46 protein-coding genes and 2 tRNA genes (2 of these 48 only partly in view) are annotated in these 57,671 nt (G+C 59.9%); 31 read left to right on the forward strand and 17 right to left on the reverse strand.

Features of this window, described 5'->3' with window-relative positions:
- The 3 genes from ADS46_RS07505 to ADS46_RS07515 form a co-directional block, all read right to left on the reverse strand.
- Positions 1-696: the 5' portion of an SPOR domain-containing protein gene (locus ADS46_RS07505; protein ID WP_066318309.1), read on the reverse strand. 33 nt of this gene lie to the left of the window's left edge; 696 of the gene's 729 nt are visible here — the first part of the coding sequence; the start codon lies at positions 694-696; its stop codon lies off the left edge, out of view.
- Positions 697-699: 3 nt separating this feature from the next.
- A complete protein-coding gene (gene argS, locus ADS46_RS07510) occupies positions 700-2,385 on the reverse strand; it encodes an arginine--tRNA ligase (protein WP_066318312.1) in 1,686 nt (561 codons plus the stop codon).
- Positions 2,386-2,503: 118 nt separating this feature from the next.
- Entirely contained in the window at positions 2,504-4,726 is a 2,223-nt protein-coding gene (locus ADS46_RS07515) for a primosomal protein N' (RefSeq protein ID WP_066318314.1), read from the reverse strand.
- 144 nt (positions 4,727-4,870) lie between these two features.
- Here ADS46_RS07515 and rpmE point away from each other — a divergent pair, with 144 nt between their 5' ends.
- Together rpmE and ADS46_RS07525 are read left to right on the forward strand one after the other, a co-directional pair.
- A complete protein-coding gene (rpmE, locus tag ADS46_RS07520; RefSeq protein ID WP_044630499.1) occupies positions 4,871-5,086 on the forward strand; it encodes a 50S ribosomal protein L31 in 216 nt (71 codons plus the stop codon).
- A gap of 344 nt (positions 5,087-5,430) precedes the next feature.
- Entirely contained in the window at positions 5,431-6,702 is a 1,272-nt protein-coding gene (locus ADS46_RS07525) for a malic enzyme-like NAD(P)-binding protein (RefSeq protein ID WP_066318319.1), read from the forward strand.
- Between the two features lie 70 nt (positions 6,703-6,772).
- On the opposite strand, the gene ADS46_RS07530 is transcribed toward ADS46_RS07525, so the two are convergent.
- The gene (locus ADS46_RS07530; RefSeq protein ID WP_066318323.1) at positions 6,773-7,594 is read right to left on the reverse strand and encodes an acyl-CoA thioesterase; all 822 of its coding nucleotides are present in this window, start codon (positions 7,592-7,594) and stop codon (positions 6,773-6,775) included.
- A gap of 86 nt (positions 7,595-7,680) precedes the next feature.
- Between ADS46_RS07530 and tadA the strand changes: the two genes are divergently transcribed.
- Positions 7,681-8,148, forward strand: a complete 468-nt coding sequence (gene tadA, locus ADS46_RS07535) for a tRNA adenosine(34) deaminase TadA (RefSeq protein WP_066318451.1) — start codon at positions 7,681-7,683, stop codon at positions 8,146-8,148.
- 1 nt (position 8,149) lies between these two features.
- Here tadA and ADS46_RS07540 read toward each other — a convergent pair whose 3' ends face one another.
- On the reverse strand, positions 8,150-10,111 hold the full coding sequence (locus ADS46_RS07540) for a sensor domain-containing diguanylate cyclase (protein WP_066318324.1): 1,962 nt from the start codon (positions 10,109-10,111) through the stop codon (positions 8,150-8,152).
- A 12-nt stretch (positions 10,112-10,123) separates the two neighbouring features.
- Complete coding sequence (gene mltF, locus ADS46_RS07545) at positions 10,124-11,587, reverse strand: membrane-bound lytic murein transglycosylase MltF (protein WP_066318325.1); 1,464 nt, start codon at positions 11,585-11,587, stop codon at positions 10,124-10,126.
- 184 nt (positions 11,588-11,771) lie between these two features.
- Between mltF and purL the strand changes: the two genes are divergently transcribed.
- The 9 genes from purL to nadA all read left to right on the forward strand — a co-directional run bounded on the left by purL (position 11,772) and on the right by nadA (position 22,074).
- Positions 11,772-15,707: a phosphoribosylformylglycinamidine synthase gene (purL, locus tag ADS46_RS07550; RefSeq protein WP_066318327.1), complete on the forward strand. Its 3,936-nt coding sequence runs from the start codon at positions 11,772-11,774 to the stop codon at positions 15,705-15,707.
- A gap of 28 nt (positions 15,708-15,735) precedes the next feature.
- A complete protein-coding gene (locus ADS46_RS07555; protein ID WP_082926025.1) occupies positions 15,736-17,544 on the forward strand; it encodes a DEAD/DEAH box helicase in 1,809 nt (602 codons plus the stop codon).
- 65 nt (positions 17,545-17,609) lie between these two features.
- Entirely contained in the window at positions 17,610-17,858 is a 249-nt protein-coding gene (locus ADS46_RS07560; RefSeq protein WP_066318332.1) for a DUF2442 domain-containing protein, read from the forward strand.
- A gap of 28 nt (positions 17,859-17,886) precedes the next feature.
- Positions 17,887-18,840: a segregation and condensation protein A gene (locus ADS46_RS07565; protein ID WP_066318334.1), complete on the forward strand. Its 954-nt coding sequence runs from the start codon at positions 17,887-17,889 to the stop codon at positions 18,838-18,840.
- Positions 18,837-19,664 (forward strand): SMC-Scp complex subunit ScpB, encoded by an 828-nt coding sequence (gene scpB, locus ADS46_RS07570; RefSeq protein WP_066318336.1) that lies wholly within the window; start codon positions 18,837-18,839, stop codon positions 19,662-19,664. The genes ADS46_RS07565 and scpB overlap by 4 nt, the downstream gene beginning before the upstream one ends.
- A complete protein-coding gene (gene rluB / locus ADS46_RS07575; protein WP_066318339.1) occupies positions 19,651-20,514 on the forward strand; it encodes a 23S rRNA pseudouridine(2605) synthase RluB in 864 nt (287 codons plus the stop codon). The genes scpB and rluB overlap by 14 nt, the downstream gene beginning before the upstream one ends.
- A gap of 93 nt (positions 20,515-20,607) precedes the next feature.
- Positions 20,608-20,683 (forward strand) — tRNA-Lys (locus tag ADS46_RS07580).
- A gap of 40 nt (positions 20,684-20,723) precedes the next feature.
- Positions 20,724-20,799, forward strand: a tRNA-Lys gene (locus ADS46_RS07585).
- 246 nt (positions 20,800-21,045) lie between these two features.
- Positions 21,046-22,074 (forward strand): quinolinate synthase NadA, encoded by a 1,029-nt coding sequence (gene nadA / locus ADS46_RS07590; protein WP_066318341.1) that lies wholly within the window; start codon positions 21,046-21,048, stop codon positions 22,072-22,074.
- A 256-nt stretch (positions 22,075-22,330) separates the two neighbouring features.
- On the opposite strand, the gene ADS46_RS07595 is transcribed toward nadA, so the two are convergent.
- On the reverse strand, positions 22,331-23,791 hold the full coding sequence (locus tag ADS46_RS07595; RefSeq protein WP_066318343.1) for a M48 family metalloprotease: 1,461 nt from the start codon (positions 23,789-23,791) through the stop codon (positions 22,331-22,333).
- A 149-nt stretch (positions 23,792-23,940) separates the two neighbouring features.
- On the opposite strand from ADS46_RS07595, the gene ADS46_RS07600 reads away from it, so the two are divergent.
- Positions 23,941-24,204, forward strand: a complete 264-nt coding sequence (locus ADS46_RS07600; protein ID WP_066318351.1) for a sulfurtransferase TusA family protein — start codon at positions 23,941-23,943, stop codon at positions 24,202-24,204.
- Positions 24,201-25,304, forward strand: a complete 1,104-nt coding sequence (locus ADS46_RS07605; RefSeq protein ID WP_066318353.1) for an AI-2E family transporter — start codon at positions 24,201-24,203, stop codon at positions 25,302-25,304. The genes ADS46_RS07600 and ADS46_RS07605 overlap by 4 nt, the downstream gene beginning before the upstream one ends.
- A 63-nt stretch (positions 25,305-25,367) precedes the next feature.
- Here ADS46_RS07605 and ADS46_RS07610 read toward each other — a convergent pair whose 3' ends face one another.
- Entirely contained in the window at positions 25,368-25,841 is a 474-nt protein-coding gene (locus tag ADS46_RS07610) for a peroxiredoxin (RefSeq protein ID WP_066318355.1), read from the reverse strand.
- A 251-nt stretch (positions 25,842-26,092) separates the two neighbouring features.
- On the opposite strand from ADS46_RS07610, the gene dapA reads away from it, so the two are divergent.
- The 3 genes from dapA to purC all read left to right on the forward strand — a co-directional run bounded on the left by dapA (position 26,093) and on the right by purC (position 28,803).
- Positions 26,093-26,977 carry a 4-hydroxy-tetrahydrodipicolinate synthase gene (gene dapA / locus ADS46_RS07615; protein WP_066318357.1) on the forward strand — a complete coding sequence of 295 codons (885 nt, stop codon included), beginning with the start codon at positions 26,093-26,095 and terminating at the stop codon, positions 26,975-26,977.
- 81 nt (positions 26,978-27,058) lie between these two features.
- Entirely contained in the window at positions 27,059-28,054 is a 996-nt protein-coding gene (locus ADS46_RS07620) for an outer membrane protein assembly factor BamC (protein WP_066318358.1), read from the forward strand.
- 32 nt (positions 28,055-28,086) lie between these two features.
- Positions 28,087-28,803: a phosphoribosylaminoimidazolesuccinocarboxamide synthase gene (gene purC, locus ADS46_RS07625; protein ID WP_066318360.1), complete on the forward strand. Its 717-nt coding sequence runs from the start codon at positions 28,087-28,089 to the stop codon at positions 28,801-28,803.
- Between the two features lie 3 nt (positions 28,804-28,806).
- On the opposite strand, the gene tsaA is transcribed toward purC, so the two are convergent.
- The gene (gene tsaA, locus ADS46_RS07630; RefSeq protein WP_066318362.1) at positions 28,807-29,535 is read right to left on the reverse strand and encodes a tRNA (N6-threonylcarbamoyladenosine(37)-N6)-methyltransferase TrmO; all 729 of its coding nucleotides are present in this window, start codon (positions 29,533-29,535) and stop codon (positions 28,807-28,809) included.
- A gap of 115 nt (positions 29,536-29,650) precedes the next feature.
- Between tsaA and ADS46_RS07635 the strand changes: the two genes are divergently transcribed.
- The gene (locus tag ADS46_RS07635) at positions 29,651-30,172 is read left to right on the forward strand and encodes a GNAT family N-acetyltransferase (RefSeq protein ID WP_066318364.1); all 522 of its coding nucleotides are present in this window, start codon (positions 29,651-29,653) and stop codon (positions 30,170-30,172) included.
- A 17-nt stretch (positions 30,173-30,189) separates the two neighbouring features.
- On the opposite strand, the gene nadC is transcribed toward ADS46_RS07635, so the two are convergent.
- Positions 30,190-31,044, reverse strand: coding sequence for a carboxylating nicotinate-nucleotide diphosphorylase (gene nadC / locus ADS46_RS07640; RefSeq protein ID WP_066318452.1), 855 nt, complete (start codon positions 31,042-31,044; stop codon positions 30,190-30,192).
- Between the two features lie 81 nt (positions 31,045-31,125).
- Between nadC and ampD the strand changes: the two genes are divergently transcribed.
- From ampD to ADS46_RS07675, 7 genes are all read left to right on the forward strand, one after another.
- Complete coding sequence (gene ampD / locus ADS46_RS07645) at positions 31,126-31,728, forward strand: 1,6-anhydro-N-acetylmuramyl-L-alanine amidase AmpD (protein WP_066318454.1); 603 nt, start codon at positions 31,126-31,128, stop codon at positions 31,726-31,728.
- A 349-nt stretch (positions 31,729-32,077) separates the two neighbouring features.
- Positions 32,078-34,750: a pyruvate dehydrogenase (acetyl-transferring), homodimeric type gene (gene aceE / locus ADS46_RS07650; RefSeq protein WP_066318366.1), complete on the forward strand. Its 2,673-nt coding sequence runs from the start codon at positions 32,078-32,080 to the stop codon at positions 34,748-34,750.
- Between the two features lie 58 nt (positions 34,751-34,808).
- Positions 34,809-36,845, forward strand: a complete 2,037-nt coding sequence (aceF, locus tag ADS46_RS07655; RefSeq protein ID WP_066318367.1) for a pyruvate dehydrogenase complex dihydrolipoyllysine-residue acetyltransferase — start codon at positions 34,809-34,811, stop codon at positions 36,843-36,845.
- 236 nt (positions 36,846-37,081) lie between these two features.
- Positions 37,082-37,735, forward strand: a complete 654-nt coding sequence (adk, locus tag ADS46_RS07660; RefSeq protein ID WP_066318369.1) for an adenylate kinase — start codon at positions 37,082-37,084, stop codon at positions 37,733-37,735.
- 114 nt (positions 37,736-37,849) lie between these two features.
- Positions 37,850-38,548 (forward strand): tRNA (adenosine(37)-N6)-threonylcarbamoyltransferase complex dimerization subunit type 1 TsaB, encoded by a 699-nt coding sequence (gene tsaB, locus ADS46_RS07665; RefSeq protein WP_066318371.1) that lies wholly within the window; start codon positions 37,850-37,852, stop codon positions 38,546-38,548.
- Positions 38,545-39,252 (forward strand): class I SAM-dependent methyltransferase, encoded by a 708-nt coding sequence (locus ADS46_RS07670; RefSeq protein WP_066318373.1) that lies wholly within the window; start codon positions 38,545-38,547, stop codon positions 39,250-39,252. The genes tsaB and ADS46_RS07670 overlap by 4 nt, the downstream gene beginning before the upstream one ends.
- A gap of 19 nt (positions 39,253-39,271) precedes the next feature.
- Positions 39,272-40,393, forward strand: a complete 1,122-nt coding sequence (locus tag ADS46_RS07675; RefSeq protein ID WP_066318375.1) for a phospholipase D-like domain-containing protein — start codon at positions 39,272-39,274, stop codon at positions 40,391-40,393.
- A 1-nt stretch (position 40,394) separates the two neighbouring features.
- Here ADS46_RS07675 and ADS46_RS07680 read toward each other — a convergent pair whose 3' ends face one another.
- Positions 40,395-41,057, reverse strand: coding sequence for a YecA family protein (locus ADS46_RS07680; protein ID WP_066318377.1), 663 nt, complete (start codon positions 41,055-41,057; stop codon positions 40,395-40,397).
- 69 nt (positions 41,058-41,126) lie between these two features.
- On the opposite strand from ADS46_RS07680, the gene ADS46_RS18495 reads away from it, so the two are divergent.
- The 3 genes from ADS46_RS18495 to ADS46_RS07695 all read left to right on the forward strand — a co-directional run bounded on the left by ADS46_RS18495 (position 41,127) and on the right by ADS46_RS07695 (position 44,723).
- Positions 41,127-41,666, forward strand: a complete 540-nt coding sequence (locus tag ADS46_RS18495) for a SprT-like domain-containing protein (protein WP_082926027.1) — start codon at positions 41,127-41,129, stop codon at positions 41,664-41,666.
- Between the two features lie 182 nt (positions 41,667-41,848).
- Positions 41,849-43,798, forward strand: coding sequence for an acetate--CoA ligase (acs, locus tag ADS46_RS07690; RefSeq protein ID WP_066318380.1), 1,950 nt, complete (start codon positions 41,849-41,851; stop codon positions 43,796-43,798).
- 262 nt (positions 43,799-44,060) lie between these two features.
- On the forward strand, positions 44,061-44,723 hold the full coding sequence (locus tag ADS46_RS07695; protein ID WP_066318388.1) for a LuxR C-terminal-related transcriptional regulator: 663 nt from the start codon (positions 44,061-44,063) through the stop codon (positions 44,721-44,723).
- Between the two features lie 115 nt (positions 44,724-44,838).
- Here the strand turns inward: ADS46_RS07695 and ADS46_RS07700 are convergent, their stop codons facing one another.
- The 4 genes from ADS46_RS07700 to ADS46_RS07715 form a co-directional block, all read right to left on the reverse strand.
- Positions 44,839-48,783, reverse strand: coding sequence for a NahK/ErcS family hybrid sensor histidine kinase/response regulator (locus ADS46_RS07700; RefSeq protein ID WP_066318389.1), 3,945 nt, complete (start codon positions 48,781-48,783; stop codon positions 44,839-44,841).
- Between the two features lie 107 nt (positions 48,784-48,890).
- The gene (locus ADS46_RS07705) at positions 48,891-49,406 is read right to left on the reverse strand and encodes a hypothetical protein (RefSeq protein ID WP_066318391.1); all 516 of its coding nucleotides are present in this window, start codon (positions 49,404-49,406) and stop codon (positions 48,891-48,893) included.
- 105 nt (positions 49,407-49,511) lie between these two features.
- On the reverse strand, positions 49,512-51,308 hold the full coding sequence (locus ADS46_RS07710) for a sodium:solute symporter family protein (protein ID WP_066318392.1): 1,797 nt from the start codon (positions 51,306-51,308) through the stop codon (positions 49,512-49,514).
- 6 nt (positions 51,309-51,314) lie between these two features.
- The gene (locus tag ADS46_RS07715) at positions 51,315-51,575 is read right to left on the reverse strand and encodes a DUF4212 domain-containing protein (protein ID WP_066318397.1); all 261 of its coding nucleotides are present in this window, start codon (positions 51,573-51,575) and stop codon (positions 51,315-51,317) included.
- Between the two features lie 621 nt (positions 51,576-52,196).
- Here ADS46_RS07715 and ADS46_RS07720 point away from each other — a divergent pair.
- From ADS46_RS07720 to ttcA, 3 genes are all read left to right on the forward strand, one after another.
- Positions 52,197-54,026, forward strand: coding sequence for a putative nucleotidyltransferase substrate binding domain-containing protein (locus ADS46_RS07720; RefSeq protein ID WP_066318398.1), 1,830 nt, complete (start codon positions 52,197-52,199; stop codon positions 54,024-54,026).
- Complete coding sequence (locus ADS46_RS07725) at positions 54,023-54,667, forward strand: DNA polymerase III subunit epsilon (protein WP_234346784.1); 645 nt, start codon at positions 54,023-54,025, stop codon at positions 54,665-54,667. The genes ADS46_RS07720 and ADS46_RS07725 overlap by 4 nt, the downstream gene beginning before the upstream one ends.
- 77 nt (positions 54,668-54,744) lie before the next feature.
- The gene (gene ttcA / locus ADS46_RS07730) at positions 54,745-55,659 is read left to right on the forward strand and encodes a tRNA 2-thiocytidine(32) synthetase TtcA (protein WP_066318400.1); all 915 of its coding nucleotides are present in this window, start codon (positions 54,745-54,747) and stop codon (positions 55,657-55,659) included.
- Here ttcA and fnr read toward each other — a convergent pair.
- Both fnr and hemN read right to left on the reverse strand, forming a co-directional pair.
- The gene (gene fnr, locus ADS46_RS07735) at positions 55,656-56,393 is read right to left on the reverse strand and encodes a fumarate/nitrate reduction transcriptional regulator Fnr (RefSeq protein ID WP_066318402.1); all 738 of its coding nucleotides are present in this window, start codon (positions 56,391-56,393) and stop codon (positions 55,656-55,658) included. The genes ttcA and fnr overlap by 4 nt on opposite strands.
- A 63-nt stretch (positions 56,394-56,456) precedes the next feature.
- Positions 56,457-57,671 carry the 3' portion of an oxygen-independent coproporphyrinogen III oxidase gene (gene hemN / locus ADS46_RS07740; protein ID WP_066318415.1) on the reverse strand. Its footprint extends 210 nt past the window's final position, so the window shows 1,215 of its 1,425 coding nt (coding positions 211-1,425); its start codon lies beyond the right edge, outside the window; it ends in the stop codon at positions 56,457-56,459.

Here is a 57,671-nt window from a genome sequence, read left to right on the forward strand (position 1 = left end):
GCCTTGGGTGGCCATTAAATCCTGGGCGCGATTGAGTTCGCGGGTATCTTCGTAGGGGCCGACCTGCACGCGATGCCAGGTGTTGCCGTCGGCCTGGATCTCGCTGATCTGTGCCAGCAGGCTCAGATTGCGCAGCCGTTGACGCAGCTGTTCGGCATCGCTCAACTCGCGAAACGACGCAGCTTGCAGCACATAGCGGGCACCGTCTTCACTGGCCGTTTGCTGCGCGGTGGTGACCTGTTCTTCCGGGCGCATATTGGCCGCGATCACCTGGGCGATGGGGTCGTCGACGGTATCGCTATCGCTATCGCCGGTGTCGCTTTCGGCTTCAGCGGCAGGCGGTGTCTCAACGCTGGAAGGCGGGGTCACGCCGGGGGCAATCACCTCCGTTTCAGGCAGCAGGGTGTAAAACTCGAAGGTCGGCATGGATGGCTCTGTCGAGTCTTCGGTTTCCCTTGCGGCCTCACGTGCTTCCCGCTCCTCGGCGCTTGATTCTGGCGCCGTCTGAACGGCGTCATCCGGCGTGTCCTGCCAGGGGGCGGTGCCATGCTGGTGTTGAGCCAGAAAGAAACCGGCCGCCATGCCCGCCAGGCCCCATAGCCAGCCGGGCAAGCGGAACCCACCACTTGAGCGGCGGGGCGATTTGCGCTGGCTGGTGGCGCCGCGGCGGGTGGGCTTTTTACGCGGGCTCGCCATGGCCTACATCTCCTCGGGGGCGCTGACCCCCATTAAATCCAGCCCATTGCGCAGCACCTGGCGGGTGGCAAGGCCCAGCGCCAGGCGCGTATTGCGCAGAGTGTCGTCTTCGACCATGACCTTGACGGCGTTGTAGCAGGTATGGAAATCACCCGCGAGGTCGAGCAGGTATTGGGCGACCTGCTGGGGTTCGCGATTGTGGGTGGCGTTTTCGATGACTTCCGGGTAGCGGGCCAGGCGGTTGAGTACGGCGCGCTCCTGGTCGCTGTCCAGCAGGGCCAGGTTGGCCATGGCAAGGTCGTGATCGAAAGGCTGTTCTGCCGCTTCGGCCTTGCGCAGCATGCTGCACACTCGGGCGTGGGCATACTGAATATAGTAGACCGGGTTGTCGTTGGACTGGGAGCGCGCCAGGTCGATATCAAAGGTCAGTTGCGAGTCGGCCCGGCGGGCGGCCAGGAAGAAACGCGTCGCGTCGCGGCCCACTTCGTCGATCAGGTCGCGGACGGTGACGTAGCTGCCCGCGCGCTTGGAGAGTTTTACCTCGACGCCGGAACGGGTCACCATCACCATCTGGTGCAACACATAGTCCGGCCAACCTTTGGGGATGCCGACATTCAGCGCCTGTAGCCCGGCGCGTACCCGGGTGATGGTCGAGTGGTGGTCGGCCCCTTGCTCGTTGATCACCGTCGTGAAGCCGCGCTGCCACTTGTCGAGATGGTAGGCCACGTCGGGCAGGAAGTAGGTATAGCCGCCTTCCCGCTTGCGCATGACGCGGTCCTTGTCATCGCCGAAGTCGGTGGTGCGCAGCCACATGGCGCCGTCTTCTTCATAGGTATGGCCTGCGGCAATGAGTTTCTCGACCGTGGCGTCCACCTTGCCGTCGTCATACAGCGAAGATTCCAGAAAGTAGACGTCAAACTCGACGCCGAAGGCTTTCAGGTCGAGGTCCTGCTCCCGGCGTAGCCAGGCCACGGCAAAGGCTTGAATCGCGTCAAGGTCATCGGCGTTGGCATTGGCGGTGACCTCGCGATCGTCGGCGCTCACCGTCTTGCCCGCCATGAAATCCCTGGCGACATCCATGATGTATTCGCCGCGATAGCCGTCTTCCGGCCAGCTGTCATCCTCGGGGCCCAGCCCTTTGGCGCGCGCCTGTACCGAGCGCGCCAGGTTGTCGATTTGCGCGCCCGCATCGTTGTAGTAGAACTCGCGGGTCACGTCATAGCCGCTGGCATCGAGCAGGCGACACAGGCAGTCGCCGATCGCAGCGCCACGGCCATGGCCCACGTGCAATGGTCCGGTGGGGTTGGCGGAGACAAACTCGACCTGTACTTTCTCCCCCCTGCCAATCAGGCTGCGGCCAAAGGCATCCCCGCTGTCGAGTACCTGGGCGACAATTTGCGCGGCGGCGTCCGAGGCAGCAAAGAAGTTGATGAACCCGGGACCGGCAATTTCGGTTTTCTGGATGGCGTCGCTTGGCGGCAGTGCCGCGACCAGGGCGTCGGCCAGTTCGCGGGGCTTCATGCCGGCCGGTTTGGCCAGCATCAGCGCCAGGTTGGTGGCGTAATCACCGTGGGCCTTGTCCTTGGTGGGGTCCACCTTGATGGTGGGCGCTAGATCAGCGGGCAGCACGCCTTGGTGTTTGAGCGCGGAAACCGCGCCGTCGAGCAGTGAACTAATCGTGTCTTTCATTTAAGTATCCGGGTGTTAATCAGTGGCGGCGTGGGCATGCACGCATCGCTATTCAGCGGCAAGGTGCCCCATTATCGGCAATTGAGCCGCAGTTTCAAAGCGGTGTGTCGGCTGGCGCCTAGGACAGGCTTTGTGGATCAATGTCGATCGACCAGCGGACCCGGCGTGCGTCGCGGTTGGCTTCCAGCCATTGGGTCAACCAACTGGCGGCGGCGTGCAGTTGGCTGCGCTTGTCTGCGGTCAGCATGACCTGCAGGTGGTAACGGTTCTGGCGGCGCTCCATGGGGGCGGGGACCGGTCCCAGGCAGCGGGCTTGTGCGTCGCTGCTGGACAGCCATTGGCGCAGGGCCTGGGCGGCCTGCCGGGCCAGGCCAAGCGCGGCGTCTTCCTTGGGGCTTTCAATGCGTAGCAGTGCCATGAAGCAGAATGGCGGCAGCTGCGCGAGGCGGCGCTCTTCCAGCAGGCTGCGCGCCAGTGTGCCATAGCCGTGCTCGGCAAGCTGGCCCAGGTGTGGGTCGTCGGGATGCAGGGTCTGCACCAGCACGCGCCCTGGATGGGCCGCCCGACCGGCGCGACCGGCGACCTGCTCGAGCAGCTGGGCGCTGTGTTCCAGGGCCCGGAAATCCGCCGCGTAGAGCCCGCCGTCGGCATTGACCACCACCACCAGCGTCACATGGGGGAGGTGGTGGCCCTTGGCGAGCATTTGCGTGCCTACCAGCAGGCAGGGTTCGCCGCGCTGGATCTCCTTCAGCATCTGCTCGAAACTGTCCTTTTTCCGCGTGCTGTCGCGGTCGATGCGCTGCACCGTGGTCTTGGGGAACAGGCTTTGCAGGGTCTCTTCGGTACGTTCCGTGCCGCTGCCCAGGGCGCGTAAATCGCCACTGCCGCATTCCGGGCAGGCGTCCGGCAGGGCGCGGCGGCTGTCGCAGTGGTGGCAGGCAAGCAGCGGCGGCTGGCGGTGCAGGGTCATGCGGGCGTCACACTGGCCGCATTCGGCAAGCCAGCCGCAGCTGTGGCAGGCCATTGTCGGCGCAAAGCCTCGCCGGTTGATGAAGATCAGCACCTGTTTGCCAGCGGCCAGGGTGTTTTTGATGGCGGTGAGGGAGGCCGGTAATAGCCCTCCCTGGCGCCGCTGGTGGCGCATGTCCACCAGCTCGAGTTTGGCGGGCGGGTGACGGCTAGGCCGCTGGGTTAGACGCAAATGCCGGTAAGTCCCCGTCAACGCCTGCTGCAGACTTTCCAGAGACGGTGTGGCGCTGCCCAGCAACAGGGGGATTTTATGGCGGTGGGCGCGGGCGACGGCCAGGTCCCGGGCGTGATAGCGCAAACCGTCCTGCTGCTTGTAGGAGCCGTCGTGCTCTTCGTCGACGATGATCGCACCAGGGTTGGCGAGGGGGGTGAAGATCGCCGAGCGGGTGCCGATGATGATCAGCGCCCGCCCGCTGGCGGCGGCCTCCCAGACATCCAGGCGCTCGGGGTCGGTAAGCCCTGAGTGCAAGGCCACGACGGGCACGCGAAAGCGGCTTTTGAAGCGCGCCAGCGTCTGCGGCGTCAGGCCGATTTCGGGTACCAGCACCAGCGACTGCTTGCCCTTGGCCGCCACCGCCTCGATCAGCTGCAGATAAACTTCGGTCTTGCCGCTGCCGGTAACGCCTTCCAGCAAGCAAGGGTGGTAATCATCGAGTTTTTCATGCAGGGCGGCCAACGCCGTCGCCTGCTCCCGGTTAAGCGGCAACGCAGGGCTTGCCAACAGGCTGCCGCCGGGAGGCGTGGGGGCGGTGAGGGTAATGTCCTGCGCCTCGGCCAGGCCCTTTTTTTCCAGCGCGAGTAACTGGTCGCGGCTAAACCCATGCGCATTGACCGCGCGTCCCGGCAACCCGTGGGGATGTTGTTGCAGCAGCGCGTGTAACGCCGCCTGCTTCGGGGCGCGGCTCAAGCGGTCATCGTCCGGCGTACCCGACGCACGCCAGAGTGTTTGCGTGCGTCCGGCCATCGGATGGCCCTGGCGTAGCCGTGCCGGCATGGCCATGGCCAGGGTGTCGCCCAGGCTATGCTGGTAGTAGCGCGCCGTGAACTGGCAAAGCCATAGCCAATCGGCGGGCAGCGGGGCGTCGTCCAATGTTTCGCTGACGCTGCGCAGTTGGGCGTGCGGCAGGTCGCTGTGGTCTGCCAGTTCAGCGATCACACCGACGACATCGCGATGGCCGAACGGAACGCGGACCCGCAAACCGACCTGCCAGCCACCGGGCGGTGGCTGGCGGCTGGGCAAGTAGTCGAACAGGCGTCGCAACGGCGACGGTAGGGCGATTTTGAGCACCTGGGCGGAAACAGCGTCGGACAATTGGCCTCCGGCATTAGTTTTGCTAGAATACGCGGCCGCTCTGACTTTAAACGAAGGAGCGATTAACCGGTTAGTCGTTTTTTAAACCCGTATGCGGTGCCTGGCACGAGATCAGGTGGCGGCATACCGCTGATGAGGCTCAAGATGAAACAAGGTATCCATCCGAATTACAACACGGTCACCGCCAACTGTTCCTGCGGTGCTAGTTTCCAGGTGGGTTCCACGTCGGGTCAGGATTTCTCCCTGGACGTGTGCTCCAACTGCCACCCTTTCTACACCGGTAAGCAGAAACAGGCGACCACCGGTGGCCGTGTAGAGCGCTTCAACAAGCGTTTTGGCGCTGCAATCAAGCGCGGCTGATCTTACGATCCGCCATATCGAAAGCCCCAGGGCTTGCGAAAACCCACGCCAAGGCGTGGGTTTTTTTATTAGGTGACGACAGCGTGGCAATGGATAGTAGGCAGGTGTCGGGACAAAGTGGAAAAAATTTCCATAAATGCTGCAATGCATTAATGGAAACAACCCTTACCGTTGAAGCGTTTACGCATAAATTTCATTAAAAATGTTTTAAATGTTACGAAATGAAGGTAAAAGTCGATTAAACGACCGTTTTCATGCCGGGTTTACCGCTTGCTTGAGCGGGCCGGGGTTTTTCTATATTCTGGCACCACTTATCTCCTTTCTATGTAACTGGACCCTTGACCATGACCGATGCAAACAAGCAGGCCGCCTTGGATTATCACGCTAAGCCGATTCCCGGCAAGCTGTCGGTGGAGTTGACCAAACCCACCGCGACGGCACGGGATTTGGCGCTGGCGTATAGTCCTGGGGTGGCCGAGCCGGTCAGGGAGATTGCCCGCGAAGCCGAAAATGCCTATCGCTACACTGGTAAAGGAAACCTGGTCGCGGTCATTTCCGACGGCAGCGCGATTCTCGGGCTGGGCAACCTGGGGCCGTTGGCCAGCAAGCCGGTAATGGAAGGCAAGGGCGTGTTGTTCAAGTGTTTCGCCGGTATCAACTCGGTGGATATCGAGGTGGATGCGGAAAGCCCTCAGGCGTTTATCGACACCGTGGCGCGCATTGCCGATACCTGGGGCGGGATCAATCTCGAAGATATCAAGGCGCCTGAATGTTTTGAAATCGAAAAGGCGCTGATCGAGCGCTGCAGTATCCCCGTGTTTCACGACGACCAGCATGGCACGGCGATTGTCACCGCCGCGGGCATGCTGAACGCGCTGGACATTGCCGGTAAAACGATCGACAACGTCAAGATTGTTTGCATGGGCGCAGGCGCGGCGGCCATTGCCTGCATGCGGCTACTGGTATCCTGTGGGGCGAGCAAGGAAAACCTGATCATGCTCGACCGTCGCGGGGTTATCCACAGCGATCGCGAAGGCATCAATGAATACAAGGCCGAGTTCGCCCGGGACACGGACATGCGCACCCTGGATGACGCCATCGACGGTGCCGATGTGTTTATCGGTTTGTCAGGCCCTGGCTTGTTGTCGGCTGAGCAGGTGAAGACAATGGCGCCGGATCCGGTGATTTTCGCCTGTACTAACCCGGACCCCGAAATTCATCCCGATGTCGCCCGGGAGGCGCGCCCGGATGTGATCATGGCGACCGGTCGCTCCGACTTCCCCAACCAGGTAAATAACGTTCTGGGCTTCCCGTTCATCTTTCGCGGCGCGCTTGACGTGCGCGCGACGCGCATCAATGAAGCCATGAAGCTGGCGGCGGTGCATGCCCTCAAGGACCTGGCCCGCGAGCCGGTTCCCCAGGAGGTGCTGGATGCCTACGAGCGTGCCGACATGCAGTTTGGCCGCGAGTACATCATTCCCACGCCCGTCGATGTAAGACTGCTGGCGCGGGTTTCCTCGGCGGTGGCCCAGGCGGCGGTGGATTCAGGCGTGGCACGCAAGCCGTATCCGGCGCACTATCCGCTGCAGTCGATTAATGACGTTTACGGCGAATAGGCCCCGATAGCCCATTGCCACCATCCGCTATTGTTACTGCCAACGCCCGCTATCCGCGGGCGTTGGTCGTTCAGTCGGCGGTTGAATAGCGTGTCAGGCCTTCCTGGGCAGTAGAGGCGACCAGGCGGCCGTCCCGCTGGTAGATATGCCCCCGGGCAAGTCCACGGGCGCCACCCGCCCACGGCGAATCGATAACGTACAGCAGCCAATCGTCCAGGCGGGTATCGTCATGCAGCCAGAGGGCATGGTCCAGGCTTGCAATGCGCAACTGCGGGTCGGTATAGCGGATGCCGTGGGGCGTCAGACTGGTAGTCAGCAGGTTAAAGTCGGACGCATAGGAGAGCAGGTGACGGTGAAGGGCCGCGTCATCGGGTAGACTGCCAGCCAGACGAAACCACAGGCACTGACCGGCAGGCTCTGACTGATCCGGGTTCCCTTTGAGGTGCAAAAACTCGATCGGGTGGCCAGGGAAGCGAGAATGTTTGACATCACCGCTTTCTATCAACGCCTCGGGTGTCGGCACCTCAGGCATCGCGCGCTGATGACTGAAGCTTGTTTCGTGACTCTGAAACGAGGCGCTGCAGAAAAAGATCGGGCGGCCCTTCTGAATCGCTGTCACGCGGCGAGTGGTAAAGCTGCCGCCGTCGCGAATGGTGTCCACCTGATAGACCACCGGTCGGTGGGGGTCCCCGGGGCGAAGAAAATAGCCGTGCTGGGAGTGCGGGCGGCGCTCGGTGGGCACGGTGCGGCTGGCGGCGGCGAGCGCCTGCCCCAGTACTTGCCCGCCGTAGAGTTGGGGGAAGCCCAGGTCCTGGCTTTGGCCGCGAAAAAGGGTGTCTTCAAGGACTTCTAGCTCAAGCAAGTTGACCAGCGTATTCAGCGCGTCTGCCATTCTGGGTATCCTGTAGTCTCTCATTCGGCGGCGCTCAAGGGCGCCGTTCATACGATCGTTTTGTTACCTTAACGGAGTTTGCTGTGATTCGCAGCGATGAATTTTACATGCACCGGGCGTTGGACCAGGCGCATCTGGCGGCTGAGATGGGCGAAGTGCCGGTGGGGGCCGTGGTGGTTGACGCCGACGGCAGGATTATCGGCGAGGCTGGCAACGCCCCGGTATCCAGCTGCGACCCAAGCGGTCATGCAGAGATTCGCGCCCTACGGGCGGCGGCCCACCAGCGAGGTAACTACCGCTTGGCTGGCTGTACGTTATTCGTGACGCTGGAGCCTTGCATGATGTGTGTCGGGGCGATGATCCATGCCCGTCTGCGCCGCCTGGTCTACGCGGCTGCCGAGCCGCGCACCGGTATGGTCGAGTCTAAAGCCAATTTGCTGGCGCAGCCGTGGTTCAATCATGCCATTGACGTCGAGGGCGGGGTGCTGGCGGGGCAGTCAAGCAGGTGCTTAAAAGCTTTTTTTGCCGCCAGGCGGGACGAGGCAGGCCGGTAGCCTAGTCATCAATGCTGCCGGTGGCGACCTGATTGCGGCCTTCCCGCTTGGCACGATAAAGGGCCTTGTCGGCGGTTTGCATCAAGCGCGTCATGTCGAACGGTTGAGGGTCGGTGACACTCACGACCCCGGCGCTCAGGGTGATCGGCTCGCCATCGGCATGGGTCAAGCAGGCATCGATGACCTGCAGGCGCAGCGTATCGGCCAGCTTTCGGGCGGCCTCCATGTCCAAGCCGGGCAGCAAGGCGACAAACTCCTCGCCGCCATAACGCGCAAAAATACCGCCATGCAGTTCCATCAGTGCCTCTCCCATTAACGCCATGCGTGCCAGGTAGTCGTCGCCTACCAGGTGGCCCAACTGGTCGTTGACGTACTTGAAGTGGTCAATATCAAACAGCGCCAGGCTGAGTGGCCGCTTGGATCGGTGCATGCTGACGTGGTCGAGAAAGTTGCGCCGGTTGGGAATGCCTGTCAGCTCGTCGTGGCTGGCCAGCCATTCAACCTCGCGCTGTAACTGACTGCGAGTGCGTATTTCCTGCTGCAGCGAGGTGTTGCTTTGCAGCATGGCGCGATGTTGGTCACCCAGGCGCTTGAAGCTATAGATGACCAGGTACACGAGATAGGCAAAGGTCAGGCCCAGTACGAGACTCAAGGTGGGTAGCCTGGGGAGTTGGCCCAGTAGGTAGTCGCGTTGCGGCCGATCCGAGAGCGTCAGTGCTTTATCGCCAAGCATCACTTGGTGGTGGTAAATCCATGGGCCCGGATGCCTGGTATCGCCGTAGGCGGCGAGCACCTGCTCGCCGTTGTGCCATTGAATAATGCCTTCATCGCCTGTCAATTGTCTGAATAAGGTGTCAGCCAACTGGGGGAAGCTTACGACCATGGCCGCTGCGCCTATGGGTCTTTGCTGCTCATTTTTGACGGGCAAATAGTGGATCATGCCGCGTTCACCCTGGAGTAGCTCGATGATATCGGTGCTGCCCTCGCGCTCGCCACGTAATGCAGGCTCCAGCGCGCGACGTCCTGCTGGTTGTTCGTCGAAAAGGCGCAGCCCAAGGGTGCTCAGGTTAAGGGGGGTGGCGGGGTATACCTGTCGAATACCGCTGTCAGGTGTGATGAAAGCCATATTGATCAAATAGCCAAAGTCCTGCTGGTAACCTTCTGCCTGCTGTACCCATTGGGCATAGCTGGGCGGCGTCGCTTGTAGCTCCCAGGTGCGCGCAAAGCGGCGCATGGCGTCAAGGTGTGCGGTAATCTCGCGGCTGAGCTGTGTTGCCAGAGTTTGCACGCGGGTTTCGGCGCGCTGGTAGAGCGCGCGTTCGGCCTGCAAGTGAAGCTGCTGCCAAAGCAGCAACGATAAGCCGACCACGGCAAGCGTTGACCATAACGTGACAGCCAAATAGCGCCGCTTGCCTCGCCAGTAGGGAAGGGCATGTGTCACCTGTACGGTTAACAGGGCCGCGTGGAGGGTTAACGCAGGCCAGGTCGTCGCGTAGTTGAGCAAGGGTTTGAAGCCCGGGTGCAGGGCAGGCTCAATGCTTTGCAGGCCGAGTAATAGCGCGGCCGAAGCGCTCAATAGCGGTGCGCCCAGTCGTGCACGTAACTGTAGAGTTAGACTGAGTGCAGTCAGTTGCAGGGCGACTGTCGTGAGTAATGGCGCCCTGAATGTTTCAATCGTTGCATCCGGTAAAAAACGCTCGGCCAGTCGTTGCCAACTGGCGGTGGGCAGCCAGGCTTCGGGCAGCAGGTAGCTGAGCATGCCCGGGGCGAGTATCACGAAGGCGACAACGGCAAGCAGGCACGCCAGTGCTCGGATGCAGCGCATGAAAGCCAACTGGGCAAGCGCCAGCAACCACAATGCCAGTGCGGTCATTCCCGGCGTCACCCACAGCAGCGTTGTCGCCCCCATCAAGACGGCGATAGCAAGCGTCAGCGCAAAGCGGTTGCGAAACGTTGGAGGCATTACGATCTCGACTTAATCAAGCGGCGGTATCAACTCGAACATTAACAGGGGGTCTGCGTTGACAGGCGTTTGCTCTAGCTGGAAGAACTGCTGGCGACTGCGTTCAACGTACTCGATCATTTCGTAGTAGCGGCGAATGTTGCGCACATAAATGACGGGCTCTCCGCCCCGCGCGTAACCGTGGCGCGTCTTGCTATGCCATTCGCGCTGTTGCAACAAGGGCAGCGCCTCGCGCACATCCGCCCAGCTGTCCGGGTCACCGTCGCGCATTTCGGCGATTTTACGGGCATCGTAAAGATGCCCCAGACCAACGTTGTAGGCCGCCATTGCCATGAACAGGCGGTCGTCTCCGGTGATGTCGTCGGGAAGTCGGTCCATGATGCTGCGCAGGTAGCGTGAGCCGCCGTCGATGCTTTGCGCTGGGTCGCGGCGATTCTCAATGTCCATTTCCTTGGCGGTAGGGCGAGTCAGCATCATCAGGCCGCGTACGCCGGTGGGCGAGACAGCCTCGGGGTCCCAGTGGGACTCCTGGTAGCCGATGGCGGCAAGTAGTTTCCAGTCGAAGCCGGTATTCTCGGCGGCCTGCTTGAAGTCCTCGGTGAAGCGGGGAAGGCGGGCATCCAGATGGGTGAGGAAGGTGCGTGTACCGACATACTCTAGGTAATCGTCATGGCCGAAATAGCGTGCCACAAGTTGGTCGAGAGCCCCTGTCTGTTGAAGGTCTTCAAGAAAGCGGTTTGCTGCCTTAAGCAACCCCAACCCCCGGCCACTGGGAACCGCCCAGGCCATCGAAACCGGATCGCCCAGCGGGAAGCCATGCTCGACATTTTTAAAAAACAGCCGGTTAATGCGGAACTGATGTTCAAAAATCACGGCCGCGTCGAAACGGCCATCTTCGATTTGGGCCAGTAGCTCGGCGACCTCCAGCTCGTGGGACTCGCGCCAGCTTAATTCGGGATAGTCTTCCTGCAGCTCGCGTAATGCCTTGCTTGTGCCTGCGCCGCTCAGTGTGCCCAGCGACAGGCCGACGAGGTCGCTGGGTTCAGTGATGCCGTTGAGTCCGCGACGGTAGACGACCAGTGGCTGCATGTTGATGATCGGCCGGGTGTAGTGAATGCCGGGCGTATCGGTGAGCAGGGGAAGCGCCGCTGCCCCCAGGTCGCCTTTCTCACGCACCGCGGGTAGCACGCTCTCGGGGTGGTGGCTGGCATCGATGTTAAGGCTGACCCCCAGGCGATCGGCAAACCGCCGCATGAGTTCATACTCGAAGCCAGTTGGCCCATGGCGGCCTTCATAATAGGTGGTCGGCGTATTGCGCGTATGCAGGGTGATGAAGTCGCGCTGGCGTATCTGCTCCAGGTGCTCGCCTTCCGGCACAAATGAAAAGGTCGGCATCATCACCAGCAGCGCAATGGCCGTTAGTGCGTAGTAATAGCTTGAGCAAGCGAGAAAATGTCGGCAAATCAGCGTCAGCATAGTGTCTTGTCGGCGCGGGAGAAGCTGCCACGATACCCAGCCATCGGCAGACTGTCACCTTGTTGATTTCGTGTGGCCGACGCTTTCCAGTATCATAGGCATTAATTAGTGTCATAAAAGAAGGCCGCACGGCGGCCCGGTGATTTCCCTGCTCGAATTCTCCCTGCTCTAGAGGCTTCTGGATATGCTCGAACTGCGAGGCGCGCCCGCCCTTTCTGCCTTCCGTCATGCTCGGCTATTAGCGGTGCTGCGTGAACGTGTTCCCGAGGTCGAGGCGCTATCCGCCGACTACGTTCACTTTATCGACCATCACGCGCCGGTGGAGGCGGACGCTCATCAGCGGCTGGTGCAGCTGTTGGATTACGGCCATGAAGCAGCGGTTGAACCACCCAAGGGCGCACAGCGTTTTTTGGTGGTGCCGCGCATTGGTACTCAGTCCCCCTGGTCCTCCAAGGCCACCGATATCGCGCATAACTGTGGTTTGCACCAGGTCAGCCGCATAGAGCGTGGCGTCGATTACCGGATAAGCATGACCGCCATGCCGGATGAAGAGGGGCTCAGGGCGTTGACCGCCCTTCTGCACGACCGTATGACCGAAACCGTGCTCACCGATGCCTCGGATGCCGCCAAGCTGTTTGCCCACCACGACCCGGCGCCGCTGGGTAGCGTGGACATCATGACCGGCGGCCGTGAAGCCCTGGCCACCGCCAACCGTGAGCTGGGGCTGGCGCTTGCCGATGACGAGATTGACTATCTTGTCGAGGCCTTCAATGAATTGGAGCGCAACCCAAGCGATGTCGAACTGATGATGTTCGCCCAGGCGAACTCCGAGCACTGCCGCCATAAAATCTTCAATGCCGACTGGCTGATTGACGGCGAGCCGCAGAATCACTCGCTGTTCAAGATGATCAAGAACACCTTTGCGACCTCGCCGGACAACGTGCTGTCTGCCTACAGTGACAACGCGGCGGTGATCAAGGGCAGCCAGGCCGGGCGCTTTTTTGCGACACCGTTGACCGGCGCGGATGATGAGCGCGCCCTGTACGGCACCCATCAGGAACCTATCCACATCCTGATGAAGGTGGAAACCCATAACCATCCGACGGCGATTGCGCCTTTCCCCGGGGCGGCGACCGGCTCCGGGGGCGAGATTCGCGACGAAGGGGCGACCGGTATCGGCGGCAAGCCCAAGGCGGGGTTGTCCGGCTTTACCGTTTCCAACCTGCGTATCCCCGAGTTCGTTCAGCCCTGGGAAGCCTTCGACTATGGCAAACCCGAACGCATGCAGTCAGCGCTTTCGATCATGCTGGATGGCCCGATCGGCGGTGCGGCCTTCAACAACGAATTTGGCCGACCCAACCTGACGGGCTACTTCCGTACCTACGAGCAGGACGTACTCAGCGAAGACGGCATCGAGCGGCGTGGTTTCCACAAGCCGATCATGATCGCTGGCGGCTACGGCAATATTCGCGCCCAGCACGTCCAGAAAGGTGACATCCCTGTCGGCGGTAAGCTCATCGTCATGGGCGGCCCGGCGATGCTGATCGGCCTGGGTGGTGGGGCTGCCTCCAGCATGGCCTCCGGGGTGTCGAGCGCCGACCTGGATTTTGCCTCGGTGCAGCGGGAAAACCCGGAAATCGAGCGCCGTGCTCAAGAGGTGCTCGATCGCTGCTGGGCGATGGGCGACCATAACCCTATTCGTTTTGTTCACGATGTCGGTGCTGGCGGGCTTTCCAATGCGCTGCCAGAGCTGGTCAAGGACGGCGGGCGAGGTGGATTGTTCGACCTGCGTGCGGTGCCCAATGCCGAGCCGGGCATGAGCCCGCTGGAAATCTGGTGCAATGAAGCCCAGGAGCGCTATGTGCTGGCGGTGGCGGCCGACGACCTGGCGACGTTCGAGGCGCTGTGCGCCCGCGAGCGCTGCCCTTACGCGGTGGTGGGCGAAGCGCTCGAGCAGCACCATCTTGAAGTGCGTGACGGCCATTTCGAGACCCGGCCGGTTGACCTGCCGATGAGCGTACTGTTCGGCAAGCCGCCCAAGATGCTGCGTGAGTTTAACCGCCAGTCGCCGACGCTATCGGGGGTGATGCTCGACAATCTGGACCTGCGCGAAGCGCTGGACCGCGTCCTGCGTCTGCCCACGGTGGCCTCGAAGAGCTTCCTGATTACCATTGGTGACCGCTCTATCACTGGGCAGGTGGCCCGGGACCAGATGGTCGGCCCCTGGCAGGTGCCGGTCGCGGATGTCGCCGTGACAACCGCCAGTTTCGATACCCATGCGGGCGAGGCGATGGCCATGGGCGAACGCCCGCCGGTGGCCCTGATCGATCCAGCGGCCAGCGCCCGTCTGGCGGTGGCCGAGGCGATCACCAACCTGGCTGCGGCACCCATTGCCAAGCTGGGCGACGTCAAGCTGTCGGCCAACTGGATGAGCGCCGCCGACTACCCTGGCGAGAACCAGGCGCTTTACGACGCCGTGCACGCGGTCGGCATGGAACTCTGCCCGGCGCTGGGCATTGCCATTCCGGTGGGCAAGGACTCCATGTCGATGCGCACCGCCTGGCAGGCCGAAAATCCCAAGGGGGAGGTGGAAGAGAAGTCCATTACCTCGCCGCTGTCGCTGGTGGTCACCGGCTTCGCACCCGTGACCGACGCCCTGGCGACCCTGACGCCGCAGATCAATCTGGAGCAGGACGAATCCGACCTGATATTGATCGATCTGGGCAACGGTCAGAACCGGATAGGCGGCTCGGCGCTGGCGCAGGTATACGGTCAGGTCGGCAATGAGTGCCCGGATGTGGATGACGCCGAAGACATCAAGGCGTTCTTCGAGGTTATTCAAGGCCTCAACCGCGATGGCAAGCTGCTGGCCTACCATGACCGCAGCGACGGCGGTTTGCTGGTGACGCTGCTGGAGATGGCCTTTGCCGCCCATTCCGGGCTTGAAATCAAGCTCGACTGGCTGGTCGACGAGCCGGTGGAAGCGTTTGGCGCGCTGTTTTCCGAAGAACTGGGGGCGGTGATCCAGGTCAATCGCCAGGACACCGAAGAGGTGCTGACCCAGTTCGCCGTGGCCGGTATTGAAACCTGTGGCGTGATTGCCCGCCCGCGCTACGACGATCAGGTCCGTGTCACGCTGTTCGAAGAGCCGCTACTCGAAACCACCCGCCAGCTCACCCAGCGCACCTGGTCTGAAACCAGCTATCGAATGCAGGCGCTGCGTGATAATCCTGAGTGCGCCAAGAATGAATTCGATAACCTGCTCGACGTTCGTGACCCCGGTCTCAGCGCTTCGCCGAGCTTTGATGTCAACGACGATATCAGCGCGCCATTTATCAACACCGCGAAACCTGCCATGGCCGTGCTACGCGAGCAAGGCGTCAATGGCCAGGTGGAAATGGCCTGGGCGTTCGACAAGGCCGGTTTTGACGCTGTCGACGTCCATATGAGCGATATCCTGGAAGGGCGGGTGTCGCTTGACGACTTCAAAGGCCTCGTCGCCTGCGGCGGTTTCTCCTACGGTGATGTCTTGGGCGCTGGCGGCGGCTGGGCGAAGTCGGTGCTGTTCAACGAGCGTGCCCGTGAGCAGTTTGCGGCGTTCTTCAAGCGTGACGACAGTTTCTCGCTGGGGGTGTGCAACGGCTGTCAGATGCTATCCCAGCTTCGGTCATTGATCCCCGGCGCGGAAGACTGGCCCACCTTTGTGCGCAACGAATCCGAGCAGTTCGAGGCGCGCCTCTCCATGGTCCGGGTGGAAAAAAGTCCCTCCATCCTGCTGGCCGGTATGGAAGGCTCGCAGCTGCCCATTGCCGTGGCCCATGGTGAAGGTCAGGCCGCGTTCCGCGACAGTGCCCACCTGCGCCGGATGCAGTCCAGCAGCCAGGTCGCTCTGCGTTACATCGATAATTATGGTCAGGCAACGACCCGCTACCCGGCGAACCCTAACGGGTCACCGTCGGGAATTACCGGGCTGACCACCCCCGACGGGCGCGTCACGATCATGATGCCGCACCCTGAGCGCGTGGCGCGGGCGGTGACCAACTCCTGGCGCCCCAGCGAATGGACCGAGGATGGCGCCTGGCTGCGTCTGTTCCGTAATGCTCGGGCGTGGTTAGGCTAAGTCCTGACGCCCGAATGCCAGGTGATGGATGACATACCCTCAAAAGGCGGCTTCAGGGCCGCCTTTCGCGACTGACGTGATGACACCCAAGCTGCGCCCCTATCAAAGCCAGGCGGTTGGCCGCGTGGTTGAGCATTTCCGTGCTTCCCACGCCCCGGCGGTGGTGGTATTGCCCACGGGAAGCGGTAAATCGTTGGTGATAGCCGAGCTTGCCCGCCTGGCGCGAGGGCGAGTGCTGGTGCTGGCACACGTGCGTGAACTGGTCGAGCAGAACCACGCCAAGTATCAGGCCTACGGCCTGGAGGCCGATATATTCAGCGCCGGGTTGAAGCGTAAAGAGGCCGAGCGACAGGTGGTCTTTGGTTCGGTGCAGTCGGTGGTGCGCAACCTGGACCGGTTTGCCGACGGTCGCTTCACTCTGCTGGTGGTTGATGAGTGCCACCGCATTTCGCTCGATGAAGACGCCAGCTATCGTCAGGTAATCGACCACCTGCAGCAGCAAAACCCACAGCTTAAAATACTCGGCCTGACGGCAACGCCTTATCGCCTGGGGCAGGGGTTCATCTATCACCGCCATTATCACGGCATGGTGAAAGGCAATGATGACTGCTTCTTTCGTGACTGCGTGTTCGAGCAGCCGCTCAGGTTGATGGTCAAGCAAGGCTATCTGGCCGAGCCCAAACGCCGCGATATGGCGGTCGAAGGGTATGATTTTTCCCACCTGGTACCGGCGGCGACGGGTGCTTACACGGAGGCGGCGTTGAATCAGGTGGTGGCGGGCAATCGGGCCACGCCGGGTATTATCCGCCAGGTCGTCGAGTTGGCGGATGGGCGCCAGGGCGTGATGATCTTTGCCGCGACTGTGGCCCATGCGGAAGAGATCATGGGCTATCTGCCGGCGGGGCAGGCGGCGCTGATTACCGGTGCCACCGTGTCCCAGGACCGCACGGCGATTATCGACGCCTTCAAAGCCCAAAGGCTTAAATACCTGGTCAACGTGGCCGTGCTGACCACTGGCTTTGATGCTCCCCATGTGGATCTGATTGCGATACTGCGGCCGACCGAGTCGGTCAGCCTGTATCAGCAGATGGTGGGTCGGGGGCTGCGCCTGGCGCCTGGCAAGCAGGACTGCCTGGTGCTTGACTATGCAGGCAACCCCTGGGATCTCTACGCGCCGGAAGTGGGCGAACCCAGGCCGGATAGCGATAGCGAGCCGGTGCAGGTGGCGTGTCCTGAGTGTGGTCATGCCAACCTGTACTGGGGCAAGCGCGACGGTGAGCTGGTGATCGAGCATTTTGGCCGCCGCTGCCAGGGGCTTGTCGAAGATGAAAACGGCACGCGTCGCCAATGCGCGTTTCGCTTTCGCTTCAAAGTCTGCGATGAATGCGGCGCCGAGAACGATATCGCCGCCCGCCGTTGTCACGGCTGCCAGACGCTGCTGGTCGACGCGGATAGCAAGCTCAAGGATGCCCTGAAGCTGAAAGACGCCAGGGTGCTAAGGGTCAGTGGCATGTTACTGGAAGCTACCACCAACGGGCGCGGGCTGCCGCGGCTCAAGGTTACCTACTATGATGAAGACGGCGCGAGCCTGGCGGAATGGTTTGCCCTGGAGACGTCGGCGCAACGGCGTGCTTTCTTCGTAGCGTTTTTGCGCGACCATTTGCGCGCGCCGGGGATGCCCTGGCAACCTGCCACACCTCAGGAGGTTGTCAGCGAACAGCACCGCCTGCGCCATCCCGACTTCGTGGTCGGGCGCAAGGTAGGGCGCCACTGGCAGCTTCGCGATAAGCTGTTTGATTATCAGGGCCGCTACCGCAAAGCCAGCGATGCGGGGTAGCATGTGCCTTGTGGAGATAAACCATCTACTGTCCAATATCTCAACGTATTAATATGGAGCCTGGTATGACGACTTCACCTAGACGAATCACGTTCGATGAGGATAATTTTTGGGTTGAGTTAAACGATGGGCGTACCGTCGGTGTGCCTTTGGCGTGGTACCCACGCCTGCTCAATGCAACGCCTCAACAGCTTGCGAACTATGAGCTAAGCGCACGTGGAATTCATTGGGACGCACTTGATGAAGACATATCCATCGATGGGATTCTAGCGGGCCAAGGTGATATGACAGGCCATCCCCAGGCAGTCGCCTGATTCTTCTCCATTACAAGAGTCGACCCGCGTGAGCGAGACGCCAAGCGAAAACCAAGCCTCCTCAAGCACGGACACAGCGCCGGTGGCCGAAGCTTTGGGGCGGCTATTCAACGAGCCGATCACTCAATTGCCGGAGGATTTATATATCCCTCCGGAGGCGCTGCGCGTCTTTTTGGAAGCCTTTGAAGGGCCGCTTGACCTATTGCTTTACCTGATTCGCCGCCAGAACCTGGATATTCTGACCATTAACGTGGCCACCATTACGCATCAGTACATTGAATACGTGGAACTGATGAAGGCCATGGAAATCGAGCTGGCGGGCGAGTACCTGCTGATGGCGGCGATGCTGGCCGAGATCAAGTCGCGTACCTTGCTGCCCCGGCCGCCCAAAGCGGAAGGCGAGGATGAAGAGGATCCGCGGGCAGAATTGATCCGTCGCCTGCAAGAGTACGAACGCCTCAAGGAAGCCGCCGAGTCACTGGATACGCTGCCGCGCGTTGGCCGCGACTGGTTCAGCGTGCAGGCAGGTTTGCCGCCGCTGGAGGCGCGGGTCATTCATCCGCCGGTCGAGCTTGATGAACTGTTGGGCGCACTGGCCGATATTCTCAAACGCGCCGAGCTTGCTCAGGCGCACCATATTAGCCGTGAGGTACTCTCCACCCGTGAACGGATGCTCGCCATCATGGAGCAGCTCGGTGGGGAGGGCGGCGAGCCGCACTACGTGCCCTTTGCCGCGCTGTTTACCCTGGAAGAGGGGCGGGCAGGCGTTGTGGTGACGTTCATGGCGATTCTGGAGCTCGCCAAGGAAGCCATGATCGATATCGTGCAAAATGCCCCGCTCTCGCCAATCCATGTGCGTGCGCGCCCCGCAGCCATTAGCGACGGCCATGACCCCGAAGACGCCTTTGCAATCGATGACGCTGGCGAACATTCTGATGAAGAAAGCGCGTTTGAAGCACCTGCCGACAGGGAAGCACCATGAGTGAGATTGATTCGCCGTTGGAGGAAATACTCGAAGCCGCGTTACTGGCGGCGGGGGAACCACTCTCGCTGGAGCGCATGGAAACGCTGTTTCTGGATGGCGAGTGCCCGTCTCGGAACGAGCTTCGTGAGGTGCTGGCCCGATTGGGCGAGCGTCATGAACACGGCGCTCTGGAGCTTATCGAAACCGCATCGGGGTATCAGTTGCGTATTCGCCCGCGGCTGTCCCAGTGGGTATCGCGGCTATGGGATGAGCGCCCCCAGCGTTACTCACGGGCGCTGCTCGAAACCCTGGCATTGATTGCCTACCGGCAGCCGGTGACCCGCAGTGACATCGAAGACGTCCGCGGGGTCAGCGTGAGCAGCTCGATCATGCGTACACTGATGGAGCGCGGCTGGATACGCGTGGTTGGCCATCGCGATGTGCCGGGAAGGCCGGCGGTCTACGCGACCTCGCGCAGCTTTCTGGATGATTTTGGCTTGAAAACCCTGGATGCCCTGCCGCCGATGCACGAGCTGGTCAGTGGGGAAGCCGATGGCCAGGACGCCGCTGATGTGCCTGATACGAACGACGGGCAAACGCTGTTGCCGGATCCGCCGTCTTCTGACACGCAGGAAGCACTGGACGACGCGCCCGAAACCGTGCAGGATGCGCCACCCGAAACGGCCGATAGTGCCGAGACGCACGCCGAGACGGCGTTAACCCAGCCGCTGAGCTTTGCCGACCTAGAGGCACGCCTGGCGGCACGTGCGCAGCGATCCGATGACCAGGATGCGCGCACGCAGACCCATGATGAGAGGTCAGACGACCATGAGTCAGAGTAATACTCCCCCTACCAGCGAAAAGCTGCAAAAAGTTCTCGCCCGCGCCGGTCTTGGCTCGCGGCGTGAAATGGAAACCGTGATTGCCGACGGCCGCGTCAAGGTCAACAATCAGGTCGCCAAGCTGGGCGACCGAGTTGAAGCGCGCGACAAGGTCAGCGTTGACGACCGGCCGGTGACGCTGAGAGCGGAAGACGAAACACCGCGCCGGGTGATCATGTACAACAAGCCGGAAGGCGAGTTGTGTACCCGCAAGGATCCCGAAGGCCGTCGCACCGTGTTCGATCGCCTGCCGCGCTTGAAAGGCGAGCGCTGGATTGCCATCGGTCGCCTGGATATCAACACCAGTGGGCTTTTGCTCTTCACCACTGACGGCGAGCTGGCCAACCGCTTGATGCACCCCTCGACGCAGGTCGAGCGTGAATATGCGGTGCGCGTGATGGGTGAAGTGAAGCGTGAACATATCATGGCCATGGTAGACGGTGTGATGCTGGAAGATGGTCCCGCCCGGTTCACCGATGTTCAGGAGTTCGGCGGTGAAGGGATCAACACCTGGTTCCATGTGGTCATTCTGGAAGGCCGAAACCGCGAGGTTCGTCGACTCTGGGAGTCCCAGGAACTGACGGTAAGTCGTTTGAAACGGGTTCGTTACGGCAATATCTTCCTCGATAAGCGCGCCAAGGCGGGAGAGTGGGTCGAGCTGTCCCAGGATGAAGTGGATGACCTGGCGGCACTGGCTCAGCTTGAAACCCGCAAGGTCCCCGAACTGACGCCGGATGAAAAGAACCGTTGGAGCCGGGATAAAAACAAGCGTCGCCCGGTGCAGGCAATGCGCAAGCCCAAGCGCCGCTGAGGGGCGTTTGTAACAAGAGGCAAATTAAGGCAAAAGTTCAAAAAAGGCTTGCGGATAGCGTAGGCGATCCGTAAGATATGCATCCGTTCGGGCGGGTCGTTAGCTCAGTTGGTAGAGCAGTTGACTTTTAATCAATTGGTCGCAGGTTCGAATCCTGCACGACCCACCAGCCGAACTTTATTTAGATTTGCCGCCGCCGCGTGAGCAGCGGGTCGTTAGCTCAGTTGGTAGAGCAGTTGACTTTTAATCAATTGGTCGCAGGTTCGAATCCTGCACGACCCACCAGATTCAGCACCCCTGACAGTTCGCTGTCAGGGGTGTTTTGCTATGTGTACACTGTTGATGCCTGACAATTGGACTTGCCGTCAGCAACCATTTCCCGCCAAAATAGTCTCATGATTGTTGAGACTGGCATAAAGCCAACGCGAAAGACGCAGCGGTTTTTGCCAATGAGAGCGGCGCGTGCGGAGTGCATACGCCGTGACTGATGTTTAACAGGGGGATTCCCTGTTCGTCACAGTGGTAGACACGATGACTATTATGACTACTCAAGCTGAGCTTGATGCTCCGCTCCCAAGCCCCTACTGCCCGACCCGCATACCCGCTGAAGATCAGGCGCGGGTGGCGGAAATCAAGCAGTTGCTTAAACAGCACAACGCCGTACTGGTAGCGCACTACTATACCGATGACGCCATTCAGCAACTGGCGGAAGAAACCGGTGGTTGCGTGGCCGACTCGCTGGAAATGGCGCGCTTCGGTGCCCGCCACGATGCCACCACCCTGGTGGTGGCCGGGGTGCGCTTCATGGGCGAAACCGCCAAGATTCTGTCGCCTGAAAAACGCGTGCTGATGCCCACCCTGGAGGCTACCTGTTCGCTGGATATCGGTTGCCCTGCCGATGAATTCAGCGCTTTCTGCGACGCCCACCCTGACCGCACCGTGGTCGTTTATGCCAATACGTCGGCTGCCGTCAAGGCGCGTGCCGATTGGGTGGTCACCTCATCCATCGCTGTCGATGTGATCGAGCACCTTCAGGCCAAAGGCGAGAAAATTCTCTGGGCGCCCGATAAACATCTGGGTGGTTACATCCAGAAAAAAACCGGTGCCGATATGCTGATGTGGGACGGCGCCTGTATCGTCCACGAGGAATTCAAGGCGAAAGGCGTCGAGGACCTCAAGCGGCTGTACCCGGATGCCGCCGTGCTGGTTCACCCGGAGTCGCCTGAGCCAGTGGTTCGGCTGGCCGATGTGGCGGGGTCGACATCGCAGTTGATCAACGCAGCCAAAACCCTGCCCAACGAACAACTGATTGTGGCAACCGATCGCGGTATCTTCTTCAAGATGCAGCAAGCGGTACCCGAGAAGACGCTGTTCGAGGCCCCGACGGCGGGCAACGGCGCAACCTGCCGCAGCTGCGCGCACTGCCCGTGGATGGCCATGAACGCCCTCGACAACCTGGCAGGTGCGCTACGCGAGGGCAGCGGCGAGATTCAGGTCGGCAGTGAATTGCGCCAGCAGGCGCTCAAGCCGCTGGAGCGAATGCTCAACTTCAACACCTAGCCGTGACACCCAGAGGCCGACTACTTGTCAGTCGGCCTCTGGGTACTTATCAACGTGCTCAGCTTCAACCGGTTGTGCCTGGAACTCCTCCCCTAGCAGCCTGTCGGACTTAACACTGATCTACTGCGAATCCCGGTATTTTGGCCAACTTTATTCGATCGATTTCGTTAAATAGCGCGCTATTCGCCTCAATCGATCGATAAATTTGGCTCAAAATCCGTGATTCTCGCGACGATCGGTCAAGCCCGACAGGCTGCTAGAACTCCTCCAGAGCCTCGCGGTAGTCCATGAAATCCTCGCGCCGCTGTTCGATGCGTGCCAGCGTGCGCTGATCGTTTTCGCGCTCAGCGGCGTCTTCGGCTATATCCAGTTGGCGAATACCGCTATCCATGCGCCCGGTAAGCTGAAGATATTCCGCCCGCGCCAGGTGACCCAGCCCATTACGCCCGCTTCGCCCGGCAGCTTCTGACAGCAGGTTGAAGCCCTGTGGGTTTTCGGGATGTTGCGCGGTGACATCGCGCAGGATGTTGTAGGCCGCATTGGGGTCTCGCTGAAGTTGCGCCTCGGCCAGGATGAGCTGGGCTGGCAAGTAGTCAGGCATGAAACGCAGCAATCGCTGGCTGCGCTGGATGGCGTCATCGTAACGCTGCGCTTGAAGGGCAACCTCTGCCGCCGACGCCGGTAACATGGCAAGGTCTGGCTGTTCATCACGCAGTCGATCAAGCGCTTGGAGCGCGGCATCCACCTGGCCGGACCGGGCATCGGCCAGGGCGGCTACATAGCGCTGTGCCGCTTCGTTGGCGTCTTCCTGAGCCAGGCGAGAAACGGCTTGCTGGGGCGATTGTGAATGGATCTGCAGTAACGCACGGCCGCGGATCATGTCGTAGAGCGTATCGTTAGAGTAGCTTGAAGCAACGTCCATCTGAGCGGCCCGTGACTGCGCATCGCTCAAGCGGGATTCGGACACCGGGTGGGTCAGCAGGAATTCCGGTGGCGTGCCGCCCTGAAGGCTGGCCATGCGTTGCAAGGTGCGGAACATGCGGGCCATGGCGTCCGGGTCGTAGCCAGCATCGGCCATGGCTTGAAGACCCACGCGGTCTGCTTCCTGCTCGTAGCGGCGCGAGTAGGTGAGCTGGTCTTGAATGAGGGCTGCCTGAGATCCCATGGCGGTGGCGATACCCGCATTGCCTCCACCACCGGCCGCGATCAGTAATCCGGCCAGCATGCCGGCCATGGCCGGTAGCTGTGTCTGTTCAGCGCGCTCGCTGCTGCGAGCATAGTGGCGCTGCGACAAGTGGCCAAGTTCGTGGGCAATGACCGAGGCAAAGGCGCCTTCATCTTCGGCAAAGGCGAACAGGCCAGCGTGAATCCCGACCACGCCACCGGGGACCGCAAAGGCATTGAGGGTTCGGTGGTCGACCATGACGGTGGTCACGTCCAGGTCGCCCAGTTGGCTATGCGGGGCCAGACGATCAACCAGGCTGTTCAGGTAATCATGGGCAATCGGGTCCTGCCATTGGGGGGCGTGGGCACGGAACTGACGCAGCCAGGCGCGGCCCAGCCGGTGCTCTTCGTCGCTGGTCGACGAATAGCTGCTGCCCAGACTGGGTAACGTCTGCTCGTCGCTGACGGCGGGCGAGGGAATCAACAACGTCGTACCGCAGGCGAACGCTAAGGCGCGCGTCCAGCCTGCTGAGGCGTTAAAAAAGCGCGGCATGGCATCCTCATCGGTGATGTAAAGCGCTGGGTCACTGCTTATGACATTGATTCAAGCGGTGAAGTGCCGTTAAATCAATGCGCAGTCAATACTGCCTAGTCTATGCAACAATGACTGATACGTGCAGGGTCTTTTTTGAGGGGAGAAAAATGGTAGAGCAAACAACGCATTTACAGCCTGATAGCGTGCTCGACGCCTGCGGGCTTCATTGCCCGCTACCACTGCTCAAGGCCAAGCAGGCCCTGGCAGGCCTTGCCCCGGGGCAGTTGCTGGAAGTTCGCGCCACGGATGCAGGCTCGTGGCGGGATATCGAAGCCTTTGCCGAGCAGAGCGCCCATCACCTGGAAGCCCGCGAGCAGTGTGGTGAGATCTATCATTATTGGCTTCGCAAGGCAGAAGGCGAGCGCTCATGAGCCTGCGTACGATCTTGAAAAGCTGGGTCGAACGGTACTTTTCAGACGAAGAAGCCTTGATCCTGCTGGTAGTACTCATCGCTGGCTTTGCCGCGGTGATCTGGTTTGGCCGTATGCTGGCGCCTTTTTTTACCGCCTTGGTCATTGCCTTCTTGCTCCAGGGCGTGGTGGGCGCATTGACGCGGCGTGGCATCCCGCATCTGCTCTCGGTGATCGTGGTGTTCCTTGGCTTTGTCGGCGTGTTATTGGCCCTGGCGTTTATTTTGCTACCACTGATATGGGACCAGTTGATTGGCCTTGTCCAGGAAACGCCGCGCATGTTTGCAAGCGGGCAAAACTGGCTGGATGAGCTGCAGTCGCGCTATCCCAACCTGATTACCCCGGATCAAATGCAAAACTGGATTGGCGTCGCCAGCCGCGAAATAAGCCAGTTGGGGCAGCGCGCCCTGACGCTGTCGCTGGCATCCCTGGGTAATCTCATGTCGCTGATTATCTATCTGGTACTGGTGCCCATCTTGGTCTTTTTCATGCTCAAGGATCGAGAGGCGCTGGTTGGCTTTACATTGTCATTGCTGCCGCAAAAACGTGCCTTGATGGCGCGTATCTGGCGTGAAATGGACGACCAGATTGCCAATTATATTCGCGGCAAGTTTATCGAGATCATTATTGTCGGCACCGTCTCCTTCATCACGTTTTCGTTCTTTAATCTGCCTTATACGGCGCTGCTGGCGGTATTGGTCGGCTTTTCGGTGCTGGTGCCGTATATCGGTGCGGCCGTGGTCACCTTGCCGGTCGCTGCAGTCGCCGGATTTCACTTCGGGTTAAGCGAGTCGTTCGTCTACGTGCTGGTGGCTTACGGAGTTATTCAGGCGTTGGATGGCAACGTACTCGCCCCGGTATTGTTCTCGGAGACGAACAATATCCACCCGGTGTCGGTGATTGTGGCGGTGTTGTTCTTCGGCGGCATATGGGGGTTCTGGGGAGTGTTTTTTGCCATTCCGCTCGCCACGCTGCTAAAAGCGTTGGTGCATGCCTGGCCGCGGGGGATGAAAGGGCGCGATGAGCACCACCATGCGCTCGCCAGAGAAGAGTCACTGTAAGTCAGAGTGGCCTTGCGGGCCTGGTAACCTCCCCAGCCGCCAGTTGGATGGGGAGGAAGAGGTTTAGGACGCGTTAAGCGCCTGAGCCGCCGCAAGCACTTCATCAACGTGCCCGGGGACTTTGACGCCCCGCCAGGCCTGGGCAAGCTTGCCTTCGGTGTCAATCAGAAAGGTGCTGCGTTCGATGCCCAGGTGCTCTTTGCCATATAGCTTTTTAAGCTTGATGACATCAAACAGTCTGCAGACCGTCTCGTCCTTGTCTGACACCAGCGTAAAGTTGAAATCCTGCTTGGCTTTGAAATTCTCCTGGGCGCGGATACCGTCCCGGGAAACACCGACAATCACCGTGTTCGCGGCGTCGAAATCGGCCTTGCGGTCGCGAAAATCGCCGCCCTCGGTGGTGCATCCCGGCGTGCTGGCCTTGGGATAGAAGTACACCACCACCTGCTGGCCGCGCAGCTCGGATAACGTCAGGGTGGTGTCACCCGTTGCCGGTGCCGAAAAATCGGGGACGGTCTGGCCTATGTCGAGTGGCATAAAAGGTTCCTCTGGTAGCGTGGTTTTAAAAGGCGATTACACGCAAGCTTGCGCCGCATGTCAAAGAAGAAAGCATCGCAGGGGTAAAACTCGCCGCGCTTTCCGCTGTACAGGGTCGAGCGGCCTGAGTACCATTTGTCCTTCGTGGATTCCTGTTGAGATGATGGCACGCTGCGTAAAGCACTAACTCGGCTCCTTATCTCGTGATATTCAGACGCTCGATTTAACCACTTGCAGGTGAGGAAAAAAGGATGATCACAGGCAGCATCGTCGCCCTGGCGACGCCGATGAAAGTCAATGGCGACATCGACTGGGAGGCGCTTCGTCGTCTGGTGAACTTCCATCTCGACAATGGCACCGACGGGATCGTGGCCGCTGGCACCACCGGTGAGCCCACCACCATGTCGTTTGCCGAACACTTCGACGTGATACGCAGTGTGGTCGAGGAAGTGGACGGGCGAATTCCGGTCATTGCCGGTACGGGGGGTAATGCGACCTCTGAAGCTGTCGAGCTGGCGCGTTATGCCAGTGAAGTTGGCGCTGACTACTGTCTGTCGGTATGTCCTTACTATAACAAGCCTACCCAGGAAGGCTTGTATCAGCACTTCAAAGCGGTGGCGGAAGGCAGTAAATTGCCGGTCATTCTTTACAATGTGCCGGGGCGCACCTGCTCAGATCTTTATAATGAGACGGTGGTCAGGTTGGCCGACATTGACAACATCATCGGCTTGAAGGATGCCACGGGTAATCTGGAGCGTGCGGAAGATCTTATCGCCCGCCTCAAGGGCAGTGACTTCATGCTTTACTCGGGTGACGATGCCACCGCCTGTGATTTCATGCTGATGGGCGGGCATGGTGATATTTCGGTGACCGCGAACGTGGCGCCCAAAGCCATGCATGAACTTTGCGCGGCTGCGGTAGGCGGGGACGCGGATAAGGCGCACCAGATCAACACACGCCTGATGCCCCTGCATACCAATCTCGGGATCGAGTCGAACCCTATTCCGGTAAAGTGGGCGTTAAACCGAATGGGTTACGCTGACGCGGGTATTCGCCTGCCGCTGACGTGGCTGTCCGACAAGTATCACGCCACTGTCAGTGAAGCCCTGCAGCTTGCGGGGGTTGTCGAGGAATAAACCGCAAAGAATTTTTGCTACTTGGCGAACCTGGGATGCATGGCGTCAGGTAAACGATCTGTTGACTGTTAAGGTGGCTTGATGAGCTCTGTGCTTGGAAAACACGCGCTGAAATGGATTCCGCTGGCCCTGGCAGGTGCTGTGACGCTTGCCGGTTGTGCCCGGGATGAAGGTTTTTATGATGATCGCAATTTGGATTATGCCGATGTAGAACCTGCGTCGCCGTTGGTATTGCCCGAGACCCGCGATACTCAGCGTTACCGCGATGCGCTGCCGGTCCCGGAAGCAGCCAGCCAGCCTAGGCGTGATGGAGTGGCCGAAGTGCGTCCTCCTCAACCTCTTACGGTTGGGCAAAGTACGGAAATTGATTACGTTGAAGGCCGTGAGATTGGTGACCAGCGATGGTTAGTCGTTGCCGCTGATCCGGGGAGCGTCTGGACACAGCTTGAAAGCTTTGCACGTCAGCGCGGCCTGGACGTCCAGGAAAGCCGTGCCAGTGACGGTGTTCTGGTTACCTCCCAGGCTGAGTTCCGTTTGCAAAGCGGGCTCCGCGAGGGGAGCAGTGAAGTCCGCTGCGAGCGAGGCGGCCAAAGCATGGCAAGCTGCCTTGATGCGCTGCAAACCTATTTGAGCGCCAATGCTGCTGCTTCTCAAACCGCCTCGGCGACGGCATCATCCTGGAGCGCGCAGCGTCTGGAAAACAATGACCCCCTTTCGCTTCGCCAGGATGGCGATGGGTGGGAAGTGGCGATACCTTACGCGGCAGATCGCGTATGGGCTGAAATCCATCACTATCTGGCGCAGGACTTCGATCAAACTGACGAGCGTGAGTTGCTGGCCGCCGAGCCTGATAACTATGCCTTCCTTGTAAGCTATCTGTCCCGTGAACAGCGCGACCGGAGTTTGTTGCAGGTGGTTTTGTTCACCGATACAAACGAGCAGGCACGAGAAGTGCGCCTGGTCGTTGAACCTCGCGGCGACCAGAGCGTGCTGCGCGCCAGGGCAACCGGTGAACCACCACTGAGCGAAAACGCCGAGCGCGAACTGCTCGAGCGGGTAGCCAGCTATTTACGTTAATTCAATGACCTTTGTCTCTTTGCGGAGCTCCCATGGAAAAGCGCCAAGAACTCTATGCCGGTAAGGCAAAATCTGTCTACACCACCGATGATCCGGACCTGCTGGTACTTGAGTTTCGTGATGACACCAGCGCCTTTGACGGCAAGAAGAAAGAGTCGCTGGCACGTAAGGGGATGGTGAATAACCTCTTCAACGCCTTCATCATGGAGCGGCTGGAAGACGCCGGTATTCCGACGCATTTCGAGAAGCAACTTTCTGACACGGAAAGTCTGGTCAAGAAGATGCAGATGATCCCGGTGGAGTGCGTGGTGCGCAATATCGCTGCGGGGGGCCTGGTCAAGCGCCTCGGCGTCGAGGAAGGTATCGCGTTGAACCCGCCGACGTTCGAGCTGTTCCTGAAGAACGACGAAAAGGGCGACCCGATGATCAACGAGTCCCTGGCGGAAACCTTTGGCTGGGCGACGCCTGAGCAACTCGCCAAGATGAAAACGCTCACCTTCAAGGTCAATCATGTGCTCAAGCAGCTGTTCGCCGAGGGTGACATGCTGCTGGTGGACTATAAGCTCGAGTTTGGCGTATTTAACGGACAGGTAGTGCTGGGTGATGAGTTTTCCCCTGACGGATGCCGGTTATGGGACGCCAATACCCGCGAGAAGCTCGACAAGGACCGTTTTCGCCAGGGCCTTGGCGGCGTGATTGAAGCCTACGAGGAAGTCGGCCGCCGCCTGGGGGTTACCTTTCCCCGCTAACGTTCAGCCTAACGTGTCGATAGCCACCACCTCCAGCGTGGTGGCTTCGCCGTTCTGGCGTGGACAAAACTTGACGTCCACATCCCGCAGCCGTACGCCGTAAACCCGTTCGGAGGGTTGGTGGTGCCGGTAGGCCGGGCGTGGGTCCTGGCCAATGACCTGCTCGACCAGCGCCCTTAGCGAATCGCGGTCAGCACGCTTGGCCAACTGATCCAGCGCTGTGGCGCTGAACTGAACCGTCAACTGCTCGGGTGGGGCGGGGGCAAAGCCTGCTTGAGCCTGAGGGTGGGCTTCAGCCCAGGGAAGGTAGGGTTTAATATCCACCACGGGCGTGCCGTTGACCAGATCGCAGCCTGACAGTATCAGGCGCACGCCCTTGTGGGTATCGATACGACGGAGTTCGACCAGCGACAGGCCGAGCCGGTTGGGGCGATGCGTGCTGCGGCTGGCAAATACGCCCACTTTTCGGTTGCCGCCTAACCGTGGTGGCCTGACGAGAGGCGACCAGCGTTCAGGACTCTGGTGGAACACAAAACTGATCCACACATGGCTGAAGGCGTCGAGCCCGCGCACGGCCAACGGGTCGTCGTAGGGCGGGTGAAGAATCAACTCTGCGTTGGCGTCAGGCGCGAGGCCGGGCTGACGGGGAACGCCAAACTTATCGGCATAGTCGCTCGCCACATGGCCGATGGGTGTCAGCGAAAAGGATTCGCTGAGTGGGGCATGATGCATCACACTGCCTTATCAAAGGGAAAACCAGAGGGCCGAGTATAAAACAGCCGTGTCGTCAGTACAGTGGTGCTGAGCATGCCTTGAAAAAGAAAGCGATACGCTCACATGGTGAAACATGACAGATGAACAGACTGCACAGCCCTCGACGGCCCGGGTCACCTACCGCTTGGCACGCGCCCGAGACGCCGCTGATCAGGCGGAGGTGTTCTACCATGCCGTGATGCAAGGGGCCGCGACGCGATACACCTTGGACCAGCGGCGCGCGTGGGCGAACGCCTTGCCCCGCGAGGCCAGCGCCTGGTCAGCGCGCCAGGCGCTTTACACGACGCTTGTTGCCAGCTGTGACGGGCGCTGCGTGGGGTTTATCGAGCTGGATGTGCCCGCCGGCCGGGTCGTGACCCTTTACGTATGGCCATCGCTCAGCGGACGCGGGATCGGCACCACGCTATTGATTCATGCCGAACGATGGCTGCTGGAGCAGGGGGTTGACCGTATCAACATCGAAGCAAGCCTGACGCTCTACGAACGGCTGCTGCGACGAGGCTGGCAAAACCTGGGCGAGCAGTGGGTCGAGCGTGGCGGCGAGCCCCTGCAGCGTTTTCGGCTGCAGAAGCGACTTAACGCCGTCGAGACCTGACCTAACCGCTCCCCCGGTTAGCGGGCCGCCTGGCGGGTGACCCGCATCGACAGGTCAATGGCCTGGATGTCCTTGGTCAAGGTGCCGCAGGAAATACAGTCGACCCCTGTCTCTGCGATCGCGCGCAACGTCCCGTCATCGACATTCCCCGACGCTTCAAGCGTGGCGCTACCGGCTGTCAGTTCAACGGCCCTGCGCAGTTCATCCAGGCTGAAGTTATCCAGCATGATGACATCCGCTTTTGCAGCCAGCGCCTGCTCCAACTCGGCAAAGTTTTCGACTTCCACCTCAACGGGCAACTCGGCGGCCAGCTTGCGCGCCTGAGCGACAGCCGCCTGGATGCCGCCGCAGGCAGCGATGTGGTTTTCCTTGATCAGAAACGCATCCCACAGGCCAATGCGGTGATTGTGGCCGCCGCCGCACATGACGGCGTATTTCTGTGCCAGCCGCATGCCGGGCAGTGTCTTGCGAGTGTCCAGCAGGCGCACGCCGGTGTCGGCGATAAGGTCGACATAGCGGCGGGTCGCTGTCGCCGTGGCGGAAAGGGTTTGCAGTACGTTAAGCGCTGCGCGTTCGCCGGTCAGCAGGCTGCGTGCTGGGCCCTCAAGGGTGAGAAAACATTGCCCGGCCTCCAGTCGGTCACCGTCGGCAGCCTGCCAGTGAAGCGCAACGCGGCTGTCCAGGCGGCGGAAAATATCGTCGACAAAGGCAACGCCGCACAGCACGGCCGGGACACGGGTAATGACTTCCGCCGTCGCCAACTGGTGGTCCGGGATCAGTTGGGCGGTGATATCGCCAGGCCCCACGTCTTCGGCGAGCAGGCGTGCAGCGCTGGAGCGGATTTCTTCGGCAAGGGCGGTTTGGTAATGCATGGCATCAATTCTCTGGGCGTTAACGTCGATGACCGGCATTATAGTGAAAGAGCGCGCCAACGTAGAGGAGTCCTTCGCGTGATTGACCCACAATTTTCTCCTGGCCGATGGCAAGGTGCACGTCAGGTGGCGTCACCCAATGCGGATCAGCGGCCTGATGACGAGGTGTCGCTGCTGCTGATTCATGCCATCAGCCTGCCGCCCGGCCAGTTTAAGGGAACGGCCGTTGAGGCATTATTCACCAACCAGCTAGACCCCGAGGCACACCCTTATTTCGCCACCATCGCCCATTTAAGGGTATCTGCTCACCTGTTGATTCGCCGTGATGGCGAGTGCGTCCAGTTTGTCGACACCGACCGGCGGGCCTGGCACGCGGGACGTTCCCGGTGGTGGGACCCGCGTCAACGACGCTGGCGGCAAGCGCTCAATGATTTCTCGGTGGGGATAGAACTGGAAGGCGATGAAACGAACCCTTTTACCAAGGCCCAGTATAGGGCGTTGGCCAAGGCTGCCCGGTGGTTGTGGGACCGTTATCCTGCGCTTACCCCAGAGCGTGTGACCAGCCATGCAAGGGTGGCGCCGCTGCGTAAAACCGACCCCGGACCAACGTTTGATTGGGCCTATTGGCGTCAGTTGTTTGCGACCCAGGAAGGTGATTTAAGTTGCGATGCGTCAAGAGATTAAAACGGTAGTTTGACTACATAAGGAGATGCCTTGGAGGACTCGGCAAGTGCCTTAACAAAGCCTTATGTTGCGGTGCAATAGTTTGTTTTCGATAGCCTTTTAGGTGTTACTGTAATTGGCAGCGTAGCGACTTTGCGGTATCTTCGCATATACAAAAGGCTAACTTTTACAACAATTATGTAGCTTTACTACATGTCCATGTAGGTAGCTCGTTGAATGTAGAAGAAAAAACCGCCGACGCTCAGGCGTCGACTATCAGCATGCCAGTGGTGGCGACACACCACAGCCGCCCCAGGCCCGACGGGCTAGCGGGGTTGATTGTCATTTATCGTCATTCGGAGAGACCTCTATGAGTCTGGAGACAAGAGAAGATCTCGATCCGATCGAAACCGCGGAATGGATTGATTCCCTGGAATCGGTATTGGATCGTGAGGGCGAAGATCGTGCCCGCTACCTGATGACCCGCCTGGCGGACCGCCTGCGTCGGGACGGCATGAGGGTGCCCTTCTCGGTGACAACCCCGCATCGTAATACGATTCCGGTTCACCGCGAAGCGCCGATGCCGGGCGACCTGTTCATGGAGCGTCGTATCCGCTCCCTGATCCGCTACAATGCCATTGCCCAGGTGATTCGCAACAACCGTGCCAAGCCCGGCCTGGGCGGTCATATTGCCAGCTTCATGTCGTCAGCTACGCTGTATGACGTAGGCTTCAACCACTTCTTCCGTGCCCCTCAGGGCGACTTTGAAGGCGACCTGATCTACATTCAGGGCCACGTGGCGCCAGGCATCTACGCGCGCTCCTACCTGGAAGGTCGCCTGTCCGAAGAGCAGATGGACCGTTTCCGCCAGGAAGTCGATGGCGATGGCCTGTCATCCTACCCCCACCCCTGGCTGATGCCGGATTACTGGCAGTTCCCGACGGTCTCCATGGGCCTTGGCCCGATCCAGGCGATCTATCAGGCGCACGTGATGAAGTACCTGCATCATCGTGAACTGAAAGATATGTACGACCGCAAGATCTGGTGTTTCCTGGGTGACGGCGAGTGCGACGAGCCGGAGTCCCTGGGGGCGATCTCGCTTGCCGGGCGCGAGAACCTCGACAACCTGATCTTTGTCATCAACTGCAACCTGCAGCGCCTTGACGGTCCGGTACGCGGCAACTCCCGCGTCATGGACGAGTTCGAAGGCGTGTTCCGCGGTGCGGGCTGGAACGTCATCAAGGTTGTCTGGGGTCGCCACTGGGATCCGCTGTTCGAGAAGGACAAGAAAGGCGTCCTGCAGAAGCGCATGGACGAAGCGGTCGACGGCGAGTACCAGAACTACAAGGCCAACGGCGGGTCCTACACCCGCGAGCACTTCTTCGGCAAGTATCCAGAAACCGAAGAGATGGTCAAAGACCTCTCCGACGAGGACATCTGGAAGCTCAACCGCGGTGGTCACGACCCGTTCAAGGTCTACGCGGCCTATCACGAGGCGGTCAATACCTCGAACGGCAAGCCCACGGTCATCCTGGCGCATACCGTCAAGGGCTATGGCATGGGTAGCGGCGATGGCGAAGCCGCCAATGAAGCCCACCAGGTCAAGAGCATGGAATACGAGGCGCTCAAGACCTTCCGTGACCGCTTCGGGATTCCGCTCACCGACGAGCAGCTCAAAGACGTGCCGTACTACATGCCGGAGCAGGATTCCCCCGAGCTGAAGTACCTACACCTGCAGCGCGAGCGTCTGGGTGGCTATCTGCCGGCGCGCCGCAGTGACTTCGACGCCCTGGAAATCCCCAGCCTTGAAGACAAGGCCTTTGCTTCCCAGATGGGCGGTTCCAAAGGGCGTGAAGTGTCCACCACCATGGCGTTTGTGCGGGTACTGAACGGGCTGGTCAAGGACAAGAAAATTGGCAAGAAGGTTGTGCCGATTATTCCTGACGAAGCGCGTACCTTCGGCATGGAAGGCATGTTCCGTCAGCTGGGGATCTACACCTCTGAAGGGCAGAAGTATGAGCCGGTCGATAAAGGCCAGATCATGTTCTACCGTGAAGATCAGAAGGGCCAGATTCTCGAGGAGGGGATTTCCGAGGCAGGCGCGATGTCAGCGTGGATTGCAGCGGCGACTTCCTACAGCAACAACAACGTGACGCTGCTGCCGTTTTACGTCTATTACTCGATGTTCGGCTTCCAGCGTATCGGCGATCTGGCCTGGGCGGCAGGCGACCTCCAGGCGCGTGGCTTCATGGTCGGCGGTACCGCAGGCCGCACAACGCTCAACGGTGAAGGTTTGCAGCACCAGGATGGCCACAGCCTGATTCAGGCATCGACCATTCCCAACTGCAGAAGCTACGACCCCACCTATGCCCACGAAGTGGCCGTTATTCTGCAGGATGGTATGAAGCGCATGTTCACCGACAAGGAGAACTGCTTCTATTACCTGACGGTCATGAACGAGAACTACGAGCATCCTGAGCTTGAAACCGTGCCGGTCGACGATATCGTCAAGGGTATGTACCTGCTGCGCGAAACCAAGGGCAAAAAAGGCCGCGTACAGCTGCTGGGCTCGGGTACGATCCTGCGCGAAGTCGAAGAAGCGGCCACACTGCTCGAAAGTGACTGGGGGATCGGCGCTGATATCTGGAGCGTGACCAGCTTCAATGAACTGCGCCGTGAAGCGCTGCTGCTGGACCGTGAAGCCTTCCTGAGCCCTGATGCCGAGGCCAACAAGCCTCACGTCACCAAGTGTCTGGAAGGCCGTGAAGGGCCGGTGATCGCGTCCACCGACTACATGAAGCTATACGCTGATCAGGTACGTGCCTGGGTGCCGAACGATTACACCGTGCTGGGTACCGACGGCTTTGGTCGTTCCGATACCCGCGAGAAGCTGCGTTACTTCTTCGAGGTGGACCGTTATTTCGTCACCGTCGCGGCGCTGCGTGCACTGGCAGACCGTGGTGAAATCGATCGCAAGCTTGTCGGTGACGCCCTGAAGAAGTACGGCATCGATGTCAACAAGCCGAACCCGCTGACTAGCTGATCCGCTGCCCGGCGGGCAAGTGCCCGCCGGCTCGATCCGATTTTAAAGGAGCGCGACCTTGAGTAGCGAAATCATCAAAGTTCCCGATATCGGTGGCGATACCGATGTCGAAATCATCGAGATTGCGGTGTCGGAAGGCGATGTCATTGAAGCAGAAGACACCCTGATCACGCTCGAATCCGATAAAGCCAGCATGGACGTACCGGCTCCGAAAGGGGGGAAGGTCCTCAAAGTGCTGGTCAAAGAGGGCGATAGCGTCTCTGAAGGTGACGATATCGTCGAGCTGGAAGTCGAAGGTGGTGGCGACGCCGGGGGGGAAAGCGACGAGCCCCCCGCTGAGTCATCCGGAAGCCAGCAGGATGACGCCCCCGCCCAAGCGTCCGAGCCGGAACCCTCGAAGCCTGCCGCCAAAAAGGCGTCTGGCGGCAAGCAGACCGTGGACATCAAAGTGCCCGATCTGGGGGGCTCGGATAACGTCGAAATCATCGAGGTCGCAGTGGGCGAAGGCGATGAGGTTGACGCCGAAGACACCTTGATCACCCTGGAGTCCGATAAGGCCTCCATGGATGTGCCGAGTCCTCATGCCGGTAAAATCGTGTCGTTCAGTGTCAAAGAAGGCGACACGGTCTCGGAAGGCGATGTCATCGGGCAAATGGAGATCGCCGGTGAAGGCGGCGACGCCGAAGACACGCCAGACGAACAGGCGTCCAGCCAGGCCAGCAGCGAACCCCAAGCGGCGGCTGAGCAGGATGATGTGCCAGACGAAGCCGCCAGCGGTGAACCGGAGCGCAAAGAGATTCGTGTGCCCGACCTGTCCGGTTCCTCCGATGTGCCGATCATTGAAATTGGCGTAGCGGCCGGTGACGAGGTCGACGAAGAAGACCCGCTGATCACTCTGGAGTCCGACAAGGCGTCGATGGATGTCCCCAGCCCCTACAAAGGCAAGCTCCTCGAGCTGACCGTCAAGGAGGGCGACACGGTCTCCGAAGGCGATGTGATCGGCTATATCGAAGTCGCAGGTGCCAAGCAGGCAGCCCCGCAAAAAGCCGCAGCCGCACCTGAAAAAGCCCAGCCGCAGAGCGCCAGCCCGTCCAGCACCAAGCCTGCCGAGTCGCCTGCTGGCACCCCCAGCCCCGAAGCGCAGATGGCATCGCACAAGCCGCGTGACGGCAAGCTGGTTCATGCTGGTCCCGCCGTGCGTATGCTGGCGCGGGAACTGGGCGTCGACCTGGCCCTGGTCAAGCCCAGTGGCCCGAAAGACCGCGTGCTGAAGGAAGACGTTCAGGCCTATGTGAAGCAGGCGATTGCCAATCAGGGCAAAGCGCAGGCGGGTGCAGCCCCGGCGGCCACCGGTGGCGCAGGTATTCCGCCGGTGCCGGAGGTCGACTTCAGCCAGTTTGGCGAGGTCGAAGAAAAGCCGATGGGACGCCTGCTCAAGATGGGCGCGACCAATCTGCATCGCAGCTGGCTCAACGTTCCCCACGTTACCCAGTTCGACGAAGCGGATATCACCGAGCTCGAAGACTTCCGCAAGTCGATGAAGGCCGAAGCCGAGGCCCAGGGCGCCAAGCTGACGCCGCTGCCGTTCATGGTCAAGGCCTGTGCCTTTGCACTGCGCAAGTTCCCGCAGTTCAACGTCAGCCTGAAAGGTGACGGCGAAACGCTGGTATGGAAGCACTACGTGCATATCGGCATTGCGGTGGACACGCCAGAAGGCTTGATGGTGCCGGTGGTACGTAACGCCGACCAGAAATCCCTGATCGAGATTGCCAAGGAAATGGCCGAGCTTGGCAAGAAGGCGCAGTCCAAAAAGCTCAAACGTGACGAGATGACCGGCGGCTGCTTTACCATTTCGAGCCTGGGCTCGATTGGCGGTACCGCGTTCACGCCTATCGTCAATGCACCGGAAGTTGCCATTCTGGGCGTGTCCAAGTCCCAGATGAAGCCGGTATGGGATGGCAGTGCCTTCCAGCCGCGGCTGATGATGCCGCTATCGCTGTCCTACGACCACCGGGCAATCAACGGTGCGGATGCAGCGCGCTTCACCGCCTTCCTTGCGGATGTGCTGACCGATATCCGTCGTCTGCTGCTGTAAGTGGCAATGGAAGGTCTTGTGAGCGGCGTCCGGCAGGGCGCCGCTTGTGTTTGAGCCGCCGTTTTTTGAACACAAGGGCGACCAAAGTACAGGTTGGGCGTCACTTAGCTGATTTTATTTAAAAAAATGCCTTCATAATCGTGCTTTCAGGCTTTTGGGTAGTTGTGTCGCCTGAGAGGCACGGTTATTGTCGGCTGATTGATTTATTGCATTTCTATTATTCAAGGAGCAGAGCCATGCGTTTAATCCTGTTGGGTGCCCCCGGTGCGGGGAAGGGGACTCAAGCTCAGTTTATCTGCGAGCGTTATAACATTCCCCAGATTTCCACCGGCGACATGTTACGCGCGGCGATCAAGGATGGCAGCGAGCTGGGCCTCAAGGTCAAAGAGATCATGAACAGCGGCGGCCTGGTGTCCGACGACATCATCATCGACCTGGTCAAAGAGCGTATCAGCCAGCCCGACTGCGCAAATGGCTTTCTGTTCGATGGCTTCCCGCGCACCATTCCCCAGGCGGACGCCATGAAAGAAGGCGGTGTCAAGCTTGATCACGTGCTGGAAATTGCCGTTCCCGACGAGGAGATTGTTAATCGTCTGGCCGGTCGGCGGGTTCACCCTGAGTCAGGGCGGGTCTATCATGTTGAGCACAATCCGCCCAAAGAACCGGGCAAGGATGACGTGACCGGCGAGGCGCTGATTCAGCGCGAGGACGACCAGGAGTCCACCGTACGTAATCGGCTCGCGGTCTATCATGATCAAACGGCGCCGCTGGTCGATTATTACCAGCAGTGGGCCAAAGAAGATCCCGAGGCGGCACCGCAATACCATCGCGTTGAAGGGGTTGGAAGCGTGGATGATATTACCCGCCAGGTTGCCGAAGCGTTGAGTTAAGGCTTCCCAGGCAAGCACAAGCCAATTCGTGATGGCCCGCCAAGTGCGGGCCATCGTCGTATGGGCAAGGCAAAGGTATAATGCCCGTCTACTTCTCACGAGTGCTGAATCGCTATGTCGCTATATCTTCTCGCTCTCGATGCCTCTTCAAGCGCCTGCTCCGCTGCCTTGCTGCGCCAGGACGCCGACCACAGCGAGTGCGTCGCGCGCTTTGAAATGACACCGCGTGCGCATACCCGGCGGCTGTTGCCGATGGTCGATGAGGTGTTGGGCGATGCCCAGGTTACGTCAGGCCAACTGGATGCGGTTGCCTACGGCCGCGGCCCCGGTTCGTTTACCGGGCTGCGTATCGCTGCGGGGGCAGCGCAGGGCCTGGCATTTGGGCTGGATCGGCCGTTGCTGGGTATCTCCACGCTTGAAGCGCTGGCACTCCAGGCCCATCGTCGCTATCACCTGCGCCATGTCGTGACCGCGCTGGATGCCCGCATGGGGGAGGTCTATGTGGCGACGTGGCACTGCTTGCATGACAGCGTGCGCCGTCAAGGCGACGAGGCCGTACTCACGCCCGAAGCGGTGCAACTGCCCGACGAAGAAACCGACTGGGTCGGCGTCGGTAGCGGTTTTACGCTTTGGGAGCAGTTCAACACCCCGTTTCAGGCGGCAATGACGCACCATCTGACCGACCTTGAGCCGCGTGCCGAGGAAATGGCCTGGCTGGCCGCCCGGGACTTTGCCGACGGGTTGGGGCAGCCAGCCCACGCGGTGCAGCCGGTCTATCTGCGCAACCAGGTGGCGTGGAAAAAGCCCGCATGACGCTACCCGATGTCGGCCAGTTGCCTGCCGGGTTAACGCTTGTCTATCGCGATGGGCAACTGGTGTTAACCGGCAATGAGCGGCAGTTCGGCAAGCCGCTCAGTGTTGATTTTGCGGCCGGGCGGGCCGCCCATCGGCGCCAATTTGGCGGCGGGCGTGGTCAGTTGGTGGCCAAGGCCTGTGGCCTGAACAAGGGGCTCAACCCGCACGTGGTCGATGCCACGGCCGGTCTGGGCCGCGATGCCTTTGTATTGGCAAGCCTGGGCGCGTCGGTATTGATGATCGAGCGCGTCCCGGCGATTGCGGCCCTGCTTGCCGATGGCTTGTCCCGTGCAGCCAACATTGCCGACACTGCGCCCATCGCTTCGCGTATGACGTTGCGCCACGGGGATGCCGCTGAGGCACTGGCCGCGCTGGTAGCTGACGCTGCCTTTGATCCTGAGGTGGTTCATCTTGACCCCATGTTTCCCCACCGGGAAAAATCTGCGCTGGTCAAAAAAGAGATGCGCCTGTTTCGCGAGCTGGCCGGTGATGACGACGATGCACCCCGCTTGCTGGAAGCGGCTTTGGATGTGGCCACCCATCGTGTGGTGGTCAAACGACCGCGCAAGGCACCGCCGATTGCCGGGCCTGCACCCCAGCACACCCTGGCAGGCAAAACCAGTCGCTACGATATGTATGTCCACCGCGCCCTGACGCGCTAACGCTTACCAAGGAGGGGGAATGTCGTCGATCTGGCGCGAAGGCAATCGCTTTACCCTGCTTCCTGAGGCGTCGCGGTTTCTACCTGCAATGCTCGAGGCCATTCATCATGCCCAGCACTATGTGCTGGTAGAGCTCTATTTGATGGAGTCAGGCAGATTGGCCGACCGGGTTATCGAGGCGCTCGTCCAGGCGGTCAATCGCGGGGTAACGGTGTGTCTGCTGCTGGACGGGTTTGGCTCGATGGGCTTGTCGAGCCAGGACCGGCGTCGCTTGATCAACGCGGGCGTCCAACTGCGTTTCTTTAACCCGCTGGGCTTTCACTCCCTGGCGCGCAACTTGAGTCGCGACCATCGCAAGATCGTGGTAATCGATGGGAAACGGGCGTTTACCGGCGGTTTTGGCGTGGTCGACGAGTTCCTCGATGCCTGGTATGAAATTGCGGTGCGCGCCGAAGGCCGGGTGGTGGCTGACTGGGAAAATTTGTTCAGGCAGTTGTGGCGGTCGCGACTGACGCGACCTGACAAGGCGCAGGCGCACAGCCAGCCGTTGCCCGTTCAGCGCACACCGCCCTGCTTTGCCGACGGCGTGCGTGGACGCGTGATGTCGGCGAGGGGCTATCGCTACCAGGCCATTCGTTATTCGCTGCATCAGCGGGTAAGACAGGCAGAGCAACAGCTGTGGCTGTGCACGCCCTATTTCGTGCCCACCTTCCCCCTGCGCCGACGGCTGGTGCGTGCCGCCAGGCGTGGTATCGATGTGCGACTGTTATTGCCGGGCGCCAAACATGACCACCCCGGCGTGCGCTATGCCGGGCAGCGCTTTTATCAGGCGATGCTCAAGGCCGGGGTACGCATCTATGAATTTCAGCCGACGTTTATCCACGCTAAGTTTGTACTGGCCGACGAGTGGGTCAGTATCGGGTCGTGCAATTTCGACCATTGGAATCTGCACTGGAACCTCGAAGCGAACCAGGAGGTGGAGGACCCGGGCCTGGCACAACAAGTACGCGAGCTTTTCGAGGGCCACTTCGCCGCCAGCGAGGAGGTGGACCCCGTAGCCTGGGCGGCGCGGCCCTGGAAGCAGCGCGCCAAGGAGTGGCTCTATGGGTTGCTGGATGCCCTGGTGACCCGGCTCAAGTAACTTAGCGGCGCTGTTTGCCCTTGGCGGGCGTTTTTCGGCGCGGCTTGGGCTTGGTGGTTTCCGGTGGCACGCGGTAGTGTAGATAAAGGTCGAGCACCAGCTCCGGTAACTGGGTCACCAGCGCTTCCTGGCGCTCAAGGTCGCCCGCCATTTCGGCCATATCGGGCTCGTCGTCAAACAGCCCCGACAGCAGCATGAAAGGCAGCAGTAGGGTGGCCGCGGTTTCCTCGTCATCCTGGAACCAGGCGCTCTCATCGCAGAACACGCCTTCCATGAACCCGGCGCACCAATCACCGATGGGCGTCTCTTCGGCGGGTATGCCGCCAAGGGTCAGTTCGAAGGGCAGTTCAGGCAAGCCGCCCTGCTCGAGAACCGCCATGGCATTATCGCGTAGCAGCGTGAGCAGGTGGATAATGTCGTCGCGCTGTGTCTCGTCGGCATAACGGGGTTCGCCATGGAACAGCTCGGCGATCCACTGGGCAGGCGGCACTTCGCTGGGGCCGACGGCCAGCGCAACGAGAAATCCGTGCGCCGAGATCAGGTCCAGAGCATCTTCGTCGACCTGGTCTGACGCGAGAAAATCGTCCAGCCTGTCGAGTTGTTCATCGTCAAGCAGCGGCTGCGGCGGAGTCGCCTCTTCGGGCGGATGGGGACGCGCTGGCATAAGGAGCCTCATCAATGAGCAGCGGAAACAAACAGTCAAAATGACACAATGACGGCTAGTTTATCACTAATGACGACCACGCCACTCCCCCCTTGGCCCGATGCAACCCTTGCGGCCTTGAGCACAGACGCATTGCACCAGGCTGCCCGCGAGCGCGTAGAGCACGCTTGGCAACGTTGCCGCGAGGTCTACCCAGAACTCCCGCGTCCTGGGGTATGGTTTGACCTGCGCGGTGCTTCCGCTGGGCAGGCGCACCTTGGCCGCGGCGGATTAAGGTTCAATCCCGTGCTGCTGGATGAAAACCGAGGCGCGTTTTTCGACGAGGTTATCCCGCATGAAATGGCCCACTGGCTGGTGTTTCACCTCGCCGATGGCACCCGCTTGAAACCCCACGGACGCGAATGGAAAGCCGTGATGCGCGACCTGTTCGGCCTGAACCCCAAGGTAACGCATCGCTTTAACGTGGCACGGGCGCAGCCGGCTCCCTATCGTTATCGGTGCGGTTGCCGAGATCACCAGTTGACGCCCCGGCGTCATGCTTTGGTCGTAAAAGGTCGTCGCTATCGCTGTCGTCATTGTGCTGAGACCTTGGTCTACTGTGCTGGATGATGCCTGGATTCTTTGCTATAAGTTATTGTAATTAATGCTAAAAACGTTAATACCAATGTCTAAAGGGAAGGCCGGGCCGAGAGGTTTATGCTAGGGTGACAAATAGGTGGTGCCGGTAACGTTAAAAATAATATCGGCTACATTCCTTTAGAGAGTGCATTTCCACGGACAGAGGCAATTTCATGAGCGAACAGCAGAACGTCTATCCGGTGCGCGAAGATATCGCCGCCAACGCGTGGGCTGACGAAGCCACCTACCAGGCTATGTACCAGCAGTCGGTAGACGATCCGGAAGGCTTTTGGGCTGAGCAGGCCAAGCGGCTTGACTGGATCAAGGCGCCGACCAAGATCAAGAGCACTTCCTTCGCGCGTGACAATGTCGATATTCGCTGGTTTGAAGACGGCCAGTTGAACGTCGCCGCCAACTGCCTGGACCGACACCTCGAAAAACGTGGTGATCAGACCGCGATCATCTGGGAAGGCGACGATCCCAGCGAGTCCAAGCACATCAGCTATCGTGAGCTTTACGAACGCACCAACCAGCTGGCCAACGGCCTGAAGGAATTGGGGGTCGGTAAAGGCGACACGGTCACCCTGTATATGCCGATGATTCCTGAAGCCGCCATGGCCATGCTCGCCTGTGCGCGCATTGGTGCGGTGCACTCGGTCGTGTTTGGTGGTTTCTCCCCCGACGCGGTGGCCCAGCGGGTTATCGGGGCCGATTCCAAGCTGGTGATTACCGCCGATGAGTCGGTGCGCGGTGGCAAGCAGGTACCGCTGAAAGACAACGTCGACGCCGCCCTGACCCGGGAAGGCACCGATGTCTGCCAGAATGTACTGGTGGTCAAGCGCACCGGCGGCGAGATTGAATGGAAAGAAGGCCGCGACCTGTGGTTTAGCGACCTGGTCGACAAGCAGTCCACCGAATGCGAGCCCGAAGCGATGGGCGCGGAAGACCCGCTGTTCATTCTTTACACCTCGGGTTCCACCGGCGCACCCAAAGGGCTCAAGCACACCACCGGCGGGTACCTGACCTTTGCGGCGATGACTCACCAGTACGTGTTCGACTATCACGAAGGTGAAGTCTATTGGTGCACCGCCGATGTGGGCTGGGTTACCGGGCACAGCTATATCGTCTATGGTCCGCTGGCCAACGGCGCCACCACCCTGATGTTCGAGGGCGTGCCCAGCTACCCGACCCATGGCCGTTTGGGCGACATCGTCGACAAGCATAACGTCAATATCCTGTACACCGCACCGACCGCGGTGCGCGCCTTGATGGCCCACGGCGACAACGTCATGGACTCAAGCAAGCGCGATTCGCTGCGCCTGCTGGGTTCGGTGGGCGAGCCCATCAACCCTGAAGCCTGGGAATGGTTCTACCGGGTCATCGGTAACGAAAAATGCCCGATCGTGGATACCTGGTGGCAGACCGAGACCGGCGGCATCATGATCTCGCCACTGCCCGGTGCCACGCCGCTAAAGCCGGGGTCGGCGACCAAGCCGTTCTTTGGCGTTCAGCCCGCGCTGGTGGACAACGAAGGCAACCTGCTTGAAGGCGCCACCGAAGGCAATCTGGTGATTCTGGATGCCTGGCCGGGGCAGGCACGGTCAATCTGGGGCGACCACGATCGCTTCGTGCAGACTTATTTCTCCACTTACGACAACATGTACTTTACCGGTGACGGCTGTCGCCGTGACGAAGACGGCTATTACTGGATCACTGGGCGGGTTGACGACGTCCTTAACGTTTCGGGCCACCGCATGGGGACCGCCGAGATCGAATCGTCGCTGGTAGCCCACTCCGCTGTTGCCGAAGCCGCTGTGGTCGGCTTCCCTCACGATATCAAGGGTCAGGGTATCTACATTTACGTAACCTTGAACGACGAGATCGACCCGACGGATGAGTTGAAAAAAGAGCTGACCCAGTGGGTACGCAAGGATATTGGCCCCATTGCTTCACCGGATGTCATTCAGTGGGCACCGGGCCTTCCCAAAACCCGCTCGGGCAAGATCATGCGCCGTATACTGCGCAAGATTGCCGCCAATGAATGCGACGGTTTGGGGGATACCAGTACGCTGGCCGATCCTTCGGTAGTGGATGAATTGATCGAGCATCGCGTTAATAAATAGCCTGCTCGCTGGCCCCGTCGTTCCCACGATGGGGCAGGTGATAAACAACAGGCTGAGTGTTGGCCCGCTTTCCAAGGGCCATGACGATCAGTGCCGGCCATCGCGCCGGCACTGCTTTGTTCAGCGTGATGAAGAATCCATTACAAATTGTGCATATGACGCTTGGGCATGGCGAAGCCCATGGGGTACCATGCCTTAACCGTATGTGCCCAGCGTCGCGGCAGCAGCAAACCCCGCTGCTTGAGGAACCGGAGGAATATCCATGGCAGTAGCCCACAAGTTTATCGTCGCAGACGACCATCCGCTGTTTCGTGCAGCACTCACCCAGGCGTTGCGCCAACTGGCCCCGCAGGCAGAAATCGTGGAAGCCGATACCATGGAGGCGACAACGGAGGTGGTCAACCGACACCCGGATGCTGACCTCATTCTGCTGGATTTGCACATGCCGGGCGCCCATGGTTTTTCGGGGCTTATCCAGCTGCGTGGGCAAATGCCTGATATCCCGGTGGCCGTCGTCTCGGGCAGCGACGAGCCCTATGTCGTGCGCCGTGCCATCGATTATGGCGCGTCAGGCTTTATTCCCAAATCATCATCGCTGCAGCTGATCGCTGAAGCGGTCAGCGAGATTTTGCAGGGTGAGGTGTGGCTACCCGAGGCATTGGCGGGCGTGCTGGAAGAAACCAGCGAGGAAGAGTCGCGTTTTGCCGAAGCGATTGCGTCGCTGACGCCCCAGCAGTTCCGGGTGCTCAATATGCTTACCGAAGGTCTGCTGAACAAGCAGATTGCCTACGAGCTGAACGTGTCCGAAGCGACCATCAAGGCGCACGTGACAGCCATTTTGCGTAAGCTGGGCGTACACTCGCGCACGCAAGCCGTGATTGCAGCGCAGAAGCTGGAAGTCGAGCCGCCCAAAGTCGAGTCGTGACGGGCCTCTTCGCCTGGCGTCGAGCTGGAAGGGTAGCGCTTCGCGCCTGGAAGCGAGAAAAAAACCGCCTCCGTGGTCTTGCCACGGAGGCGGTTTCGTTCAAGCGGTCTTCCAGCTAGGCCTTGGCCGCTCGACTGGCCTGCAGCGTACGCGTCAAGAGCGCCCGCAGCGCCGCCGGGCGCACCGGCTTGAGCAGCAGTTGATACCCGGCGCGCTTGACCTCCTCGGCCACGGCTTCGGTGCGGTCGGCGGTAATCACGATACCGGGGACGGCAGTGGTCAAACGCTCGCTCAGGGCTTCAAGGGCCATCAGGCCGGTGACCTCGTTATCCAGATGGTAGTCGGCCAGGATGGCGTCCGGGTCGCCATCCATATTGCGCAGAATCGACTTGGCGCCGCCGATACTGGTGGCAGTGAAGACCTCGCAGCCCCAGCCACTGAGCATGGCGGTCATGCCCTCGAGAATCAGCGTTTCGTTGTCGATACATACGATGCGGGTCCCGGCCAGTTTGTTACCCGTGCGGCGTGGTCCCTGGTCCTGGTCGTCGGCGCGGGTTTCGCGGGCTTCAACGCGCGGCACGCTGACCGAGAACACCGTGCCGGTACCTTCCCAGGAGCGAACCTTGATCGGATGATCGAGCACACGACTCATGCGGTCGGCGATGGAAAGTCCAAGCCCGAGGCCTTTTTCGCTTTCCTTGTGCCGTGATACCTGATCGAGGCGACGGAACTCCTGGAAAATTTCGCTGAGCTTGGAGTCGGGAATCCCGGGGCCGCTGTCCCAGACTTCAATGACCAGCCGCTCGCCCTGGCGGCGACAGCCGAGCATGACACGGCCTTCCTGGGTATAGCGAATCGCGTTGGAAAGGAAGTTTTGCACAATACGGCGCAGCATCTGCGGATCCGAGTCGACCCACTGCTGGGTGGGCACCACGACCAGGTCCAGCCCGCGCTCATCGGCCATCACTTCGAACTCGGCACGCAGCGGGCGGAAGATGTCGGCCAGCGCAAAGTGGCTGCGCCGCGGCGTCAGAGCCCCGGCGTCGAGCTTGGAGATGTCCAGCAGTGTACTGAGCAGCTCTTCCGCCGCCTGCAGCGAATTATCGATATGCCCAATGGTGCGTTGGGTATCCGGGACGGTGACATTTTGCATGAGCGCCGAGGTAAACAGCCGTGCGGCGTTCAGCGGCTGGAGCAGGTCGTGGCTCGCCGCCGCCAGGAAACGCGTCTTGGACGCGTTGGCATCTTCAGCCAGCTGCTTGGCCTGGCGCAGTGCCTGTTCGGCTTCGGCGCGGACGCGGTTCTCCTGGCGCAAAGCCGCGTTGGCTTCCGAGAGCGCCTGGGTGCGCTCGCGCACGCGCTCCTCCAGGGTTTCATTGGTTTCCTTGAGGGCGACCTCTGCCTGACGGCGTTCGGTAATATCCTGATAAAGGGCAAAGAAACCCAGGATCGACTGGCTATCACCGAAGTGGGGCGTATAGGTCACCAGCATGTGGCGCAGGGAGTCGCCCATGGGCATGGAAACCTCAAAGCTGACGCGTTCACCGCCCAGGGTGAGGGCCACCCAGGGGGCTCTTTCCTGGGCCTGCCGCCTGGGCAACACGTCTTCGTAGCGTTTGCCGATCACGGCATTACGATCAATACCAAAGGCCTGTTCATAAGCACGGTTGGTGAACAGGTAACGACCTTCTTTATCGAAGTAGGCAATCAGGGCAGGAACGTTATCGGTGTAAATCCGGATATTGTTCTCTGAACGGATCAGCGCTTCCTCGATGCGTTTTTGCTGGGTAATATCCTGATAGGTGTACACAAAGCCGCCACCCGGCATGGGGTTGCCCTGCACCTCTAGCACGCTGCCATCCTGACGATAGCGGACGTAGCGGTGGGGATGACCGTCACGAATATTGTCCAGCAGCAGTTGGACATGTTCTTCAGGGTCGCCGGGACCGTATTCGCCGTTGTGGGCGTTATAGCGGAAGATACGGTCTATTGGCGCGCCCACACGAATCAGGTGATCAGGGAAGCGAAACAGCTCGAGGTAGCGCTGATTCCATACCACCAGTCGCAGGTTCTGATCGACAACGCTGATGCCCTGGTTGATGTTCTCGATGGTGGCCTGCAACAGAGCCCGGTTGAATTCGAGCACCTGGGAGGCTTCATCGACAATCGAGATGACGTCGGAAATACCGATGCCGCGGCCTTGCAGCGCGGAATTGACCACGATCCGTGCGGATGATGCCCCAAGCACAGAGGCCAGGAAACGCTCGGTGAACTGGATAACATCGATAGAGGCTCGGGTGCTGTCATCCAGCGGTTTACCCGCACGTCTCGCGTAGTCTTCAAAGGCGCGGTCCACCTGACCCGCGCCCAGGAATCGTTCACAGAGCACCTTCAAGTCGCCCACCGTGGTCGCCCCGGTCCAGGGGCGGTTAACCGAGGTTTGACGGGTTTCAACACTATCGACGAAAAGCGACGCCTGAATGCGCTCGACCACGCGCTGGGACGTAACCTGGGAGATGAAGATATAGCTGAACAGATTAACCCCCAGGGACAGCATGACCCCATGGGTGAAACTGTCGCCCATATTCAGGCCGAACAGTGCCGTCGGCGACAGCCAGGCGAGCCCGAGAGGGCCGCCATCAAGCCAGTTGGCTGGCAGCACACCGGCGCTGATCATGGCGGGCATGAGCAGACTGTAGACCCAAATGGCGAAGCCGGCATTCATGCCGACGATGACCCCTAGCCGGTTACCGCGCTTCCAGTACAGGCCGCCGATCAGCGCAGGGGCAAATTGGGCCGCAGCCGCAAAGGACAGCATGCCGATCGACGCCAGTGACGTGAACTCGGCGATCATCTGGTAGAAGCCGTAGGCCATGGCCAAGACGGCGACGATGGTCAGGCGTCTCGCACGCAAGACCAGGCGACCGTAATCCCTCGCCTTGGTGTCGAACCAGCGCAACCGGAACAGTGCCGGAATCACGATTTCGTTGGAGATCATGATCGACACGGCGACGGCCGCGACAATGACCATGCCCGTGGCGGCGGAAAAGCCGCCGATGAACGTCAGCAGGGTGAGCCATTCATTGCCGGATGCCATCGACAGCGCCAGAACATAAGTGTCCGGCTCGACCGACGAATCGGAAAACAGCATCAAACCGGCAGCCGCCAGCGGCACCACAAAGAATGCGATCACGATCAGGTAAAGCGGAAACAGCCAGCGGGCTTTTGTCGCGTCGTCGTGGTGGGTGTTCTCGACCACCGCAACGTGAAATTGACGGGGCAGGCACAGAATCGCCAGCATCGCCAGCAGGGTTTGCGCCCAGAAGCTTTGGCCGAAATCCTGGTTGGCCAGTTGACGCTGAAGTTCCAACTGGGTCTCTGCGTAGTCCATCAGCTCGCCCAAGCCGTCGAACATGCCCCAGGTGACAAACACGCCAAGCACCACGAAGGCGACCAGTTTGACCAGTGACTCGAAGGCCACGGCGTGGATCAGCCCCTCGTGGTGCTCGGTGGCGTCGGTGTGTCGCGTCCCGAAAAGAATGGCAAAGATCGCCATCACCACGGCGACATAAAACGCAGTATCGCCAAACAGTGGCGCCTTGGTCATGTCGCCTTCAGCGGTCAGCACGCTGAACGTCGTCGAGACGGCTTTCAATTGCAGCGCGATGTAGGGCAGGGTGCCGACCAGGGCAACAAGGCTTGCGAAAGCCGCAAGCGACTGGGTTTTACCGTAGCGCGAGGCAATGAAGTCGGCGATGGAGGTGACGTTCTGATGTTTGGCTACGCGGATCATTTTCGCAAGCACGGGCCAGAACAATAAAAACGTCAGCACCGGTCCCACGAATATACTGGCAAACGACCAGCCAGCGGTCGCCGCCTGGCCCACGGCGCCGTAGAAGGTCCAGGAGGTGCAGTAAATCGCCAGGGCAAGGCTGTAGATAATGGGGCGACGGCGGCTTGACCCGACCATGCGAGCGCGACGGTCGCCGTACCAGGCGATACCGAATAGCACCGCGATATACACAAGCGATACCGCGACCAACAGTCCGCCATGAAACATAGCTGTCTCCCGCCTTATGCCTATCGTTCAAGCAACTGGAACCTACCCGTCAGGCGCACCATTCTAGGCGAAATAAGATTTGGCGTCAGGCGTTGAGATAGGGGTGATTATGCGTTATCGCATACATGGGTCAGTAGCGGGGAGGTATCCCGCAGCGTCCGCATCCGGTCGATTTGCGGCTCCCGGGTTTCCGGCTCTAGGGGGATCAGTTCACGGCTATCGCAATTGAGTACATAGGGATGGTGGGTAATCACATCGGTGTAGTGGCGTTCGAACTGGTACAGAATGAATTGCGCCACTCGCTCATCATCGCTGCTACCCAGTTGAATATTCTCGCTGTCGACGACGCTGAACTTGGTTGTCACCGGAAAGATGAAGGTCCACGGCCGCCAGACCTGTTGGCTGGTGTCGCTGGAAATCACCTCGGCGGTATCGGGAAGCTGCTGCTGCTTGTGCTCAAACCACGAATACTCCATATGGATCTGGTAGCTGATCATACCCAGCCCCCCGCAAACGGGCACAATCCACTTGGGTAATCGCTTACCGCTGAGCGTGCGCAGTAATAGGCCAACCCCTGCCGCTGCAAGGCCTGCAAAGACCGCGGCAATCAGATGCCAAATCATAATACGTCCTTCTAAAAAGCCATCGGGCCTCCCGGAGGAAGCCCGATGGCGGGTCGGTTCCACAGCCTGCGACCCTCAGGGCCGCAGGTAGGGGATGATTATGACTTAATGGTCGACGGCAACGCCAGCGCCTTTCGGGTAGCGAACGCTTTCGACCAGCTCCTGAATCTCCTGCGGAGGCTCGTCGGTCACCTTGCAGACCAGGAAGGCCACTGTGAAGTTGATGATTGCGCCAACCGCACCGAAGGACAGCGGCGAAATACCGAACAACCAGTTATCCGCGGTGTTTTCCAGCATGTTGGTGCCCGGGATGAACAGCCAGCCCAAGTAGGTGAAGATGTATAGCAGGGTGCAGGCCAGGCCAGCCAGCATACCGGCCACCGCGCCTGAATTGTTCATCTTCTTGGAGAAGATGCCCATCATCAGCGCCGGGAACAGTGAGGCACCCGCGATACCGAAGGCCAGTGCCACGGTTTGCGCGGCAAACCCGGGTGGGTTGAGGCCAAGGTAGGTGGCTACCAGGATGGCGCCCGCCATGGAAATACGTGCGGCCAGCATTTCCCCTTTCTCGGTGATCTTGGGATTGATCATGGTCTTGATCAAATCGTGACTGATGGCCGACGAGATCGCCAGCAGAAGACCGGCTGCCGTCGATAGCGCCGCGGCGATACCGCCTGCTGCAATCAAGCCAATGACCCAGCCGGGCAGGTTGGCAATTTCGGGGTTGGCAAGTACGAGAATATCGTTATTGACGGTCAGCTCGCTGCCTTCCCAGCCACGTGACTCAGCAATCTCGGCGTATTCTTCATTGCTGTCGTTGTAGACCTGGATGCGCCCATCATTGTTCTTGTCTTCGAATTGGATGAGGCCGGTTTCTTCCCAGGTGCGGATCCAGTTAGGGCGATCTTCGTAGACGAGTGCCTGTTCCGCAGCGGCGTCATAGTCTTCTACCTGCCCCGCCATTTCCGGGTAGACCGTCGTTGCGAGGTTCAAGCGCGCCATGGAACCAACCGCCGGTGCGGTCAGGTACAGCAAGGCGATGAACACCAGCGCCCAGCCTGCCGACCAGCGTGCATCAGCGACTCTGGGGACGGTGAAAAAGCGAATGATGACGTGGGGAAGACCTGCAGTACCGACCATCAGCGACAGGGTAAACAGCACCATGTTGAGCTTGTTGTCGACATCCGCCGTGTAGTCCCTGAAGCCCAGTGCGTTCACTACATCATCGAGCTTCTCCAGCAGCGGCAGACCCGATTCGGTATGCGTGCTGAACATGCCGAACATCGGGATGGGGTTGCCAGTCAACTGCATGGCAATGAAGACCGCCGGGATGGTATAGGCAATGATCAGGACGACGTACTGCGCCACCTGGGTATAGGTAATGCCCTTCATGCCGCCGAAAACGGCGTACAGGAATACGATCGCTGCCGCAATCCAGATGCCCGCGGTGTTGGGCACTTCCAAGAAGCGCGAGAAGGCGACGCCCGCACCGGTCATCTGACCGATAACGTAAGTCACCGAGGCCACGATCAGGCAGATAACCGCCACCAGACGGGCCGTGTTGCTGTAGAACCGGTCGCCGATGAAGTCGGGAACGGTAAACTTGCCGAACTTACGCAGGTAGGGCGCAAGCAGCATGGCGAGAATGACGTAGCCGCCGGTCCAGCCCATCAGGAAGGTGGAGTTGGCGTAACCACCAGAGGCCAACAGACCCGCCATTGAAATGAAGGAGGCCGCTGACATCCAGTCCGCAGCGGTTGCCATCCCGTTGGTGATCGGATGGACGCCGCCGCCAGCGACATAGAAGTCTTTTGTTGACCCCGCACGTGCCCAGATCGCGATGCCTATATACAAGGCAAAGGAGGCACCTACGAAGAGCAGGTTGATTGCAAATTGGCTCATACCGGCTTACTCCCCTAGGCCAAATTTTTCGTCGAGCTTGTTCATTTTCCAGGCATAGAAAAAGATCAAGGCGATGAAGGTGAGAATTGACCCTTGCTGAGCAAACCAGAAGCCCAGATCGGTACCACCGACAGGGATTGAGGCCAGTAGCGGGCGAAAGAGAATAGCGCAGCCGTATGAGACGAATGCCCAGACCGCCAAGCATCCAATAATGGTACGGACGTTGGCTTTCCAGTATTCAGCAGCATTGGATTTGTCGTCTGCCATTGTGTTGCTCTCCACTAGTGTTTTTTAGGTTGGAAAGTTCACTCGGAATAGCGGTTGACCCACCAGGCCAATCGCACGTTTTTAGATCCACTCGCATTTTGTGATGTCATGAATCAGCCGTTCGTTAACACGTCACTTGGCCAAGGTGGATTTTGAGTGGTGCAACGACGTGCGATTACCCTGCATGACTCACTGACAATACTGGGCAATAAATGCAAAAAATAAATCCCAGACTTTGGTATCAATAAACTTTGGTGGTGATCAAAAGGTAGCCAATCACTTGAAAATGAGCCTTTTTGTGGGTTTTTGACGCCAATGGGCAAAGTTTTATTAGCGACATGGGACGATGGTCTAGGTGGGGAGTATAGGGCGATGTTTGCTATGTTCTAAAGATGGTAAGCCGTCTTTTTAAATACGTCTAAAAGCGACGGTTTATTTTGTCAGTGACACGCCGCCAACATAAGTAAAGCGTATTAGACATTAGCGCAATAATCCAAAGTAGTAGTTGCGAGACTGGCTGTGTAAGAGTGGTTGAGAAGAGTGGTCGAGAAGAGTAACTGTGAGATGTAATTGAGACCGTCAGGCTTCCTGACGCCGCATTATGCTAACGAGGTCATGCCCATGGTAGATGTAGACCTTTCCCAGCCCCCGTTTTCACTGCTGGATGACGAGGGCAAGGATCACGTGCGTCGTGGCATGGATCTCGCCTATTTTGAACGCCACGATATTATTGTCGAGACAGGCCAGGCTGGCGAGTACGTCTATGTGATCCACAAGGGTGAGGTCGCTGAACTGGATCCTACCTTGCCGTCGTCCATGTCGCGTATCGGGCACTACACGGCAGGCGATCTATTTGGCGCAATCAGTATATTGAACGGTAAAAGCCGCTACCGCTTTCAAGCGGAGCAGGAATGCCTGTGCTACCTGATGCCCAAGGCGTTATTCAAGACACTGTGTAAAGAGTACCCCGAGTTTAGCCAGTTCTTCCGCCAGTCGCTGGCCCATAAAGCTCGCCTGTTGACCGAAAAGCGTGCCGAAGGCGGCGTGACGATGGCGGGCTTTATGCTGGCCCGCGTCAGCGAATGCATGCGCGCACCGCTGCTGCTGCCCGCCAATGCGGATATCGACAAGGCCGTGCGCACGCTCAGCGATAGCCATGCCGACAGTTTGCTGGTCGAGGCCTCAAACCAGACGGGTATGGTCACCAAGACCGACCTGCTCAATGCCATTGTGCTGTCGCAGCGTCCGGTGACCACGGCGCTTGCCGATATCGCCCAATATACCCTGGTGACGGTGAGGCCCGCTCAATACTTGTTTGAAGCGCTGGTCAGCATGACCCGCCACAAGGTGACGCGTGTCGTGGTGGTAGACGATAAACAGGTCGTCGGCGTGGTCGAGCTGACCGATGTGCTGAGCTATTTCTCCAGTCGCAGTTATGTGGTCAGCCTCCAGGTCGAGCAGGCCCAGGACTTGACCGAGCTGGCAGCCGCCAGCCACCGCACCCCCGAACTGGTCAGCGCGCTGATGGCCCAGGGCGTGAAGCTACGTTTTGCGATGGACCTGCTGGCGGCACTGAACGGTCGCATCATGAGCAAGGCCTGGGAGTTCACGATTGACGCAGCGCATCAGCAGGACAGTTGCATGATGGTCATGGGCAGTGAGGGGCGCGGTGAGCAAATTCTCAAGACCGATCAGGATAACGGACTGATTCTTGCCGATGATGCTGACTGGCCAGCGGTGCAAGACGACATGCAGTGGCTTACCTCGACCTTGATCGAGTTGGGGTATCCGCCGTGTCCGGGCAATATCATGGTGTCGAACCCGGATTGGGTCGCAACGGTAAGTGAATGGAAAGGGCGCATTGCGCGCTGGGCAAGCGCGCGTGACGGCGACAGTCTGATGAAGCTGGCCATCATGCTCGACTCTCACGGTGTGGCCGGCAATCCGAGCCTGCTGGAAAGCGTGCGCGAGGAGCTGTTCGAGCGCTGCTCGCGGGATGAGTTGCTGCTGTCTTACTTCGCCCGCACCGCGCTGCGCTTTTCCACGCCGCTGACGCTGTTCGGTTCACTCAAGAAGCCCCAGCACGGTATCGATATCAAGAAAGGCGGCATCTTTCCCATTGTTCATGGTGTTCGCACTCTGGCGCTCGAGCGGCGTATTCATGCCACCTCGACGTTTGAGCGTCTGGATGCCCTGGCCGAGGACGGGCGACTCAACCGTAGTTTTGCCGATGACCTTGGCGAAGCCCTGGCGCTATTCAGCGAGTTGCGGCTCAAACGGCAACTGGATGACCTCGCCAACGACGGATCCGATGATCAACAGGAGCGCTCCAACCGGGTCGTGGTGCAGGAATTATCGTCGTTGGAGCGCGATTTACTGCGCGAAGCGCTGCATATCGTCAAGGATTTCAAGCAGCGTCTATCCCATCGTTACCACTTGGAGTATTCGTGATCAGTCGACACTATCTGGACGCCCCTTTCGCCTGGCTTGGCGGCATGCTGCGCAGAGGAAGCGAGCGCCGCCGCTATGCAGCGTCTCCCTACGCGTGGCTTTTCCAGCCCTACCTGGGCAATGAACTGGTGGCATTGGCTTGCTTTGCCCACCATGGCGTCATGAGCGTAGCAGCGGTGACGCTGCGCCAGCACCAGGTGCTGACCAGTCGTGCCTGGGTGGCAGCGCTAAGGGAAGATGCGCGCGGAGGAAGTGATGCCGCCGAGCGTCGTCATCAGCTGCTGTATAGCGTCGAGGCCACCAAACCGCTGAACATTGAAAGTCTGCGCTCGCTGGTTGAGTTTATCGGCAATCGGCCAATCATTGGCTGGCAACTTGATCAGCGTCTCGCCCCGTTGGAGCAGGCGCTGCGTGATCATTTGGGGTTTGGGCTGCCCAATGCCCGGGTGGATGTCACCAGACTGCACCAGCGCCATCTGCGGCGACTACATCCCCAGGCGGAACAGGAAGCCGAGCTGGCGCGTGCGCTTGACTGCTGGCAAGTGCCCAGCAAGACGCCCCAGCGGGCGCTGGAAGACGCCACAGCCAGCGCACTTCTGTACCTTCGCCTGCAGCGTAACGAGGTGGATACTGTTTCATAGCGGCCTACGATTGGGTCATTGCGCTGGGAGTTGCTAGAATAACGGCTGCTTCTTTTACCATCGGCAGTGCTATTACCATGCAACATGATCCTGTTCATTTTGACCCGGCGTTGGCGACTGCCGACCCGGCACCCGGTTTATCCGACGCCTCGGAAGCCCACGATGCCAAACAAAAACGCGAGTTCAACAAGCTGCAAAAGCGGCTTCGCCGCGAAACGGGCAATGCGATTATCGATTATCGCATGATTAACGAAGGCGACCGCGTCATGGTCTGCCTCAGCGGTGGCAAGGATAGCTACACCATGCTTGAGATGCTGCTGAGTCTGCAGCGCAATGCGCCGGTCAACTTCTCGCTGATAGCCGTGAATATGGACCAGAAACAGCCGGGGTTTCCCGAGCATGTGCTGCCGACCTATCTCGAGCAACGCGGGGTGGATTACCATATTCTGGAACGTGATACCTACTCGGTGGTGAAAGAGAAAACCCCCGAGGGCAAAACCACCTGCGCGCTGTGTTCGCGCCTGCGGCGTGGGTCGCTGTATGGCTTTGCCGAGGAAATCGGTGCGACCAAGATCGCCCTGGGGCATCACCGGGAAGATATTCTGGAAACGCTGTTTTTGAACATGTTCTTCGGCGGCAGTCTGAAATCGATGCCGCCCAAGCTGCTCTCCGACGATGGCAAGAACATCATCATCCGGCCCCTGGCCTACTGCAAGGAAGCGGATATTGCCGAGTACGCGCGCCTGATGGCGTTTCCCATTATCCCCTGCAACCTGTGCGGCTCCCAGCCCAATATGCAGCGCCAGGTGGTCAAGGAAATGTTGGCCGAATGGAACAAGAAACACCCTGGCCGCCTGGAAAGCATGTTCAAGGCCGTCACCAACGTCGCGCCTTCACAGCTGGCCGACCGCGACCTGTTCGACTTTGCCGGGCTGGAAGCCAAGCAGGCGGAATTGCTAGCCGGGCGTATTCAGGCGCTTAACGTTGGCTAGCAACCTTCTTCTTCGGCGAGCCGCTGCAGCTTCGCCATGTCGAGGATCTGTACCTCACGACCGGAAACGGCGACCACCTCCTGCGACTGCAAGCGGCTGACAATCCGGCTGACGGTCTCGACGGCCAGGCCCAGGTAGTTGCCGATGTCGGCCCTGGGCATGGAAAGACGGAAGCTGTAGGGCGAGTAGCCACGGCGGCGAAAACGATCGGAAAGCGTGACCAGAAAGGTCGCCAATCGCTGATCAGCGGTCTTGGCCGATAGCAGGCGCATCATGCGCCGGTCATTGCGCAGCTCTTTGCTCATGCTGCGGTATATCTGACCGCGTAACTCGGGCAGCTTTTCAGACAGTCGGTCGAGGCGGTCAAAGGGAATCTCGCACACGGTGGTGGTTTCCAGAGCGATCACGCTGCCGGGGTAGTGCGGCTCATCGATCGCATCGAGCCCCACCAGTTCGCTGGGGAGGTAAAAGTTGGTCAGTTGGTCATGCCCGCCACCTTCGCTGGTGATCTGCTTGAGGCTCCCGGAGCGGACCGCATAGACGCTGTTGAAGGCATCCCCCTGATGGAATAGAGCCTCGCCTTTCTTGAGGGGCGCGCGTCGCTGGATGATCGCGTCGAACTGATCGATATCCTCAAGCTCCAGTGCCAGCGGCAGGCACAGCGAACTCAAGCTGCAGGTCTGGCAGCGTGCTTCGTGCAGAGCGCCGCGCCGCCGATGCGTGGCTTCCAGCATAAAAGTCTCCAACAGAGATGGCGTGACCTCATTATGGAAGCTGGCGCCCATGAATAACAACCGCTAAACAATATTTGAGTAATGATGGCTGGCCTCAGAGGGCAAGCGTGCATCAAAGGCCATGGCCAGGTGGCGTATCAACAGACGGCCGATAGGCGTCACCTCGAGTCGATGTTCTCGGATATCGATCAACCCGTCGTGCTGGGCCTGCTCCAGGGCGTTCAACGCCGATTGGAAATAGCCACGCGCATCGATCTGCCAGCGCTCACTGAGCGTCGATAAGTCAAGCCGCATATCACACATTAGCCGCTCGATGGCATCACGCCGGATCAGATCGTCTCGGCATAGCCGTATGCCGCGTTGTGTGGCCAGTTGCCCCTGGTCGATCGCCGCCTGGTAGTGCCCAAGCTGGCTGTGATTTTGCGCGTAGCTGTCATCCAGACGTGAGATAGCGGAGACGCCAAGGCCGATAAGGTCGCATTGGGCGTGGCTGGAATAGCCTTGAAAGTTGCGTTGCAGCGTACCGCGACGCTGGGCGATGGCCAGACTGTCGTCGGGCCGGGCAAAATGGTCCATACCGATATGCACGTAGCCAGCAGCCGTCAGCATTTCAATCGTGATACGCAGCATCGCCAGCTTTTCATCGCGACTGGGCAGCTCGGCATCAAGAATCCGTCGCTGCGGGGGGAATCGCTTTGGCAGGTGGGCGTAATTGAAGACCGACAGGCGTGCGGGGTTCAGTTCGATGATCTGGCGAAGGGTTTGCGCAAAGCTGTCGGCGGTTTGTCGTGGCAGGCCGTAAATCAGGTCGAGATTTAACGAACGGAAGCCCAGGCGGTGGGCTTCGTCCATCAAGGTTTCGGTCAGCGCCCGCGGCTGGGGGCGGTTGATCGCCTGCTGAACCTGTGGGTCGAGGTCTTGCACGCCCAGGCTCAAGCGATTGAACCCCAGTGACTGCAGGTGACGCAGCGTCAATACATCGGCTTCGCGAGGGTCGATTTCGATGGCGTAGTCGCGCTCAGGATCGTCTGAAAGCCCGAAGTGGGCATCCAGCTTATCCACCAGTTCGCTCATCTGATCGAGGGTCAGAAACGTCGGCGTGCCACCGCCCCAGTGGAGCTGCTCCACCGGGCGTCGGGTATCCAGGTTCTGCGCTGTCAGCGCCATTTCCTTGTCGAGCCTTGCGAGATAGGACGCGGCGAGCGCGGTGTTTTTTGTCGCGATCTTGTTGCACGCACAGTAAAAGCAGACGTTGCGGCAGAAGGGGATGTGCACATA

Origin of the sequence: Halomonas sp. G11, from assembly GCF_001663515.1 — a bacterium.
Lineage (GTDB): Bacteria > Pseudomonadota > Gammaproteobacteria > Pseudomonadales > Halomonadaceae > Vreelandella.

Excerpts from the sequence above, each read along its gene's own strand:
- aceE (WP_066318366.1), top strand. The coding sequence starts at position 32,078 with ATGAGTCTGGAGACAAGAGAAGATCTCGATCCGATCGAAACCGCGGAA.
- ADS46_RS07595 (WP_066318343.1), bottom strand. The coding sequence starts at position 23,791 with ATGCCGCGCTTTTTTAACGCCTCAGCAGGCTGGACGCGCGCCTTAGCG.
- rluB (WP_066318339.1), top strand. The coding sequence starts at position 19,651 with ATGAGTCAGAGTAATACTCCCCCTACCAGCGAAAAGCTGCAAAAAGTT.
- ADS46_RS18495 (WP_082926027.1), top strand. The coding sequence starts at position 41,127 with ATGACGACCACGCCACTCCCCCCTTGGCCCGATGCAACCCTTGCGGCC.
- ADS46_RS07635 (WP_066318364.1), top strand. The coding sequence starts at position 29,651 with ATGACAGATGAACAGACTGCACAGCCCTCGACGGCCCGGGTCACCTAC.
- rpmE (WP_044630499.1), top strand. The coding sequence starts at position 4,871 with ATGAAACAAGGTATCCATCCGAATTACAACACGGTCACCGCCAACTGT.
- nadA (WP_066318341.1), top strand. The coding sequence starts at position 21,046 with ATGACTATTATGACTACTCAAGCTGAGCTTGATGCTCCGCTCCCAAGC.
- ADS46_RS07605 (WP_066318353.1), top strand. The coding sequence starts at position 24,201 with ATGAGCCTGCGTACGATCTTGAAAAGCTGGGTCGAACGGTACTTTTCA.
- purL (WP_066318327.1), top strand. The coding sequence starts at position 11,772 with ATGCTCGAACTGCGAGGCGCGCCCGCCCTTTCTGCCTTCCGTCATGCT.
- ADS46_RS07700 (WP_066318389.1), bottom strand. The coding sequence starts at position 48,783 with ATGTTTCATGGCGGACTGTTGGTCGCGGTATCGCTTGTGTATATCGCG.
- ADS46_RS07600 (WP_066318351.1), top strand. The coding sequence starts at position 23,941 with ATGGTAGAGCAAACAACGCATTTACAGCCTGATAGCGTGCTCGACGCC.
- ADS46_RS07695 (WP_066318388.1), top strand. The coding sequence starts at position 44,061 with ATGGCAGTAGCCCACAAGTTTATCGTCGCAGACGACCATCCGCTGTTT.
- ADS46_RS07525 (WP_066318319.1), top strand. The coding sequence starts at position 5,431 with ATGACCGATGCAAACAAGCAGGCCGCCTTGGATTATCACGCTAAGCCG.
- ADS46_RS07555 (WP_082926025.1), top strand. The coding sequence starts at position 15,736 with ATGACATACCCTCAAAAGGCGGCTTCAGGGCCGCCTTTCGCGACTGAC.
- ADS46_RS07610 (WP_066318355.1), bottom strand. The coding sequence starts at position 25,841 with ATGCCACTCGACATAGGCCAGACCGTCCCCGATTTTTCGGCACCGGCA.
- purC (WP_066318360.1), top strand. The coding sequence starts at position 28,087 with ATGGAAAAGCGCCAAGAACTCTATGCCGGTAAGGCAAAATCTGTCTAC.
- ttcA (WP_066318400.1), top strand. The coding sequence starts at position 54,745 with ATGCAACATGATCCTGTTCATTTTGACCCGGCGTTGGCGACTGCCGAC.
- ADS46_RS07620 (WP_066318358.1), top strand. The coding sequence starts at position 27,059 with ATGAGCTCTGTGCTTGGAAAACACGCGCTGAAATGGATTCCGCTGGCC.
- ADS46_RS07680 (WP_066318377.1), bottom strand. The coding sequence starts at position 41,057 with ATGCCAGCGCGTCCCCATCCGCCCGAAGAGGCGACTCCGCCGCAGCCG.
- ADS46_RS07530 (WP_066318323.1), bottom strand. The coding sequence starts at position 7,594 with ATGGCAGACGCGCTGAATACGCTGGTCAACTTGCTTGAGCTAGAAGTC.
- argS (WP_066318312.1), bottom strand. The coding sequence starts at position 2,385 with ATGAAAGACACGATTAGTTCACTGCTCGACGGCGCGGTTTCCGCGCTC.
- scpB (WP_066318336.1), top strand. The coding sequence starts at position 18,837 with ATGAGTGAGATTGATTCGCCGTTGGAGGAAATACTCGAAGCCGCGTTA.
- ADS46_RS07675 (WP_066318375.1), top strand. The coding sequence starts at position 39,272 with ATGTCGTCGATCTGGCGCGAAGGCAATCGCTTTACCCTGCTTCCTGAG.
- ADS46_RS07540 (WP_066318324.1), bottom strand. The coding sequence starts at position 10,111 with ATGCCTCCAACGTTTCGCAACCGCTTTGCGCTGACGCTTGCTATCGCC.
- nadC (WP_066318452.1), bottom strand. The coding sequence starts at position 31,044 with ATGCATTACCAAACCGCCCTTGCCGAAGAAATCCGCTCCAGCGCTGCA.
- ADS46_RS07670 (WP_066318373.1), top strand. The coding sequence starts at position 38,545 with ATGACGCTACCCGATGTCGGCCAGTTGCCTGCCGGGTTAACGCTTGTC.
- ADS46_RS07705 (WP_066318391.1), bottom strand. The coding sequence starts at position 49,406 with ATGATTTGGCATCTGATTGCCGCGGTCTTTGCAGGCCTTGCAGCGGCA.
- fnr (WP_066318402.1), bottom strand. The coding sequence starts at position 56,393 with ATGCTGGAAGCCACGCATCGGCGGCGCGGCGCTCTGCACGAAGCACGC.
- mltF (WP_066318325.1), bottom strand. The coding sequence starts at position 11,587 with ATGCTGACGCTGATTTGCCGACATTTTCTCGCTTGCTCAAGCTATTAC.
- tsaA (WP_066318362.1), bottom strand. The coding sequence starts at position 29,535 with ATGCATCATGCCCCACTCAGCGAATCCTTTTCGCTGACACCCATCGGC.
- ADS46_RS07720 (WP_066318398.1), top strand. The coding sequence starts at position 52,197 with ATGGTAGATGTAGACCTTTCCCAGCCCCCGTTTTCACTGCTGGATGAC.
- tsaB (WP_066318371.1), top strand. The coding sequence starts at position 37,850 with ATGTCGCTATATCTTCTCGCTCTCGATGCCTCTTCAAGCGCCTGCTCC.
- dapA (WP_066318357.1), top strand. The coding sequence starts at position 26,093 with ATGATCACAGGCAGCATCGTCGCCCTGGCGACGCCGATGAAAGTCAAT.
- ADS46_RS07710 (WP_066318392.1), bottom strand. The coding sequence starts at position 51,308 with ATGAGCCAATTTGCAATCAACCTGCTCTTCGTAGGTGCCTCCTTTGCC.
- acs (WP_066318380.1), top strand. The coding sequence starts at position 41,849 with ATGAGCGAACAGCAGAACGTCTATCCGGTGCGCGAAGATATCGCCGCC.
- ADS46_RS07560 (WP_066318332.1), top strand. The coding sequence starts at position 17,610 with ATGACGACTTCACCTAGACGAATCACGTTCGATGAGGATAATTTTTGG.
- adk (WP_066318369.1), top strand. The coding sequence starts at position 37,082 with ATGCGTTTAATCCTGTTGGGTGCCCCCGGTGCGGGGAAGGGGACTCAA.
- ADS46_RS07715 (WP_066318397.1), bottom strand. The coding sequence starts at position 51,575 with ATGGCAGACGACAAATCCAATGCTGCTGAATACTGGAAAGCCAACGTC.